Below are 57,671 nucleotides of genomic sequence, written 5' to 3' on the forward strand. Positions count from 1 at the left end.
AGGCGCGCGAACGTCGCCAGCTCGAAACGGATCTGCGGCTTGCCATCAATCGCAACGAGTTGCTGTTGAATTATCAGCCGGTGCTGTCAGTCGAATGCGGCCAGGTCGTGGGTTACGAGGCGCTGGTGCGCTGGCAGCACCCGACACGGGGCGTGGTGCCGCCGGATGTTTTTATTCCGATTGCCGAAGAGAGCGGTATCATCATCTCGCTCGGCGAATGGGTGCTGCGCGAGGCCTGCCGTCAGGCGGCCGGCTGGGCACCGCACCTGAAGATCGCGGTGAACGTTTCGCCATTGCAGTTTTCGCTGGCCAATCTCGGTCATGTCGTCTGCACCGTGCTGATGCAGACCGGACTTTCGCCCAACCGGCTGGAACTGGAAATCACCGAAGCCGCGCTTCTGAAGGACCGAAGGGCGACATTGATCATCCTCAACCAGTTGAAGGCGCTCGGCGTCGCCATCGTCATGGACGATTTCGGCACCGGTTATTCCTCGCTCAGCAACCTGCAGAGCTTCCCCTTCGACAAGATCAAGATCGACCGCAGCTTCATCGCCGCCATGAGCGACGATGACAATGCCCGCGCCATCGTGCGCGCGGTGATCGGCCTCGGCCGCAGCCTCGATCTGCCGGTGACGGCGGAGGGAATTGAAACGGATGCGCAATACCGCATGGTGGTCGACGAGGGCTGCGCGCAGGCGCAGGGTTATCTCTTCGGCAAACCGGATGTCGCGCCCGCTGAGGTCGTCAGCGCCACCACACGGAAGAAACATTCCGTTTGATAAGAGATGCGGCGGCACAATGGTGTCGTCGCCCTCCTTTCCCATCTCCGATGGAACGAGAGCCAAGGCAGATCGTTAGGTTAGCGTGTGGCGCGTCCATGCCGCTGTCAGCCCGACCGGGCGATATGCCTGCTGGGTCAGCGAATGCGCCACGGATGGACATCTATCTATGGGAGAGACCGCGATGACAGACCGCCTCGAGCCACAGGACCCGCGCAGCCAGTATCCGCGCCCGCCTTTTTCGACCCCAACCCAGGAAATGCCAGGTCTGGTGAAGAATATGACGCCTTTCCCGGACCATGGTGAAAAGACCTATCGCGGCACCGGCAAGCTAGGAGGGCGCAAGGCGTTGATAACCGGCGGCGATTCAGGCATTGGCCGTGCGGTCGCCATCGCTTTTGCAAGGGAAGGCGCGGATGTGGCGATCTCCTATCTTCCGGAAGAAGAATCCGACGCGGAGGAAGTCGTGGCACTCATTGAGGCGGAAGGCCGCGTGGCGGTCGCGCTGCCCGGCGATATTACCGACGAGGCCTGGTGCCGCGAACTGGTCGAGAAAGCGGCCGGTGATCTCGATGGGCTGGATATTCTGGTCATCAACGCGGCAAGGCAGCAATATCGCGACGATATAGAGGAACTGTCGACCGACGATTTCGACCGCACCATGAAGACCAATCTTTATGCCCTGCACTGGATTGCGCAGGCGGCGGTTCCTCACCTCAAGCCGGGGTCATCGGTAATTACCACGGCGTCGATACAGGCCTATGAGCCCTCCGCCATCCTGCTGGACTACGCCACCACCAAAGCCGGTATCGTCGCTTATACGAAAGCGCTTGCAAAGCAGCTTATCGAAAAGGGTGTGCGCGCCAATTCCGTCGCTCCCGGCCCGTTCTGGACGGTTCTTCAGCCGAGCGGCGGCCAGCCGGACGAGAAGGTGAAGAATTTCGGCAAGGACAGCGATTTCGGCCGCCCGGGACAGCCGGTGGAACTGGCGCCCGTCTATGTGCTGCTGGCATCGCAGGATGCGAGCTTCATCAATGGCGAGGTTTATGGCGTGACCGGCGGCAGGGGCATTGCCTGAGGCGATGTCCGCCAATGCCGGATGGGCCTTTGAGGATTTCGAGATGAAACGGCAGGCAGAACGTGCAGACAGAAGTTTGAAGAGCTTCGATGTTCGCGACCGGCTGATACTGGCGCTTTATGCGCAGTTGAAAGCGGAGCGTCAGACCCGTGAGGCCATGGAATGGGTTATCCGCAATGGCGGGCTGTCGCCGGAGGTGCTGGAAGCCATGGCGTCCGACCCGGTGCCGGTTCTGGCGGAGGGGGATGTGCCCGCTATCGAGCGCATTCTGGCCAAGGACCGACGCGGAGACATGTCCTCCCGCAGCGATGACGAGGGACGACGGACATGAACCGGAGAGCGAGCTGGAGAGGCCATCTGGCGTTTGCCGATTTCAACTGCGAAGTCGGCCTTTATTCCGCACTGACCTCGGCGGAGAAAATCTCCTTCAATATCGTCAACCGCAAGACCGGCCACCGCGTCGAGCGGCAATATGTCGACAGCGACACCGGCGAGGCGGTTCTTCGCGAAGATCAGGTCAAGGGATACGAACTCGACAATGGCGACCATATCGTCATCGAGGGAGACGAGATTGCGAAGCTGATGCCGGAAAGCGACAAGGTCATCCGCATCAGGCACTTCCTGCCCTGTGACGAGATCGACAAGCTTTATTTCGACAAGTCCTATTATCTCGCGCCGAGCGGGGAGGACGGCGAAGAGGCGCTGACGCTTCTTGCCAGGGCAATGGACGACGAGAATGTCGCAGCTCTCGGAGAAGCGGTGCTTTTCCGCCGCAACCGTGTCCTGCTGATCCGTCCGAGCGGTAAGGCTCTCGTCGCTACGACGCTGAATTTCAGCTACGAGGTCCGTTCGCAGACATCCGTCTTCAAGTCGATCCCCGATATCGAGTTCGATGAAGAAATGCTGGAGCTGGCCGGTCACATCATCGAAAAGCGTGCGGGCACATTTGACCCGGCAGACTATAGCGATCGGTATAATGATGCACTCGCAGAACTCGTGAAAGCCAAGATCGAAGGCCGGGAAATCGCCAAGCCGCCGCCGCGCAAGGAAGACAATATCATTGATCTCAAGGAGGCCCTGCGTCGCAGCGCCGGGGCCGAAGCGGGCAGCAGAAAAAGGGCGACGGCAGGGGGCCGGAAGGCCCCGCGGAAAGCGAGCTGATCCATGGGATTGCAGACCTATAACGCCAAGCGCAGTTTCGACAAGACGCCGGAGCCCAAAGGGACGACGGCCGAACAGCAGGGCTCCAGCTTCGTGATACAGAAACACGATGCCCGCCGTCTGCATTATGATTTTCGGCTGGAAATGGACGGTGTGCTGAAAAGCTGGGCGGTGACGCGCGGCCCGAGCCTCGATCCCGAGGACAAGCGCCTTGCCGTGCATGTCGAGGACCATCCGCTCAGCTATGGCGATTTCGAGGGCGTCATCCCGAAAGGACAATATGGCGGCGGCACCGTGATCGTCTGGGATCGCGGCACCTGGCAGCCGATCGGCGACGCCCGGAAAGGTTATCGCAAAGGCCATCTGGAATTCGAACTGGACGGCGAAAAGCTCAAAGGCCGATGGCATCTGGTACGCATGCACGGAAAGCCCGGAGAAAGCCGGGAGAACTGGCTGCTTATCAAGGGCGATGACGAGGAGGCGAGGCATAAGGGCGGCGCGGATATTCTCGAAGAACGGCCGGAATCCGTAAAGACCGGGCGCAGTGTCGCGGAAGTTGCAGCCAAACCGAAGGATACATGGAACTCCAAAACGGTATCGAAAAAGACCGTGGCTTCCGCCTCCGGCAGGAAACAGGCGCATGCGCTGCCTAAAGGCGCACGCAAACTGGCCATGCCATCTTTCGTGCCGCCGGCGCTCGCCACGCTCAAGCCGAAACCGCCCAACGGAGATCGCTGGCTGCATGAAATCAAATTCGACGGCTATCGTCTGCAGGCGCGCGTCGATCGGGGCAAGATTCAATTGCTGACCCGCAGCGGGCTGGACTGGACGGAGAAATTCGGCCGGGCCGTGACAGGAGCGCTCAGGGCGCTGCCGGTGGAAACGGTGTTAATCGATGGCGAAATCGTCGTCGAACGGGATAACGGCGCCTCCGATTTCTCCGCCTTGCAGCAGGATCTGAGCGACGGGCGCAGCGACCGCTTCGTATTCTATGCCTTCGACCTTCTTTACCTCGATGGCAGCGATCTGCGCGGTGCTGCATTGAGCGAGCGAAAGGCGTTGCTCGAAAAGCTGCTGCCGGCGGGTGACCCTCATCTCCGTTACAGCCAGCATTTCGAGGAAAGCGGCGCGCTTGTTCTGGACCATGCCTGTCGGCTCAGCCTCGAGGGTGTCATTTCCAAAGTCAGGAACAGCAAATATGTTTCGGGCCGCAAGGGCGAATGGGTAAAATCCAAATGCTCGATGCGACAGGAATTCGTCATCGGCGGTTATACCGTCTCCTCGACATCGGACCATGCCATCGGATCGCTGGCGCTTGGCGCTTATGAAAATGGCAAGCTGCGCCATGTCGGACGTGTCGGGACAGGTTATACGGGCGAAGTGGCGGAGATGCTGCTTGGCCGGCTGAAGCCGCTTGAGCGCAAAGAAAGCCCGTTCGGCGACAAACTTACCGCGCTTGCCCGCCGCGATCTTCACTTCGTCAAGCCGGAACTGGTGGCGGAAGTGGAGTTTCGTGCATGGTCTGGAGATGGCAATCTGCGTCACGCCTCCTTCCGGGGGTTGCGCGAAGACAAGCCCGCAGCAGAAATCGAACGCGAGGAGAAGGCCGTGTCCGATACCCAGGCGCCGCAATCGAAGATCAAGTTCACCCATCCGGACCGGCTTTATTGGCCGGGGGACGGCGTGACGAAGGAGGGGCTTGCCGATTATTATGCGCAGGTCTGGCGGCACATGGCGCCCTTTGTCGTTAACCGGCCGCTGGCATTGTTGCGCTGCCCGGAAGACATAGAGGGGCAGCGATTTTTTCAGAAACACGCCTGGCGCGGCATCAACAAGGCCGTCGAGCAAATCAAGGATCCCAAGGACAAGGGCGGAGAACCGCTGATCCGCATCACCGATTTCGATGGCTTGATGGCGCTCGTGCAATCCGCCGCGCTCGAAATCCACCCATGGGGCGCGACCACCGCCAATTGGGAAAAGCCGGACATGATCACCATGGATATCGACCCCGGCGAGGATGTGGCGTGGGAAGAGGTGATCGAAGCGGCGCTGGAGCTGAAGCGGCGTTTCGAAGAAGCCGGGCTTGCCGCTTTCGTCAAGACCTCCGGCGGCAAGGGCCTGCATGTTGTCGCACCCTTGAAGCCACAGGCGGGCTGGGCCCCGGTAAAAGCCTTCGCCAAGGCCATGGCGGCGGATATGTCGAAGGCCGAGCCGAAGAAATATCTCTCCGTCGCCACCAAGGCGAAACGGCAGGGCCGCATTTTCATCGACTATCTGCGCAATGGCAGGGGCAATACGGCGGTTGCTGCCTATTCGACACGTGCCCGGCCGGGAGCCGCCATTTCAGCACCGCTCGAATGGTCGGAACTCACCGCCAAGATCGGCCCGGCCCATTTCACCGTCAACAATATCGGCGCGCGTCTTTCCGCGCTGAAAAAAGACCCGTGGGATGGATTTTTTGCTGCTGCCGAGCCGCTTCCAAAAAAGGCCCGCTGAAGGCATCGAGCCTCAGCTTCTCTTTTCGGAAGCAAGGCTTTTCTTCAGGGCGTCCATGATGTTGATGACATTGCCCCCGGCGCGGGCCTTCGTGCCGGTTTTCTTTTTCGAGGAGGAGACCTCGTCGCCCTTGGTCTTCAGCAGGGACTTGATCTTCTTCTGAATGGGGTCCTGCACCAAAGCCGGTTTCCAACCCGTCACCTGTTTGCCGATGCGTTTTTCCATGGCGTCGAGCAATGGCCGGCCGATTTTCATCTTCGGCTCCAGCGCGTCGATGCTTTCGCGCACCTCTTCGCCATAATGCAGCGTCCACAGGATGATGCCTTTCCCCGACGGTTCGAGGAGCACAGCCCTTTCACGACGGTAGATCACCAGACGCGCGATGCCGAAAACATCGTTCACCTTCATGGCTTCGCGAATGACGCTGAAGGCTTCGGTGCCGATCTTGTCTTCCGGGCGCAGAAAATGCGGACGGTCGTACCAGATCCAGTCGATCGATCCTTTTGGCACGAAGGTCTTGATATCGATCGTGCGGGTGCTTTCCAGCGCTACCGCATCGATCTCGTCATCCTCCAGAATAATGTAATCGTCCTCGGCGCGGGGAAAACCTTTTACCTGGTTTTTGGCGGCGACCGGTCGGTGGGTGATGCTGTCGATATAACGGCTTTCGACGCGATTGCCGGTTTTGCGATTGAGGATGTGGAAGGTGTATTTGTTGCCTTCCGTCGTCGCGGGCGTCAGCGAGACGGAGGCCGTCACCAGCGACAGCTTGAGATAACCCTTCCAGAAAACCTGTCGTGCCATGTCCGCGATCCGCATTGGTCCCCCGGAACAACAGCCACGGGGTGGCTTTTGTTCCGGGAGGAGCGGCAAATCGGGGCAGGGATGGAGCGTCACCCGAACAGCGACGTCAGCCCGTAAACCGCGGCGGAGATCAGCGCAGCCGCCGGCATGGTCACGATCCAGGCGATGACGATGTTGCCGGCAAGGCCCCAGCGCACCGCCGAGACGCGGCGGGCAGCGCCGACGCCGACGATGGCGCCGGTGATCGTGTGGGTGGTCGAGACCGGAATGCCGAGCCATGTCGCACCGAACAGCGTCAACGCACCGCCGGTTTCGGCGCAGAAACCCTGCATCGGGTTCAGCCTGGTGATTTTCGATCCCATCGTATGGACGATGCGCCAGCCGCCGAACAGCGTGCCGAGCGCCATGGCCGACTGGCAGGAAATCACCACCCAGAAGGGCACGTAGAAGCTCTCGCCTAGATGTCCCTGGCTGAAGAGAAGCACGGCAATGATGCCCATGGTTTTCTGCGCATCGTTGCCGCCGTGTCCCAGCGAATAAAGCGAGGCGGAGATGAACTGCATCACTCGGAAGGTGCGGTCCACGGCAAAGGGCGTCTGCCGCACGAACAGCCAGGAGACGGTGAGCACCAGAAGCAGGGCGAGGAAGAAGCCGATGGCCGGCGACATGAAGATGGCGCCCACGGTTTTCAGCAGGCCCGACCAGACGATGGAATTGAAACCCACCTTCGCAAATCCCGCACCGACGAGCCCGCCGATCAACGCGTGCGACGAGCTGGAGGGAATGCCGAAAATCCAGGTGACGATGTTCCAGACGATGGCGCCGATCAGCGCCGCGAAGATCACCTGCGGCGATACGATGGCCGGATCGATGATGCCGGTGCCGAGCGTTTCGGCCACATGCAGGCCGAAGAACAGGAAGGCGATGAAGTTGAAGAAGGCCGCCCAGGCGACCGCATATTGCGGGCGCAGCACACGGGTGGAGACGATGGTGGCGATGGAATTGGCGGCATCGTGCAGACCATTCAGAAAATCGAAGAACAGCGCGATGGCGATAAGGCCGATTAGCAGCGGCAGGGCAAGTGCGACATCCATCAGACGTTCTCGATAACGATGCCGCTGATCTCGTTGGCCACATCCTCGAAGCGGTCGACGACCTTTTCGAGTTCGCCGTAGATCTCGCTGCCGATCATATAGGCCATGGCATTGCCGCTTGCGCCGTGGCGGCGGAAGAGGTCCTTGAGACCCAGATCGTGAAGTTCGTCGGAGCGGCCTTCAACGCGGGTCACCTCTTCGGAAATGGATGACAGGCGATGCGCATTCGTGCCGACCTTGTTGAGAAGCGGAATGGCTTCCGCGATGAGGCCGGCTGCGCGCACGATCTCATGCCCCATTTCCTTCATCAGCGGATCGAATTCCGTTTGCTCGAAAAGACGGATGGTCTTGACGGTCTTGTGCATCATGTCGATGGCGTCATCCATCGACTGGATGAGATCCTTGATGTCGCCGCGGTCGAAGGGGGTGATGAAGCTGCGCCTGACGGCGAGCAGCACCTCGCGGGTGATGTCGTCCGCCTGGTGTTCAAGGGCGACGATGAGGTCGCAGTTCTTCTCGACGTCGATGCCGCTCAAAAGTTGGTCAAGGGCCTCGGCCGCTTTGATGACGGTTTCGGAATGTTTGCTGAACATGTCGAAGAAACGGTCCTCGCGCGGCATCAGCTTGCGAAAAATACTCATCATGCGAATTGGCCCTCAATGGCGCTTTATTAGTTGTGGGGGGTGATTGTCATAAAACTGTCATAAATGCACGCGGGGCATTGATGCAACCCGGAAAATCAGCACTATCAACGGATATGAAACCCACCAAGAAAAGCCGGAAAACCCGCCCGGCTCGTGCACTGACGTTGCTCCAGCAGCTTGCTGCAGTTCCGGAAAAGCTCTTCACCGGCGCTTTCCGGCAGCAATATGCCGCGCTTTGCTTCCGTTATGCCGGCAATGGCGAGGATGTTGAAATCCTCCTCGTCACGTCTCGTACCAGCGGACGCTGGATCATTCCGCGCGGCTGGCCGATGAAACGCAAGAAGCCGCACGAGGCGGCGGCAATCGAGGCGTGGGAGGAGGCGGGCGTGCGGGGCCGGGTGAAAAAGAATGCGGTTGGCCGCTATACCTATCTCAAGATGCTCGACAATGGCGATGTCGTACCCTGCATGGTCGATGTATTCCAGATAGAGGTGACGGAGGCGGAAACCAGTTTCAAGGAACGCGGTGAACGCCTGCTGGAATGGGTGCGCCCGGATGAGGCGGCAAGGCGCGTTCGCGATATCGAACTGAAGTCGCTTCTTGTCGATTTTCGTCCGAAGGGCAAAAAGAAGCGTCAGGGCAGCGAGAGGCCCTGAATGCGAGGCCGACGGATGGACCTGGAGTATTTCCCGTAAACCCTTGCCACAGTACACGACAGAAAGGTAATCTGATACGGCAATCGCGGTGTTTGCGGTGACGCGCGATGTTTCCCACCTCCGTCATTCCGGCCTTGAGCCGGAATCCAGCCAGCCCAAGTCCTTGGGCTGAAGGGAGTTTCTCGCCGCGTAGACACGCGTCGGCTGGATTCCGGCTCAAGGCCGGAATGACGGAGGTGGGCGTGCAACGGCACAGGAAACCGTTGCGTCGTGTGCTGTGGAACCCTTCGTCACGGGAAATGCTCTAGGCCGAGGCCGCCGGTCGGTGCTGCATGGCCGTTTCCGCCGCCTCGTCCGGCGCTTTCGGCAACAGGCGGGCAAAACGCCTGACGATGCTGTCTATATAGGACAGGATGGTCGGCACCACGATCAGGGTCAGCAGCGTGGAACTGATGAGACCGCCAACCACCGCATGGGCCATCGGCGCACGCTGCGCGCCACCGCCGCCGACGGCCAGACCGAGCGGGATCATGCCGAAGATCATCGCAAGCGTCGTCATGATGATCGGGCGGAAGCGGATGACGCCAGCATTTTCCAGCGCCTCGTTCAGCGAAAGCCCACGCCGCCGCTCGCGATTGGCGAAATCGACCAGAAGGATGCCGTTCTTGGTCACGAGGCCCATAAGCATGATGAAGCCGATCAGCGAGAACATGTTGATCGTGCTGCCGGCCACCATCAGCCCGATGAGGACGCCGACAAGCGAAAGCGGCAGGGACGCCATGATGGCGAGCGGTTGCATGAAACTGCCGAATTGCGAGGCGAGCACGATGTAGATGAAGATGACGGCCATGGTAAGCGCCGTGGCCATGTGGCCGATGGTCTCCTGCATGGTTTCGGCGTCACCGCCGAAGCGGATGCGATAGCCGTTCGGCAGGTCAAGACCGGCGGTCAGGCCCTGCAACGTCTCCGTCACCTCGCCAAGCGTGCGGCCGGCGATATTGGCCGAAACCAGTATCTCGCGGCGATTGTCGATACGGCGGATTTCGGCGGGGGCCGGCATGACGCCGATATCGGCGACTTGGTCGAGACGCACCATCAGCGGCGCGCCGTTCGCGGCCGTGCGGCCGGTTGCGATCATCAATTCACCGAGACCTGCCGCGTCGGACCGCCGCTCGACGGGCAGGCGGATGACGATATCGTAGCTGTTGCCGTCCGCATCCGTCCATTTCGACACATCCTCGCCGCCGATGAGGGGGGAAAGCGCTGCGGCAAGATCGGAGCGGGCAATGCCGAGATCGCTCGCCGCCGCGGGCTTCAGACGGACCGAAAGAATGGAGGTCACATCTTTGGCGCTGGAGGTCACATCCACGAGGCCGGGGATTTTCTTCATGTCTTCGACCAGACCGGTGGCGATTTTTTCGAGGACCGCCCGATCGTCGCCGAGGATGCTGAGCTGCACCGGGCTTTCGCCGCCGCCAAGGCCATTCTGCAGGATCGTGACCTCTATGCCCGGTATGGCTGACAGGCGTTTGCGAACCGGTTCGGCAAGGGAGAGTGGAGTCCGGCTCTGCATGTCGAGCGGCACCAGCCCCACCATTATGGCGGCCCGATGCTTGCCGGCGGCGCCGCCGGTATTGACGGTGGAATAGAGCGTCTCGACTTCCGGAAATTCCTTCAGCGCCTTTTCGACCTGCCGCACCTTCGTTGTCGTATAGTCCAGCGAGGAGCCGACCGGCGCGGTAATATTGACCTGAAAGCGGCCCTCATCGGCATTCGGAACGAATTCCGTGCCGACCAGCGGCACCATGAACAGGCTGCCGATAAAGATGCCCGACGTGACTAGCAGGGTGACGAGCCGATGCCGCAGGGTCCAGCCGATGGCCCGGCGATATTGCCCGGCCATCCATTCGAAGCAGCGGTCGAAACGGGCGATCAGGCGGCCCACCGGCCCGCGCTTCGCATCGGGCCGGGCGTCCGGATCGTACCAGACGCTGGACAGCATCGGGTCGAGCGTGAAGGCGACTAAGAGCGAGATCAGGACGGCGGCGGAAACGGTGACGCCGAATTCGTAGAAAAACCGGCCGACAATGCCGTCCATGAAGGCGACCGGCAGGAAGACTGCCACGATTGTCGCCGTTGTTGCGATTACTGCAAGCCCGATTTCATTGGTGCCGTCGAGGGCCGCACGCAGATGCGATTTACCCATGTGAAGATGGCGGGTGATGTTCTCGCGCACCACGATGGCGTCATCCACCAGAATGCCGATGGAAAGCGTCAGCGCCAGCAGGCTGAGCGTATTGAGCGTGAAGCCGAGGAAATGGATCACCGCGAGCGTGCCGATGATTGCGATTGGCAACGTCAACCCGGTGATGACCGTGCTGCGCCAGGAGTTTAGAAACAGGAAGACGATGGCGACGGCGAGCGCCGCACCTTCGATCAGCGTCGTCTGTACCTGATTGACGGATTCGCGGATGGGTATCGACGCATCCGTGACGATGCGCAATTGCACGTTCTGCGAGGCAAGCTCGGCATTGAGCGCATCGAGGCGCTTCCTCACATCCGTCGCGACCTGAACCGTATTGGCGTCCTGAACCTTGACGATGTCGATCGCCAGTGCCGTCTGGCCATTATAGAGGGCGCGGTTTTCGGCATCGGCCGCTCCTTCGGAAAGCGTGGCGACATCGCGAAGCGCAATGGCCGCGCCGCCGCGCCTTGCCACGACCATATCCAGCAGCGCCTGCGGCTCCTCGATACGCCCCTGCACCTGGATCGTGCGTTCGGAGATGGGATCGACGACGCTTCCGGCCGGGCTGTTGCTGTTGCCGGTGCGCAGCGCATTCACCAACTCGTTGATGCCGATCCCGAGGGCGCGCATGCGCGTCTCGTTGATCGTTACATCGATCTGCCGTTTGCGGGCGCCGACCAGCGTTGCCTGGCCGACGCCGGCAACGGTCGTCAACTGCCGCACCACCTTCTGGTCGGCAAGGCTGGTGAGGGCGGGCACATCGAGCGATGCCGAACTGATCGCCACCGACAGAACCGGCTCGGCGGCGGGGTCGAACCTCGATATGACGGGCTTTTTGGCGTCTTCCGGAAAATTCGCCTCGATGGCGGCGATCTTGTCACGCACCTCCTGCGCGGCGGCTGAACTGCGCACCTCGAGCTTGAATTTCGCGACGACGACGGAGCGCCCCTCATAGGAGGTGGAGGTGACCTCATCGAGACCACCAATGGCGTTCAGCGCGTCCTCGACCGGGCGTGTCACCTCGGTTTCCACCGTCTCCGGTGTCGCGCCCGGATAAGAGGTGACGACCACCACCACGGGAACGTCGACATTGGGATATTGGTCCAGGCCAAGCCGTTGCAGGGAGAAAGCGCCCATGACCAGAAGCGCCACCATCATCATCGTGGCGAAAACGGGATGGGTAACGGATATGCGGGTCAAGAACATGTCAGCCTGCCTTGTCGACGGTGACGGCCATATCGGGCCGCAATTGCGGAAGCGGCGCGGTCAGGATGGTCTCGCCATCCTTCAGCCCGGCGGCAATCTCGATCAGGTTGCCGCCGTTCCAGCGCGCTCCCACCGTGACCGTCTGGCGACGAAGATGGCCGTCCTGCACCTTGAGCACATGGTAACCGGCCTCATCCTTGCGCAGCGCGATCGCGGGAACGACGAGCGCATCGTTTTTCTCGCGCAGCAGGATCGATCCGCTGGCGAACATTCCGCCCCACAGCCGGCCGTCACGATTGGCAAGCCGCAGATAGACCGCGACGAAGCGGGTGCCGTCTTCGGCAACCGGGCTGATGCGGTCGACCGTGGCTTTGACGATCTGGCCGCCAAGGCCGTCAATCTCCAGTTCCGCCGTCTGGCCGAGGGCGACGCGCGGAACATCGCGCGTCGCGACAAGAACCTTCGCCTCCAGCACGCTGGTATCGACCAGCGTGAGAAGCTCGCCATCCGCACCGACACGCGATCCCGCCTCGGCAAGCCGCCGGGTGACGGTGCCGCCGAAGGGCGCGCGGATTTCGGCATTGCGAAGGGCGAGGCGAGCAATATCCGCCTGCGCCGAAAGGCTCTGGAGCCTTGCCGTCTTCACCGCCACATCGCTTTTCGCCTTGTCGAGCTGTTCTGCCGAAGCGATGTTTTTCAGGGCAAGCTGTTCGGTTCTCGTCAGGGCCTGCATTGCCAGCATCAGCTCGGCCTCGGCCGCATCCCGGTCGCTCTGCCGCAGCAAAAGCGTCGATTGCAGCTCGTCGGTTTCGAAACGCACGAGCAGCTCGCCCGCCTGCACCGCGTCTCCGTCGCGGACATTCATCTCGACGATCTTGCCGGCTTCACGGGCGCGGATCACCACACGGGTGATGGGCTGAAGTTCGCCGCTGATGCCAAGCCGCTCCACCATCGGGCGCGTGCCGATCTTCGCCGTTTCAGTCGCCGTCAGTTCGAACGGAGTGCCTGCCGGGCTCATCGCGGCAGTCTCGACGAGCCCGTTCACGATGCCTTTGACACGCTCATTCGCATCGACACTGCCGCGCGCCGGATCGAGAGCGGTGACAACGAGAACGCAACCTGCAAGCGCGATCCCCGCCTTGATGGTTCTCTTCACCCACATGCTGAAATCCTTTCCATACCGGTACCGCCGCTCGGGCGGTCGCATTGCCTCTCTTGAGGCGTATGGCATCTGGATAGGCACCCATAATTGCAGCAGCATTACCCTTGCGAACGCAGCTGCTTAGACAGCAGGGTCTGATGTTCCATTGCCCTGTTTTTACGCCTTTTTCGGAGGGGAAACGGACATGCACGGGGTTGGAAATGCTCAGGTGTCTTCTTTGCCGCAATACTGCCGCAACCTTTCTGGCAGACAAGGGAATGCGAAGGGACGGTGACGCATGAGACTTCTGTTGATCGAAGACGAAAAGGCAATGGCGGATGCGCTGACGGCGACGCTCGGCAGGCAGGGCATCGTCATCGACCATACGATGTGGCTCGGCGATGCGATGGAGCTGACGCGCCAGCACGTCTATGACGCCATCCTGCTTGATCGCCGCCTGCCGGACGGGGAGGGACTTGCCTTCATTCCGCAGCTGCGCCATGCCGGCATTGACACGCCGATCATACTGTTGACGGCATTGAACGAACCGGAAGACCGCATAGCCGGACTGGATGGCGGCGCCGACGACTATCTCGGCAAGCCGTTTCTCGTCGGTGAGCTGCTGGCGCGGGTGCGTGCGGTTCTGAGACGGCCGGCAAACCTTGCGCCGGCCGAAATCACAGCCGGCCGCATCGTTATCGATCCGCTCCATCTCAGCGTCACGATCAATTCCGCTCCCTTCGATCTGCCAAGGCGCGAGCTTGCGATTCTCGTTGCGCTGGCGAAACGCAAGGGCAAATCCGTGCTGCGTTCCACGCTTGAGGCGGCCGTCTACAATTACGAGGAAGAGATCCAGTCCAATGCGCTCGACGCGCATATATCGCGGCTGCGAAAACGCCTGTTCGATGCCTCCGCAGGCGTTGGCGTCCATAATATTCGCGGCATCGGTTATCTGTTGAAGGAAGAGGCATGAAAGCGCAGGGCACCTCCAACTCGTCCTTGTGGTGGAAACTGAGCTGGCAGCTCAGCGTCGTCGTCTCCGCCATGATTGCCGTGGTCATCATCGGCCTCTGCTTTTACGGCATGACGATGCTTTCGCCCAATATTGCGCTCTGGGACGATCTGTCGGCAACACTCGATAAGTCGCTTTCGCTCGATCCACAAAAAGGATTGGTCGTTACCAATGGCCCGGCATTGCAGGCCCTGAAGGCGGAGAACTCAACGCTCTGGTTCGTGGCTTCCACGCTGGACGGGCGGGTGGCGAGCTATGGCGCCGTGCCTGCCGTTTATGAGGAATTGTCGCCGTATCTGCATTTGCTGACGGATGCCGATATTCGCGGCGGAAAGGGCGTCTCCGAGGTCGCCCTGGTTGAAAGCATGGAGACGAAGTGGGGTTCCGTAAGGGTAATGTTCGGCGGAACCACGCATATGAGGGGGCAGTTTTTGGCGCTCCTTGCCGGAACCTACAAGATTTACGTTCCCCTCCTGGCTGTCATCTTGCCCGCCGTGTTCTTCTCGGTTCCCCGCATCGTGCGCGAGGCGCTTGCCGGCCTTAATTCCGTCGTCAAAAAGGCTCCCGAGATCGATCCGCGCCGGCCGGGCTCGAAGCTTCCGGTCGAGGATGTGCCGCGGGAGGTGGTGCCCCTGATCCTTGCCTTCAACGGCATCCTCGAACGGCTTGAAGAGCAGTTTCGGGCGCGGCAGCGTTTTCTCATCGATGCGGCACATGAGCTGAGAACGCCGATTGCGATCATGCAGACCCGAATAGAGGGCCTGCCGGGGCCGCAGCAGCAACGCCTGATGGAGGATGTCGCGCGGCTTGGGGAAACCACGGAACAGCTTCTCGCCTTCGAAAGAAACGATCAGGTGAACGACCGGCGCGAAACGCTGGACCTCGTCGAGACGGCGCGCACTGTCGTTGCCGATCTCGCGCCGCTCGCGCTTGCGGCGGGGTACGATATCTCCTTCGAAACGCAGGTCGCGCGATATGAAATACTGGGCAACCCGTTCACGCTGCCGCGCGCCATCAGCAACATCGTGCGCAACGCCATCGACCATGGCGGGAACAGGGGGATGATCCACGTCTCGATTCTCGCCAGTGGCGAGATCGCGGTTTCCGATGAGGGACAGGGGATAGCCGAAGATCAGCGGGAGCGGATTTTCGAGCCCTTTTATCGCGTTACGCCGCGCAGTACCGGGGCAGGCCTTGGCCTCAGCCTCGTCAAGCAGATCGTCGCCAACCATAACGGGCGAATCTTTCTGGACAGCAGCGCCTTCGGGAGCACCTTCCGGTTGCGTTTCTGATCCTGCGTTGCGCGCGCTTTCAGGGGCGGGCAATTGTAATGTTGCCGCAATTTTCGCTGTCGTACCGTGTGGGGCACAGGATCAACCATGCCAACTGGAGTACGTGCAGTGAAACAACAGTGCAGTCTGTTTGCCAGGGCTTCCGGCGACAGGGCCTCCCGCGGTCGCGGCGTCGCCTTCGCCACCTTGCCCTTTGCCATCATCATGTCCGGCTGCACGTCCGTGCCGCTCAAGGAAGGCGGTACGCTGACCTCCTATGCGCAACTCAGCCCGGTCAAGGGCAAGTTCACCAAATCGCGCACCTTCGTGGACGCTAACGGACTGGCCGGGGTCAAGACCGTCGCCATCGTGCCGACCACCTTCTCCTTTGCGGCCTCTTCACGGGTCACATCGGAAAAGGACCGTGTCCTTGTTTCGAATGCGCTGGATCGTGCCATCTGCGTGGCGCTCAGCGATAAATACCGGATTGCCGCGCTGGGCCAGCCGGCGGACATGACGGTGCGCACGGTCATCACCGATCTGGTGCCGACCGACAAGACCATGGCCGGGGTATCGACAGCCGTGACGCTCGGCAGCGGCTTCGTCCTGCCGGTCAGCGTGCCGCGTCTTCCATTCGGGCTTGGCGGCCTCGCCGTCGAGGCGGAGGCGGTGGACAGCACCGGCGTCCAGCGCGCCGCAGCCGTCTGGTCCAAGGGCGCGAATTCCATCACGGGCAACGCCCGCGTCTCGGAAATCGGAGATGCCTACGAGCTTGCCGCCGATTTCTCCAATTACTTCTCGCGCATTCTGGTGACAGGCAAGGTTTCGGACGGGCTGAACCTCTCTATCCCCTCCGGCCATCGAATCCGGTCCGCCCTGGGTGGAAAACCGAAATATGTCGAATGCGATGCCTATGGCCGCTCGCGCGGCCTGCAGGGCATGGTGGCCGACAAGTTCGGTGCGCCACCCGAATGGACCGACAGATCCGCAAAGGCCGCGTCGCGATAGGGCAGCCGCTATCCTTGCAGATCGCGCGCGTTATGGCGCGCGCGACAGTCCGAGCCGAGGACCTATGCCGCATGACCGAGTTTCTGAAGGCCGCATTCGCGGACGATTTCGGCGATATGGCTGAACTGCGCCGAGAGCGGATTGCTCTTGCGCCACACGATGCCGATGGTGCGCGACGGGCGCGGTTCCGCCAGCCGGAACACCGAGACGGTGGATTGCCGTGTCTCCATATCGACGGCCATCTGCGGAATGAGCGTGACGCCGATGCCGGCGCCGACCATCTGCACGAGGGTGGAGAGCGAGGAGCCTTCCATCAGCACGCGGGGCGGTGCATTGGTCGTGCTGCAGAAGGAAAGCGCCTGGTTGCGGAAACAATGGCCTTCTTCCAGCAGCAGCAGGCGCATTTCGCCCAGCTTGTCGGCGCTCGGCACCGGCATGCCCGCATCCTCCATCGGCCGCACCAGAATGAATTCCTCCGAAAACAGCGGAACCTCTTCCAGCGCCGGCTCCGAGACGGGCAGGGCGACGATCGCCATGTCCAGCCGGGCTTCCAGAAGGTCCTCGATGAGTTTCTGCGTCACCGCCTCGCGTGGGCGGGCCTCCAGTCCGGGATAATGCCGCGTGAGTGTCTTGATAATCTGTGGTAAAAGATAGGGTGCGACGGTGGGAATGACGCCGATGCGAAGGCGGCCGCTGAGCGGCCCATGCCGCGCCCGCGCCAGATCCTGCAACTCATCCACCGAACGCAATATCGAGCGGGTGCGTTCGGCGAATTCCTCGCCAAGCGCGGTCAGCCGAATCTGGCGGCTGCTCCGTTCGACGAGTGGCGCGCCGATCAGTTCCTCCAGCTCCCGGATCTGCAGCGACAACGCCGGCTGGGAAATGGCGCATGCCTCCGCCGCCCGACCGAAATGGCCGATCTTGGCCAGAGCGTCGAAATAACGGAGATGTTTCATGGAGAGCGCAATCATAAGCTCAGCATATCGCAGCCTTTAGAATATACAATTGGAAATTATGGAACCCGGCTGTTAGTCATCTTCATGACAGAAAGAAGCTGTAGCTGTGAGAGGTTACCAGCGTCGCTGCAAGGTTTTCCCATGACCTGCCGCTGGCTCTGGCTCCCACGCTGCACATGTCGAATTGATTATTTCGTTTAATTGCTAAACCCATCGGAGGGCGAAATGGACGCAACTTCAAAACCGGCTGGCAAGTGTCCTGTCATGCATGGAGGCAACACGGCCTCGGGTAAATCGGTGACCGAATGGTGGCCGAACGCGCTGAACCTCGACATCCTGCATCAGCACGACACCAAGACCAATCCGCTCGGCACCTCCTTCAACTATCGCGAAGCCCTGAAGACGCTCGATGTCGAGGCGTTGAAGGCCGATCTGCGTGCGCTGATGACCGACAGCCAGGACTGGTGGCCGGCCGACTGGGGCAGCTATGTGGGCATGATGGCGCGCGTTACCTGGCATGCGGCGGGTTCTTACCGTGTGACTGACGGCCGCGGCGGCGCCAACACCGGCAACCAGCGTTTTGCGCCGCTCAATTCCTGGCCGGACAATGTCAACACCGACAAGGGCCGCCGCCTGCTGTGGCCGATCAAGAAGAAATACGGCAACAAGATTTCCTGGGCAGACCTTATCGCGCTCGCCGGCACCATCGCCTATGACGTCGCCGGTCTGAAGACCTTCGGCTTCGCTTTCGGCCGCGAAGATATCTGGGCTCCGGAAAAGGACACCTATTGGGGTGACGAAAAGGAATGGCTGGCGCCGAGCGACGGCCGTTACGGCGACGTGACCAAGCCCGCGACGCTGGAAAACCCGCTTGCCGCCGTGCAGATGGGCCTCATCTACGTCAACCCGGAAGGCGTCAACGGCAAGTCCGATCCGCTGGCGACGGCGGCGCAGATGCGCGAAACCTTTGCCCGCATGGGCATGGATGACGAGGAGACTGTGGCGCTGACCGCCGGCGGCCACACCATCGGCAAGTCGCATGGCAATGGCAGCGCCGCCAATCTCAGCCCCGATCCGGAAGCCGCAGGCCCGGAATATCAGGGTCTTGGCTGGATCAACACCAAAGGCCGCGGCATCGGTCGCGACACCGTGGTATCCGGCATCGAAGGCGCATGGACGAGCGAGCCGACCAAGTGGGACAACGGCTTCTTCAAAATGCTGTTCAAGCATGAGTGGACTTTGACCCACAGCCCCGCCGGTGCATCGCAATGGGCGCCGATCACCATCGCCGAGGAAGACAAGCCTGTCGACGTCGAGGATGCCTCGATCCGCACCATCCCGATGATGACCGATGCCGACATGGCCCTGAAGGTCGACCCGATCTACCGCGAGATTTCGCTGAAATTCAAGGACGATCAGGATCATTTCTCCGAGGTCTTCGCCCGTGCATGGTTCAAGTTGACGCACCGCGACATGGGTCCGAAGTCCCGTTACATCGGCCCGGACGTTCCGGCTGAAGACCTGATCTGGCAGGATCCCATCCCCGCAGGCTCCACCAGCTACGATGTCGCTGCCGTCAAGGCGAAGATCGCGGCTTCTGGCCTTTCCGTTGCCGATCTGGTCTCGACCGCCTGGGACAGCGCCCGCACCTTCCGCGGTTCGGACAAGCGCGGCGGCGCCAATGGCGCACGCATCCGCCTCGCACCGCAGAAGGACTGGGAAGGCAATGAGCCCGCCCGTCTTTCCCGCGTGCTCTCGGTTCTGGAACCGATTGCCCGTGAAACCGGCGCGAGCATCGCGGATGTGATCGTTCTGGCCGGCAATTACGGTGTGGAACAGGCGGCGAAAGCGGCCGGCTTCGACATTGCCGTGCCTTTCGCGGCAGGCCGTGGCGATGCTTCCGCCGAACAGACGGATGCCGACAGCTTTGCGCCGCTGGAACCGCTGGCGGATGGTTTCCGCAACTGGGTCAAGAAGGACTATGTCGTCAGCCCCGAAGAACTGCTGCTCGACCGCGCCCAGCTTCTCGGCCTGACCGCGCCGGAACTGACAGTGCTCATCGGCGGCCTGCGCGTCATCGGCGCCAATTACGCCGGTACGGCGCATGGCGTGTTTACCGACAAGCCCGGCGCGCTGACGACGGACTTCTTCACGACGCTGACGGACATGGCCTATTCCTGGGTTCCGACCGGCAACAATCTCTATGAGATTCGTGACCGCAAGACCGGGGCAGCCAAGTACACGGCGACCCGCGTGGACCTCGTCATCGGCTCGAACTCCATCCTGCGCGCCTATGCGGAAGTTTACGCGCAGGATGACAGCAGGGAGAAATTCGTGCGTGATTTCGTCGCCGCCTGGACGAAGGTGATGAACGCCGACCGTTTCGACCTTCTGTAAGCAAAGGCCGACTGTTTAATGATAATGCACCTCCCTGAGCGATCGGGGAGGTGTTTTTTCTATCTGTAGCTTGGCGAGGACGCATCGGCGACCGCTCGATCCGCGATGCTATCGCCGGTCAGAAGCCGCAACCGGTTTGCCCGATGAAGATTTTTCCGCCTTTGCCGAGGGAGCTTTGCCGCTCTTTTCGTTTTCATGCGCATCCGGCCCGGCCACGATAACGCCGCGGCCCTTCTCTTCGCGTTTCTTGTCCGCGAAGTTGCCCGGTTCCTTTTTGCTGTCCATTGATAATCTCCCGTGTTGCGTTGCTGTCAGGAGTTCAACGGGCGTTTCGCTCAGAGGTTCCAGAGCCGTCGCGTCAGCGAATGTTTCTCTTTATAACGATCTTTGCTATTAACATGAATTGATAAGTCATGTTATTGGGGCTGAGCGCGATGACTGGCGCGGTGCGCGCGTCTTTCCATACGCTCACCCCAGACCCGACAACCGGACGGTACCCGCATTGAGTTTCTGGCATTCCATGACCTGGCACACGGAAGGGATCAGCGTCACTGCGCCGGTGAAATGGCGCCAGTTCGACGGGCTGGTCAGTGCTTTCTGGGAAGCGGAAAGCCAGATGGGAGCCAAGGGTTATTATCTGGCCGCCGATCCGCGCATCATGATCTTTTTCAACGATGTCTCCTCGCGCATCAGCATGTCCAACCGCAATGGCGAATTTACCAACCATTCGCGGCCAATGACACGGGCGGTTTATGTGCCGGCCGGCGTACCGATGTGGACGAGCAGCAGCGCCACCCATCGGTTCTCGCATCTCAACCTGCATATTCACAAGGATCGCCTGTTGCGTTTCCTGTCGCCCTCGGTCGGCAGTTCTGCGGCGATGACGGCGCTGCGCCGTCCGGTCGAGATACAGGACATCGGCTCGGTGGAAACCCTTGCCGGCCTGCTTGTCGATGAGCTGGCTGAACCCTCGAAACATGCGGTCTATGCGGAAAGCCTCGTGGGCAGCATCGTTGCCGGCTTGCTGGATATTCCCGGCCCTTCGCCGGAGCAGGCCAATGGCAGGCTGACGCAGGCGCAGTTGAACAAGCTTCTTGCCCAGGTCGAAAAGCGCGGCGACGACCGCATGACGGTTGCCGAAATGGCCGATATTGTCGGGCTTTCGGAAAGCTGGTTCGCCACCGTATTTCGCCAGACCACCGGCAAGACGCCGCTGCAATGGCAATTGGAGCGGCGCATCAATGCCGCCCAGAAACTTCTGCTGGAAGGCGATCTGACGGTGGCCGATATCGCCGCCCAGCTCGGCTTTTCCGATCAGGCCCATCTGACCAAGGCTTTCCGCCAGTCCGTGGGCAACACACCAGCCGCCTGGCGACGGCTGCACCGGCTGCTTTGAGGCTGGGTGAGGTCGATGCGCAGTGTTTTGGTGAGGCCGCAAACCTCACCTTTCCTCATCATGGGGCTTGTCCCGAGGATCTGCGACCTTCAGACTTGATGAGGCGTGGTTAGATCCTCGGGACGAGCCCGAGGATGACGTGGTGCATTAGGGAAATTATTCAATATATTGAAAAATATTGCTAATATCGATTTTCACCATGTCTTTCGCAAAGTTACGGAAAACGCCCGGCCAGGATTGTAAAAGTCAGCGCCGAACCCGCCATAAGAGACGTGTTTTTCGTTAAAGATGTTGGAAACATTGACGTCCAGCGAGGCGGTTTCCTGAATCTTGTAGCTGAACGCCGCATCCACTGTCACGCTGCTTCCGGTTTCGACCTTGTTGGCATTGTCGAAATAATAAGCGCCCGTATAGCGACCGCCGAGACCGAAGGTCATGTCACCGAAATGGTCGTTGCCCGCAAGCGTGTAGTTGACCCACAGCGAGGCCTGATGCTCGGGCACGAATTGCGGCCGGTTGCCAACGTTACCGCCGGTGCCGTTTTCAGTGATTTCCGCGTCGAGATAGGAATAGGCGGCCGTCAGGCTGAGATTGTCGGTGACTTCCGCCTTGGCTTCGAGATCGAGACCGCGCACACGCACCTCGCCGATGGTCGTCGGCAGGCTGGTGATCGGGCTGGTGACGGTGATGTTGTTCTTCTTCAGATCGTAGATCGACGCGGTGAACAGGGCCGGGAAAGCGTCCGGACGATATTTCACGCCGAGTTCGATCTGTTCGCCGCGTTCGGGCTCTACCGTCAGACCAGATGCCGGCACCACCGACTCGGCGTAGCTGATATAGGGCGCGATTTCATTGGTGACCTTGTAGGACACGCCGATACGCTTGGTCAGTTCGCTGATGTCGCCGCTCGCCGTCGTGCCGTTCAGCCGGTTGGTCTGGTCGGTGTCGATCCAGTCGTTGCGCAGGCCGGCGCTGACGATCAGCCTGTCGAAGAAGGTCAGGTCCTGTTGCAGGTAGATCGCCCTAGTCTTCTGGTCGGTCAGCGAGTTGGAGAAGAGCGGCACCGTGGAGGGTGCGCCGGTATAGACCGGGTTCATCCAGTTGATGCTCGGCGCAGCGCCGAAGTAGTTTTTGCTGCCGGAGGTGTAGTCATTGTAGAAGACGCCGACGAGGCTGCGGCTTTCGACATTTTCAAACCGCGTATCGTATTGCAGGCGCGTGTCGACCAGGAAGTTTTCGGTCTCGGTGTCGTTGCCGAAATAGGACCGGTTGGCGATTGTCGAACCGTTGGTCGGCGTGGACGAGATGTAAGCATAACCGAAGTCCGTATTCGCCTTGCTGTAGCGGGCGTTGGAACTCAGCGTCAGGCCGGAGCCGAAATCGTGGTCGAACATCACGCTCAGCGAATTGCGGTTTGTGCCGCGATAATTGTAGTCCGGTTCGCCGAAGAAACGGCTCCGGTCGAAATGCGAGCCGACGGGATGGCCGCCGCCGCCCGGAACGCCATCCTTGTTGAGATGATCGTAAACTACGGTAAGGCTGGTGACGTCCGTGGGACGCCATGTCAGGCCGCCCATGAAGAATTTCTCGTCGTCGCGGGAATAGTCATATTCCGCATCGGCATTTCTGAGCTTGCCGGTCAGGCGATAGGACAGCGTGTCGTCGCTGGTGATGTTGTCCCCGAAATCGAAGCCGGTTTCGGCGCGGCCATAGGAGCCGCCGGTGACATAGGCTTCACCGAAACGGGTGCGTTTCGGCACCTTGGTGGAGTAATTCACCGAGCCGCCGGGATCTGAGACGCCAAAGGTGGTGGAATTGCCGCCCTTCAGCACTTCAACACGCTCATAGGCATAGGTTTCCTCGCGCAGCGCGCCGAAGGGACGGCCAAGCGTCAACCCGTCGCGATAGGTATAAGCGTCGAAACCGCGAATCTTGAAATAGTCGAACCGGTCGTCGGAGCCGTAAAAATCCGTGGTTACACCGGCGGTATATTGCAGCGCTTCTTCCACGCTCTGCACGCCGCGCTGCTGCATTTCCTTGGCGGTGATGACGGAGACCGAGGCCGGTGTGTCGAGAATATCGGTCGCCATCTTGCTGCCACTCGTCGTGCGGTTGGCGACGATGGACTTCTGGTCATTGTCACCGCTTTCGATGGTGATCCGTTCCAGAACCGTGCTGCTGTTCGTGTTGGCAGCCTCCTGCGCCGGCAAGGGGCCGGGCAGGGTGGCGACAAGCGCCGTGCAGGCAAGCAGCGCCGCATCCTGATAACGACGTCGCGCGGTTTTGCGGTGTCTGCCTTCGGTTTCGATATTCATTCGTATGTTCCAGAAGTTGATGCCCCGATCGCCGCTTCCACGGCCCACTCTCGAAGCGCCCAATAACTTGAGAAAGTTTGTCCGGTATTGTAACTTTTTGCGGTTTTGTACAAAACCCCGGAAATTTCACCGCTGTTGCGACGGCATTTCTTGCCTGGGCTTGACGGAGGCAATTGAAGCTGAGAGTTCAAGTCCACTTTTGAACTTTTGAGAGCTCGCCAATGCTTCGCCCGTTTCGCTGCGTCCTGCCGGTATTTGTGCTTTTCCTGTCGCTGATCGCGCCGAATATGGCCTCGGCGGAGGAGACGACCAGCTATCCCGTCGTCATCAAACATGCTTTCGGCACGACCACGATTGCGAAGAAACCGCAGCGGGTCGCGACTGTCGCTTGGGCCAACCATGAGGTGCCGCTGGCGCTCGGCATAGTGCCCGTCGGTTTTGCGGCGGCCAATTTCGGCGATGATGATGGCGACGGCCTGCTGCCATGGGTGGCGAAGCGGCTTACCGAACTCGAACCGGCAAAGCCTGTGCTGTTCGACGAGGGCGACGGCATCGATTTCGAGGCCGTGGCGGCGACGCAGCCGGATGTCATCCTTGCCGCCTATTCAGGCCTCAGCCAGTCCGACTACGATACGCTGAGCCAGATCGCCCCTGTTGTTGCCTATCCCGTTTCTCCCTGGGCGACGGACTGGCGCGAAATGATCCGGCTGAACAGCGCCGGCCTTGGCATGGTTGCGGAAGGTGAGGAGCTCATCAAACGCATCGAGGGTGAGATCGCGCAGGTCGTTGCCGGCCACCCGCAGTTGAAGGGCAAATCAGCCATGTTCGTCACCCATCTCGACGCCACCAATCTCAGCGTCGTCAATTTCTATACGGCCAATGACACCAGGGTGAAGTTCTTCACCGATCTTGGACTTGCCTCGCCGAAAAGCGTCGTGGAAGCCACGAAGCCGGGGCAATTCGCCGCCGGCGTGAGCGCTGAACGTGTGGATGCCTTCGACGATGTCGATATCGTCGTGACCTATGGCAGTGAGCCGCTGCTGAACGCCATGCGCGCCGATCCGCTTCTCGCCCGCATGCCGGCCGTTGCCAACAATGCCATCGTCATGCTGGGCCGCGACCCGCTCGGCACCGCCTCCAATCCCACGCCGCTGTCGATTTCGTGGGTGTTGAAGGACTATGCCGATCTTCTGGCAAAGGCTGCCGACAAATCCTCCGGGACATCGCAGTGACGATGTCTGGATCCGGCAAAGCGACGGCCGTGCTGCTCGCCGGACGCTCCAACCGCGTGCGAACGGCTTGGCTCGGCGCGGTGCTGGCGCTTCTCTCGCTGCTCTGTGCGCTGTCCGTCGCCATCGGCACGCGTGACGTCTCTTTTGCGGATATTGTTGGCGGGCTCAGCGGCCGCGTCGAGACGGTTGCCGAGGCGGCGGTTGCCGTGCGTTTGCCGCGCACGCTGCTTGCCCTGCTCTCCGGCGCCGCACTCGGGCTGGCCGGGGCCATCATGCAGGGTGTCACGCGCAATCCGCTTGCCGATCCCGGCATTCTCGGTGTGAACATGGGGGCGTCGCTCGCCGTCGTCATCGGCATCGTCTGGTTCGGCATCGCCTCGGCTCAGGCCTTCATCATGGTCGCAATTGCCGGGGCGGGGGTATCAGCGGTTTTCGTTTATGTTGTCGGCTCGCTCGGGCGAGGCGGGGCGACCCCGCTGAAACTCGCACTTGCGGGCGCCGCCACCTCCGTCGCCTTTTCCTCACTCGTCATCGCCGTCGTTCTGCCGCGCAGCGATATTGCCGGCGGCATCCGCTCCTGGCAGATCGGCGGCGTCGGCGGGGCGACTTTCGAGCGCATTGAGACCGTGCTGGCCTTTCTGGCCGCCGGCTTCATCATCAGCCTGCTTTCGGCGCGCAAGCTGAACTCTCTGGCGCTCGGAGATGAACTCGCCGCCGGGCTCGGCGAGAATGTTGCCGTGGCCAGAGCGGTGGCCTCCTTCGGCGCCATCCTGCTCTGCGGTGCAGCTACCGCCATTTGCGGTCCGATCGGTTTTGTCGGGCTGGTGGTGCCGCATCTCTGCCGTCTGCTCGTTGGCGTGGACAATCGCTGGCTGCTGCCGTTCTCGGCGCTTGGGGGGGCGTGCCTGCTGCTTGCCGCCGATATTGTCGGGCGCATCGTGGCGCGACCGTCGGAACTCGATGTCGGCATCGTCACCGCCCTTGTCGGTGCGCCTTTCTTCATCTGGATTGTCAGACGCCAGAGGGTGCGTGAATTGTGACCATATACGCTCCCGTCATCGAAAATCTCGTCTTCAATCGCCATGCCCGTCAGCGCCGGCGTCGCCTTGTCATCGCCGCCCTGTCGGCGCTTCTGATTGCCGCTTTCGCAACGACGCTGATGCTCGGGCAATCCTTCACGCCGCCCGGCGATGTCATTCGCGTTCTGCTGGGGCAGGACATTGCCGGGGTAACCTTCACCGTCGGGCAGTTGCGCCTGCCGCGCGCGCTGCTGTCGATTCTGGCAGGCTTGAGCTTCGGGCTTGGCGGCGTCGCCTTCCAGATCATGCTGCGCAACCCGCTCGCCAGCCCCGATATTATCGGCATCAGTTCCGGGGCGAGCGCGGCGGCCGTTTTTGCCATCGTCGTCCTGCAGATGAACGGGCCGCTGGTCTCGGTCTTCGCCGTCGCGGCCGGTCTTGGCGTCGCGCTCCTCGTCTATCTCCTGTCCTTCCGCAACGGCGTGGCCGGAACGCGGCTGATCCTTGTCGGCATCGGCGTATCAGCCATGCTGGAAAGCTTCATCGCCTATATCCTCTCCGTCGCGCCAGCATGGACGCTGCAGGAGGCGATGCGCTGGCTGACCGGCAGCGTCAACGGCGCGAAAATCGCGCAACTGCTGCCGCTCCTCCTCGCGCTCATCCTTTTCGGCGGCCTGCTCCTCAGCCGTGCGCGTGATCTGGAAGCGTTGAGACTGGGGGACGACGCTGCCGCAGCGCTTGGTGTGCGGGTGGGGCGAACCCGGATCATCGTCATCATCGCCGCCGTGGGCATGATCGCCTTTGCAACGGCGGTGTCGGGCCCCATCGCGTTTGTCGCATTCCTCTCCGGGCCGATTGCGGCGCGCATTGTCGGCAGCAACGGCTCGCTGCTCCTTCCTGCGGCGCTTGTTGGGGCGGCGCTGGTGCTGGTGGGCGATTATTGTGGCCAGTTCCTGTTGCCGGGCCGTTACCCGGTCGGCGTCGTTACCGGCGCGCTCGGTGCGCCCTATCTGATTTACCTTATCGTGCGGGTCAACCGCAGCGGAGGCTCGTTATGACCGGCCACTCCCTTTCCGTGAACGGCCTGTCGGCAGGCTACGGCGAAAACCTCATCATCGACGGGCTGGATCTTACCATTCCGCGCGGGAAGATCACCGTCATCGTCGGCGCCAATGCCTGCGGCAAATCCACCCTGCTGCGCAGCATGTCGCGGCTCATTGCGCCGCGCGCCGGTCAGGTTCTGCTCGATGGAAAATCGATCCATCGTCTTCCCTCACGCGACCTCGCACGGCGCATGGGCCTTTTGCCGCAATCGCCGATAGCGCCGGAGGGCATCGTGGTTGCCGATCTCGTCAGCCGTGGCCGGTACCCGCATCACGGCCTGTTCGCCCGCTGGTCGCGGCAGGACGACGAGGCCGTCGCCGCAGCCCTTGTCGCAACCGATACGGTGGAACTGGCCGAGCGGCCGGTGGACGAGCTTTCCGGCGGCCAGCGGCAACGCGTCTGGATCGCCATGGCGCTCGCCCAGCAGACAGACATATTGCTGCTGGATGAACCGACCACCTTCCTCGATATCAGCCACCAGGTCGAGGTGCTGGATCTTCTGACCGACCTCAACCACGCCCGCGAGACCACCATCGTCATGGTGCTGCACGACCTCAATCTCGCAGCCCGTTATGCCGATCATCTCGTCGCCATGAGGGACGGGAAGCTGCATGTCGTCGGCACGCCGGAGGACGTATTGACAGAGGAGAATGTCCGCCACGTCTTCGGCATCGAAAGCCGAGTCATCGAAGATCCGACCTCTGGCAAGCCGATGATGCTGCCGATCGGGCGGCACCGGACGGTGGCTGATGACGTCCGGCGCTGATCATGCCGCCTTGTGTTTGCTGGTCAGCTGAAAGCCCAGGGAGTTGAGGACGGCTATCGTTGTCTCTAACGTGGGATTCCCAGCCTCGCTGAGCGATTTGTAAAGATGCTCTCTGGCAAGTCCGGTTTCACGCGCCACCTGCGTCATACCCTTTGCGCGCGCGACAACACCAAGCGCATTTGCGATGTATGCCGCATCATTAGTTGCGAACGCATCCTCCAGAAACACCTCAATGGCTTCATCGCTCTTGAGGTGTTCGGCGGGATCAAAGTTCGTAAACTTCTCAATCATCGTCATCACTCCATTGCGCAGCAATCTGCTTGGCGGCTTTGATGTCCTTCTCCTGCGTACTCTTGTCCCCGCCACAGAGGAGAACGATAACGACATCGCCCGACCTGACGAAATAGATCCGATAGCCCGGTCCGTAATGGATGCGCAATTCGCTGACGCCCTCGCCAACGGGAGCGACATCGCCTGCGTTACCAAAGGACAGTCTATTCAGGCGGGACGTAATCAGAGCCTTGCCCCGCTCATCCTTATTGTAATTCAAACTGTAATTTATAAGTTACAAAATGTGAAGTTGAAATATTGAAACTGAAATCGGGCAAGTGAAGGATGCTGCCAGTCAGGCCGCACAAGAAGGCGGCCGGACTGTAATGATAGCAATAGGCGATGGACATTACATCCTTATGCCAAGACGTCACGGCCAGGCCGCATAAGATGGCGGCGGCACGTGCTGCATTCGCGTTGCCGTTCTCCTGAAACGGCCGGGAGACGTGCCCTCGTTGCGGGTGAAGAAGCGATTGAAATAGCCGGGGTCCTGAAATCCCAATCGGAATGCGATTTCAGCCACTTGCAGCGATGAGTTCAGAAGAAGGTCACGCGCTTCGGACAACAGTTCCCGATGAATATAGGCCTGCGGCGAAAGCCCCGTCGCCTTGCGCACCGCAAATCCCAGCCGTTCGCGGTTGACGCCGAGTTGCCTTGCATAATCTTCCACGCCCCATTGATCGCGTTTGTGCTGGCTGACCAGCAGCACAAAGCGCTCGGTGAGGCTGCCGGGCGTTGAGACGGCTGCGGCAATATCGGCTATGGCGTGCTGGCAGATGCGAATGAGGGTGACGGAGAGCAGGCTGGCGATGATCGTGTCCGAACCGGTTGTCGCGCGGACATTTTCGCGGGCGATGGTCTCGAGATAACCCGCAAGTTCCTGCCGGTCTTTCTCCGCCGGCGCCTGCGTCAGAACACGCTGCAATATATTGCGCACGGCGCTTGCGCTCGTGCCGGTGGGCATCGCATGGGCAAGCCCGATTTCGCTCGTCCTCAGCAGCGATCCACGGCTTCCGGCAGTCAGCCGCAGGCGGCCGGCGGGGCCGATGGGCAGCCAGACGAGCTCCGGTGCCACAACGGGCAGCGTCTTTTCACCTTGGAGAATTTCCGCTTCCCCGGCGGACAGGAGAAGCAGATGGGCGCTGTCCGATTCCAGCCGGAATTCGGAGATGCGCAGCGTCGAGGCGAGGGTGCGCGCCGTGATCTCCACGCGATGGCCGGCAATCTGGCGATGCAGCGGCATACGGCCTCCAAAAGTGCAATAATGCACTACACTAGTGCATTTTATATGCGGCTGTCATTGCTAAACTTTGGCCAGCGCAGGGGAAAGCCTTGAGGAGAACGGCAACCCCGATAAGGCGCTTTGGGAGGAACATCATGAATAGTCTGAAGCGCAGAACGCTGTTCTGCCTGCTCTCCGGTGCTGCCTTGTCGGCGGTATCTTTCGGTCACGCCATTGCGCAGGACCGTACCTCGGTGAAGATCGGTTATGCCGTTTCAAAAAGCGGCGCCAATGCCACGGGTGCTGGCATCACCACCATTCCGAACTACAAGTTATGGGTGAAGGAGGTCAACGATGCCGGTGGCCTCACCCTGCCGGATGGCAAGCGCCTGCCGGTGGAAGTGGTGGAATATGACGACCGCTCCTCGGCCGAGGATGCCGTGCGGTTCACCGAGCGTCTGGCCAGCCAGGACAAGGTCGATTTCATTCTGCCGCCCTGGGGCACGGGCTTCAATCTGGCTGTTGCGCCGCTTTACGACCGTTTCGGTTATCCACAACTGGCCGTGACCGGCGTTACCGACAAGGCGCCCGATTTCGCGGCGCGCTGGAAAAAGAGCTTCTGGATGCTGGGCGGTGGTCATGACTATGCGAATGCGCTCGCCGACGTTTTGAAAGCCGCACGCGAGGCCGGCCAGATCAACGAAAAGGTCGCGGTGATTTCCGTGGCTGACGGTTTTGGCATCGATCTCATCAAAGCCGCGCGGCCGGCGCTGAAGGAAGCTGGTTTTACGCTTGCCTATGACAAGACCTATCCGGTCGGCACTTCCGATTTCGCCGCACTGGTGAACGAGGCGGCGGCGAGCGGTGCGGACAGCTTCATCGCCTTTTCCTATCCGCCTGACAGTTTTGCGGTGACGAAACAGGCGCAGACGGCGAAGTTCAACCCGAAGGTCCTTTATGTCGGCGTCGGCGGTGCTTTCCCTATCTTCCCGAAGGTTTCCGATGGCAAGCAGGAAGGCGTGATCAGCATCGGCGGCGTCGATGGCAGCAGCGACAAGATCGAGGATTATTTCAAACGCCACGAAGCCCTCATCGGCACCAAGCCGGACAGCTGGGCAAGCGCCATCACCTATGCGAGCCTCGAAATGCTGGCCCAGTCCATCCAGCGCGTCGGCCTCGACAAGGCGGCCGTGGCAAATGAGCTTTCGACCGGAAGCTTCGAGACTGTGATCGGCCCGGTCAAGCTTGAAGACAACCAGCTTCGCCAGCTCTGGTGGGCCGGGCAATGGCAGGGTGACCGTTTCGTGGCGATTGCGCCCGCAGACCGCGCAGGCGCGGCCAAGCCGGTCATTCCGAAGCCGCAATGGTGAGCCTTTGCCGGCCGGGGCCGTGAACCCCGGCCGGAAGGCTTCGGCCATCTTCCTTACTGGAGATATTCCCTTGTTCTTATCCACCCTCATCTTCGGCTTGATGCTGGGAGGGACCTATGCGCTGATCGCGCTTGGACTTTCGCTGCAATATGGCATTGCCCGCATCATGAACCTTGCCTATGGCGAGGTGCTGATTGCGGCTGCCTTCATCACCTTCGTGCTGTTTTCCGGCTATGGCCTGTCGCCGCTCTGGTCGCTCTTCATCATCGTGCCGCTCGGTTACGCCCTGTCTTTCGTCATCTACCGGGTCATGATGCGGCCGCTGGTGCGCCGTTCGGGCGGCTCCGGCCGTCTGGAAGTCGATTCCATTCTGGCGACCTTCGGGCTGCTCTTCGTTATCCAGGGCATTATGCTCGTGGCGTTCGGCGGCAACTACCATTCCTATTCCTATCTATCCGATGGCGTCGACATCTTCGGCACGACGGTGGCGCTGAATCGGCTCCTGTCCTTCGGCCTGTCGGTCGCAATCGGCGGCGGGCTTTATCTGGCGCTCACCCACAGCCGCTGGGGCCTTAACCTGCGGGCGGTGGCGCTTGCGCCCAAATCTGCGCCGCTGGTCGGCATTGATGTGAACCGTGTGGCTTCGATCGGCTTTGCGCTTGGCGGCGCACTCGCCGTGGCTGGCGGAGTGATGATCTCGATGTACCAGACCTTTTCCGCCTCCTATGGCGTGGTTTTCACCATGAAGGCGCTTGTCGTCGTCATCATGGGCGGTGTCGGCAATCTGCTTGGCGCGCTGGTGGCCGGCCTGCTGCTCGGCCTCGTGGAAACTTTTGTGCTTGTTTATGTCGATCCCGGCCTCACGCTTGCCGCCACCTATCTGCTCTTTCTCGTGGTGCTGCTCTGGCGTCCGGAAGGCATCTTCGCAAGGAGGGGCAAATGATCCCGCTTCTCATCGGCCTTGCCGCAGCCGCGCTGCTGGCGCTTTCCCCTTTCTTCTTCGATGCCTATGGCATCGGCGTCATCATCGGCCTTCTCGGTTATGCGACGCTTGCCTCCGCCTGGGCGATGTTCTCCGGCCCGACGCGCTATATTTCGCTCGCCACCGTCGCCTTCTTCGGTGTCGGGGCCTATACGGTTGCGGTGCTGAGCGAGGTTTTGCCCTGGCCGCTGGTGCTTCTGTGCGCGGCCCTTGTCGGCGCGGCGCTGGCGCTTGTTGTCGGGCTTTCCACGCTGCGCGTCGCCGGCATTTATTTCGTGATCTTTTCCTTTGGCCTTGCCGAACTCATCCGCCAGCTCATCACCTGGTATGAGGTGAATGTGACCGGCACGCTCGGGCGTTACATCTTCCTGCCGCTGGAGCCGCAACACGTACTCTGGCAATTGCTGGCGCTGGCTGTCATCACCCTCCTGCTGGCAATCCTCATCGACCGCAGCAAGCTCGGACTGGCATTGAAGGCAATCGGTGACGACGAGGTCGTGGCCGCCCATGCGGGCATTAATCTCGCCCGCACCAAGCTGACGCTCTTCGTGCTGTCGGCCACGATCATCACGCTTGTCGGCGCCATTCAAGCCCCGCGCTGGGTCTATATCGAGCCGGCCATCGTCTTTAATCCGCAGGTATCGTTCCTCACCGTCATCATGGCGTTGCTTGGCGGAGCCACACGCCGCTGGGGACCCATTCTCGGTGCGGTGCCGCTGTTCCTGCTGTTCGAGTGGCTGGGCGCGAACTTCCCCAACCATTTTTCCATCATCCTCGGCGCTCTCTTCATCCTCATTGTCTTCGTGCTGCCGGATGGCGTGCTGGCGGCGCTGGAGAAATTGCGCAAAAAGGAGAAAGCCGCATGAGCGCCGTTCTCGAAATCACCGATATCCGCAAGACCTTCGGCGGGCTGAAGGCGGTGGATGGCCTTGGCCTCACCATCGAGGCCGGCGAGGTCGTCGGGCTGCTCGGCCCGAACGGTTCCGGCAAGACGACGCTGATGAACCTGATCTCCGGGGCGCTGAAGCCCACTGAAGGATCGATCCGGCTCAAAGGGCAGGAGATTGCGGGCAGGCGGCCGGATGTGATTGCGCGCGCCGGCGTGGCGCGCACCTTCCAGCTTGTGCGGCTTTTGCCTTCGCTTCCCCTGCTCGAAAACGTTGCCGTATCGGCCATGTTCGGCCCGCAGCGGCTTTCACGCCCCGAGGCGGAGAAGGTCGCGCGCGCCTGCCTCGAAAGAATAGGCCTTGCCGGGCGGGAAACCATGCCGGCCGGCGATCTAACCTATATCGACCAGAAACGCCTTGAACTGGCGCGTGCGCTGGCGGGCGAACCGAAGCTTCTGCTTCTCGATGAATGGCTTGCGGGTCTCAACCCCACGGAGCTGCAGGAAGGGATAGCGCTGATCCGGCGGCTGGCGTCCGAGGGAACGACGATCCTGCTGGTGGAACATATCATGGCTGCTGTGCGCGCACTCTGCCCGCGCTCCGTGGTCATGGCCGCCGGTCGCAAGATCGCTGACGGGCCGACGGCAGCGATGCTTGACGATCCGCAGGTCATTTCCGCCTATCTAGGAGCGCCACATGCTTGAAATAGATGCACTGACAATTCGCTATGGCAAACATCTCGCGGTTGACTGCATATCGCTCAATGTCGCCAAGGGCGAAACGGTGGTGTTGCTCGGCGCCAATGGTGCTGGCAAGTCGTCGCTGCTGAAAGCGGTCGGCGGCATGGTGGCGTCGGCCTCGGGCGACGTGCGCGTCAATGGCGCGTCTCTTGCCGCTGTCCCCGTGCATCAGATTGTGGAGCGGGGCGTGGCGCTGGTGCCGGAGGGACGCGGAATTTTCGCGGCGCTGACGGTGGAGGACAATCTCCGTCTCGGGGCCAACCCCCGCCATGCCCGCTCAGCGGAAAAGGCGACACGAGAGCACATTTTTTCGCTGTTTCCCCGCCTTGCCGAGCGTCGGCAGCAGCTGGCCGGCACCATGTCCGGCGGCGAACAGCAGATGGTCGCCATTGGGCGGGCGCTGATGTCGGCCCCGGATTATCTGTTGCTGGACGAGCCGAGCCTTGGCCTTGCGCCCATCGTCACGCAGGAGCTTTTTGCCGCTTTGGCGGAGATCAAGAAGAGCGGTCTTTCCATTCTGCTTGTGGAGCAGAATGTGCGCGAAAGCCTCGCACTTGCCGATCGCGGATATTTGCTGGAAGCAGGGCGGATTGTCGGGGCAGGCACGGCTGAGGCCCTGTCCGCCGATCCCGCCGTGCAACGGGCGTTTCTTGGCGGCACCACCGCCGCCATTGTCTGAATTCAGGAGGAAGACCATGCAGACAGTCAATCTTTTCATCGGCGGCGACCATTGCCCGGCCACAAGCGGCAAGCGTTTCGAACGCAGCAACCCCATCACCGGCGATGTGGCGACGAGTGCTGCGGCGGCAACGGTGGAGGACGCCACCCGGGCAGCCGATGCCGCGGCGGCCGCTTTCCCGGTCTGGTCGGCAACGCCGCCCGGTGAACGCCGCCGCCTGCTTCTGGCTGCCGCACAGGCGCTTCTCGCCGCCGGGCCTGACATTACCCAGGCGATGAAGGAAGAAATCGGCGCAACCGATGCCTGGGCCGGTTTCAACGTCAAACTGGCAAGCGACATGCTGGTAGAGGCGGCAAGCCTGACGACCCAGATCAAGGGAGAGGTCATCCCTTCCAACCGTCCCGGAACCATGGCGATGGCGCTGCGCCAGCCCGCCGGTGTCGTGCTGTCCATCGCGCCGTGGAACGCGCCGGTCATTCTCGGCGTGCGCTCCATCGCCACGCCGCTCGCCTGCGGCAATACGGTTGTCATGAAGACCTCGGAACTGTGCCCGCGCACCCATGCGCTGATCATTGAAGCCGTCGCTTCGGCGGGTCTGCCCAAGGGCGTGCTCAACGCCGTCTCCAATGCGCCCGAAGATGCGGCAAAGATCGTCGATACGCTTATCGCACACCCCGCCGTCAGACGCGTGAATTTCACCGGCTCGACCCGCGTTGGCCGGGTGATTGCCGAAACGGCCGGCCGTTATCTGAAACCCGCTTTGCTGGAGCTTGGCGGCAAGGCGCCGTTCATCGTGCTTGATGACGCCGATATCGATGCGGCTGTCGCGGCTGCCGCTTTCGGCGCTTATATGAACCAGGGCCAGATCTGCATGTCGACGGAGCGCATCATCGTGCTCGACAGCGTCGCCGATGCATTTGTGGAGGCCTTCGCCAAGAAAGCTTCGAGCCTTACTGCTGGCGATCCGCGTGAAGGCAAAACACCGCTCGGCTCGCTGGTCAGTGCGGAGGCGACATCCCGCATTCGGTCGTTGGTGGATGACGCTGTCTCCAAGGGCGCTCGGCAGGTTGCCGGTGGCGGCGGCAACGGCACGATGCTCGATGCGATTGCCGTCGATGGCGTCACTCCCGCCATGCGGCTCTATGCGGAGGAAAGTTTCGGTCCTGTCGTCTCCATCATCAGGGCCGGCAGCATCGATGAGGCGGTGAGCATCGCAAACGAAACCGAGTTCGGTCTTTCCGCCGCGATTTTCGGCAGGGATCAGGCACGGGCGCTTGCCATTGCCGCCCGCATCGAAAGCGGCATTTGCCACATCAACGGCCCCACCGTTCACGATGAGGCGCAGATGCCCTTCGGCGGGGTCAAGGCTTCCGGTTACGGCCGCTTCGGCGGTACGGCGGGCATTGCGGAATTCACCGAGCTACGCTGGGTCACGCTGCAGGACGGGCCGCTGCATTTTCCGATCTGAACAGGAAACGGTACAGGGTGGCGGGCGGCGTCATCGCCGCTCGTCGATCAGCCAGCCGGTGAGTTTCCTCACCGCGCTGTCGCTGCTTTTCGGCCGCATCAGCCAGTAGCCGCGTCCCGGTGCGTCAAGGCTTGGGCCTGCCGTCACCAGCACGCCGGCCTCAAGCAACGGATCGACCAGTCCCGCCCAGCCGAGCGCGAAACCCTGTTCGCCGATGGTTGCCTGCACCACCATGGTGTAATTGTTGAAGCTGATGTCGCCGCCATCATGCTCGGCCGTTCTCTGGACGCCAAAATGCTTGAAATAGGAAGGCCAGTCGAACCAGTGCGCCTGCGAGGTGTTTTCGAGGTGGATGAGTTTCCGCCGTGAAAAATCCGCAACGGTTGCGGGTGCCGGTGTCTCGGCCAGCAGGGCAGGCGAGCAGACCGGCGTGACCTTTTCCGAAAGCAGCAATACCGCCCCGTCGCCCGCCTCCTGCCGCGTGCCGAAAATAATCATCACGTCGCTATCGTGTTTGCCCTGGCCCAGCGGGTCCTGCGTTGCGACGATCTGGATATTGATGTCAGGATTGAGCGCGCGAAAACCATGCATGCGCGGGATGAGCCATAAGGAGGAGAAGGCATAGTCCGTGTGCAGGCGGATGGTCTGGCGCTCCTCCGTCCGGCGCAGCTGCTGCGCCAGAAGGTCGATGGCGTCGACATTGCGCGAGACAATCTCGAACAGCCGCTGGCCCTCCGTCGTCAGTTCGATACCGCGATGTTTACGGCGGATGAGGGTTACCCCCAGTTCCTCCTCCAGCCGGCGAATCTGATAACTGACGGCCGGCTGCGTCAGCCGCAGGGATGCAGCCGCCGCCGTCAGGCTGCCGCGGCGGGCAACCTCGGTGAAAATGCGCATCCATCCCAGATCGAGCGGCCTGTCTGACATTAAAATTCCTTATATCAACTATCGAAAAATACCCGCTTCACAGGCAAAAGCAACGTGGTGTTCAATAAACTGGATTGATAAAAGGGGAGCCGCAATGAAAACCGTTTCTCATCTGCATCGCATCGCCGCCGGTCTTTTTCTGTCCGTGGCGGCCTTCTCCACCCCGCTTCAGGCGGCCGATGACACGGCCTGCAAGACGATCCGTCTCAGCGATCCGGGCTGGACCGACATCACCGCCACCAATGGCGTTGCCTCCGTGCTGCTCGATGCCTTGGGTTATGAAGCCGACGTCAAGACGCTGTCGGTGCCGATCGGTTATCAGGCGATGAAGAATGGCGAAATCGACGTTTTCCTTGGCAACTGGATGCCGGCGCAGAAATCCTTCGTGGACGATCTGAACGCCGCCAAGGCGGCCGAGGTGATGACGAAGAACCTCGAAGGGGCTAAATTCACGCTGGCGGTCCCGGCCTATATGGCGGAAAAGGGCGTCAAGGATTTCGCCGATCTCGCCAAACATGCCGATGAATTCGAAAGCAAGATTTACGGCATCGAGCCCGGTGCACCGGCCAACCAGAATATCCAGAAGATCATCGACGCCAATGATTTCGGCCTGAAAGGCTGGCAGCTCGTCGAATCCGGCGAACAGGCCATGCTGGCGCAGGTGGAGCGGGCGGGCAGGGACAAGAGGGCCGTGGTCTTCCTCGCCTGGGCGCCGCATCCGATGAATGAGAAGATCGATATTGCCTATCTCTCCGGCGGTGACGCCTATTTCGGTCCGAATTTCGGCGGCGCGGAAGTCTATACCCTTGCCCGCACCGGCTGGCCGCAGCAATGCCCCAATGCGGCAACGCTGTTCAAGAACCTGAAATTCGATATCGGCATGGAAAACAGCCTTATGGGCTCCATTCTCGGTGGTGAGGATTCGAAGGCGGCGGCAGCTGCATGGCTGAAGGCCAATCCGAAAGCGCTGGACGGCTGGCTGCAGGGCGTTACCACGCTGGATGGCAAGCCGGGTGCGGACGCCGTCAAAGGCAAGCTTGGTCTCTAAGCCGGAAAGTGGAAATGCCGCGTCCCAATATCCTGATCCTGATGGCCGACCAGTTCAACGGGACGTTTTTTCCCGATGGTCCGGCCGATTTTCTGCACGCACCCCATCTGAAAGCCTTGGCGGAGCGGTCTGTCCGCTTCGCCAACACCTATACGGCAAGCCCGCTCTGCGCACCGGCCCGCGCCTCTTTCATGTCCGGGCAATTGCCGAGCCGCACGCGGGTTTACGATAATGCCGCCGAATTCGCTTCTGATATCCCGACCTATGCGCACCACCTGCGGGCGGCGGGTTATTACACCGGCCTTTCGGGAAAGATGCATTTCGTCGGCCCGGACCAGCTGCATGGCTTCGAGGAGCGCCTGACGACGGATATTTATCCCGCCGATTTCGGCTGGACACCCGACTATACCAGGCCGGGCGAGCGCATCGACTGGTGGTATCACAATCTCGGTTCGGTCACCGGCGCAGGCGTCGCCGAAATCACCAACCAGATGGAATATGACGACGAGGTGGCCTACCACGCCACCCGCAAGCTCTACGATCTGTCGCGTCGTTTAGACGACCGGCCGTGGTGCCTGACGGTCAGCTTCACCCACCCGCACGACCCCTATGTGGCGCGGCGCAAATTCTGGGACCTCTACGAAGACTGCCCCGAGCTTGATCCGCAGACATCGGCGATTGCCTTCGACGAGCAGGATCCGCATTCGAAACGGTTGCTGGAAGCCTGCGATCACGAAGCTTTCGATATTTCACCGGAGCAGATACGCCGGGCACGGCGCGGTTATTTTGCCAATATCTCCTATATTGACGAAAAGATCGGCGAAATTCTCGACGTGCTGAAGGCGACGCGGATGGAGGAGGACACGATCATCCTCTTCCTGTCCGACCATGGCGACATGCTGGGCGAGCGCGGGCTGTGGTTCAAGATGTGTTTCTTCGAAGGTTCCGCCCGCGTGCCCTTGATGGTGGCCGCGCCGGGCTGGCAGCCGGCCCTGATCGACACGCCGGTCTCAACGCTCGATGTGACGCCGACGCTCTGCGGTCTGGCGGGGCTCGATATCACCTCGCTCAAACGCTGGACGGATGGTGAAGATCTGGCGGCGCTGGCGGCGGGAACTGGCGAGCGCGGCCCGGTGCCGATGGAATATGCCGCCGAAGGCTCGATAGCACCGCTCGTCGCCCTTCGCGACGGCCGCTACAAGCTGTCGGTCTGCGAGGGCGATCCGCCGTTGCTCTATGATATCGAGGCGGACCCTGAGGAGCGGATGAACCTCGCCGGCGATCCTGCTTTCAGCGCCGTTCTTTCATCGCTTTCCGCTGAAATCGACCGGCGCTGGCAGCTCCCGGTTTTCGACGCGGCGGTGCGGGAAAGCCAGGCGCGGCGCTGGGTGGTCTACAAGGCGTTGCGCAACGGCGCTTATTACCCTTGGGACTACCAGCCTTTGCAGAAGGCCTCCGAGCGCTATATGCGCAACCACATGGACCTCAACGTGCTGGAGGAAAACCAGCGGTATCCGCGCGGGGAATGAAGCGGGCAGGGCGGATCGCGCCCCATTTTTAGGTTCGTCGCCAATGGAAGCGACCTGCTTTTCATCGCAGCGACGCGAGAAGCCGGAGCCTGACCCAGTTCAGTGCCGCAAGTTTGAAGCGATGGTAGAATGAACGCGCGAAACGCACATAGCGCATGATCCATGCGAGCCAGGGATAGGTGAGGAGCTTTTCCCGGCCGGCGTGATAAATGCGCTCGACGATCAGGAATGTCGCGAGATGGGCAAGGACCGTCAGAACCAGCCCCGCTTTGACGGCGCCATGGGCAATGAGGACGAGACCGATGATCTTCATGGGTTCGGCGATGGCGAAGGGCACCGCAAGGCAAAGGAGAATGGCAAGACGCGGCAATCGCGCGATCCGGCTTTCCAGTCGCTTGATGAATGTCAGCCCGGATATGGCCCTGATGACGGGCCGGTAGAGCGGGCGGAAAATGCCGTCGAGGATGAGGGCGAAAACGATGATCGCCCGAAGCGGAAAGACGAGGATCGTCCGGATTATGCTCTTCACCTCGGCGGGTCTCCAAAAAGGGCGTAACGCCCATCCTTAATCGCCTGAAACATGTCAAAACGAAGTCGTTTTGTCGTTCAGCTCTGCCGCACGCTCGCATACATGCCGGTGGTGCGAAATTCGCTCGGATTGGTGCCGTAGAGCCTGCGAAAGACCTTGGAGAAATAGTTCGGATCCTCGAAACCGCACAGCACCGACACCTCCTTGATGGGAAGGTTGGCCGCCGAGGTGAGAAGCTTCGCCGCCCGACGCAGGCGTCGCTGCAGCACGAATTCCGCTGGCGAAAGGCCTTCGCTTGCCGCGAAGATTCGGGAAAAATGCGCGCGGCTGAGGCCTGCCACCGCCGCAAGGTCGCTGACCGAAAGCCGTTCGCCGAGATGGCTGTCGATGTAGCTCAGCACCTGTTGCATGGTACGATATTCGCCGCCGAAAGAAGGATGAGAACCGAAGACATCGTCATAAAGCGTCATCGCCGCCTGATAAGCGACGGCGGAGGCGGCGCCTGGCGTTTCCGCGCCATTGACGAGGCGCGAGCAGCATTCGGCAAGATGATCCACGGTCTCGGGCTGGAGCTTGAGGATCGGGCCGGTGACGGAGAGGATATTGCGGTGAATGCGCAGAGCTTCCTCGCCATTCATGGAAATCCAGAAGAATTCCCACTCCTTGCCTTCTTCCAGCCAGTAGCGGTGATTGTGCGGTATGAGCAGCAGCAGGGTTTCGCCCGGCCTCACCACATAGTGGCGGTTCTCGTAACGCAGGTTGCCCTGTCCGGCGATGCAATATTGCAGCACGGTAAAAGGCGTCTGGCCGCGTTTGCGCCCGTCCCAGTCGTAATTGCCACTGCGGCGGATTTCATAACCGCTGCTGGTCGGCATGGTGTGCAGCGTCTGGCGGCCGCGCGGCAGCGAAACTGTTCGCATGCCGGGTCCCTGATCGATCAAATCCTGCAGCACAAAATTACCCATGAAAGCATAATCCTTCTCTGGTCCTCGCGGATATTATACGCATAATCCCGATCCGAGGAGACAGCCAGCGGGATATTGCTGCTGAAAAATTGGGAGTAAGGCCGGTTTTCCGGGATTCTTACGGGTATTTTTCTGCAACACCATTTTACGATCCTGCGGCCCGTTTCACCCGTTCGATTTGCAACAGAGGTGGCGTTATGAGTTTCAAAATCGCTATTATTGGCGCAGGCAGCGTCGGTTTCACGAAAAAGCTGTTCACCGATCTCCTGTGTGTGCCGGAGTTTCGCGATATCGAAGTCGCGCTGACGGATATCAGCCAGCACAATCTGGATATGATCAGGGCGATCCTTGAAAAGATCGTTGAGGCCAATGGTTTCCCCGTCAAGGTGACGGCCGATACCGACCGCAGGCGGGCGCTGGAGGGCGCCAAATATATCATCAGCTGCGTACGGGTCGGCGGGCTGGAAGCCTATGCGGACGATATCCGCATTCCGCTGAAATACGGCATCGACCAGTGCGTGGGCGATACGATCTGCGCCGGCGGCATTCTCTACGGTCAGCGCAACATTCCCGTCATTCTGGATTTCTGCAAGGATATCCGCGAGGTCGCCGCACCGGGTGCGAAATTCCTGAACTATGCCAACCCTATGGCGATGAACACCTGGGCGGCCATCGAATATGGCAAGGTGGATACGGTCGGTCTCTGCCACGGCGTTCAGCACGGCGCGGAACAGATTGCCGAAATTCTCGGGGCGAAAAGTGTGTCCGAGCTGGATTACATCTGCTCCGGTATCAACCACCAGACATGGTTCATCGATCTGAGGCTCAACGGTCGCAAGATTGGCAAGGACGAGCTGGTCGCCGCCTTCGAGGCGCATCCGGTCTTCTCGCAGCAGGAGAAGCTGCGCATCGACGTGCTGAAGCGGTTCGGTGTCTATTCGACCGAAAGCAACGGGCACCTCTCCGAATATCTGCCGTGGTATCGCAAGCGGCCGGAGGAAATCGCCCGCTGGATCGACATGTCCGACTGGATTCACGGCGAAACCGGCGGTTACCTGCGCCATTCCACCGAGACGCGCAACTGGTTCGAAACCGAGTTTCCGCAGTTCCTCGCCTCGGCCGCAAAGCCCATCGATCCGGCCAAGCGCTCCAATGAACATGCAAGCCATATTCTGGAGGCACTTGAGACGGGGCGTGTCTATCGCGGCCATTTCAACGTCAAGAACAATGGCGTCATCAGCAATCTGCCAGCAGATGCCATCATCGAATCCCCCGGTTTCGTCGACCGTTTCGGCATCAACATGGTCTCAGGCGTAACCCTGCCGGAAGCCTGTGCGGCCACCTGCATGGCCTCCATCAACGTGCAGCGCATGTCCGTGCATGCGGCGGTGAGAGGCGATATCGATCTTTTGAAGCTTGCCGTGCTGCACGATCCGCTGGTCGGCGCCGTCGCCACACCGGAGGAGGTCTGGCAGATGGTGGATGAGATGGTTGTCGCACAGGCGCGCTGGCTGCCGCAATATGCCCATGCCGTGCCGGCGGCGAAGGAGCGGCTTGCGAAATCCAGCGTCAAGACCCGCGACTGGGCCGGTGCCGCACGCCGCAATGTGCGTTCCATCGAAGAATTGCGGGCCGAAAAATCGGCGCTGAAAAAGGCTGTTTGAAGGAAAAGGCATGGGAACAGGCCGGGCGGCGGAAGGGAGTTCGCCGCCACGGCCAGAACGATCACAGAGGGTGGGCGGTCGCAGAGCTGCCATTTGGGAGGAATGACGATGTTACTTCAACGCAGGATCGGTATCATCTCGGCACTGGGTCTCGGTGTTTCGATGATCGCACTCAATGCGAATGCCTTCGAGACCATCACGCCGCCGGAGCCGCCACAATTTCCGGCCGAAGGCAAGATCAATTACGTGGCGCGCGACTCGATCCTCGAATTCAAGGCGCTGCCGAGCTACAGCGAGCCTGACTGGGTTAGCGAGAAATTCGAAAAGACCGGCAAGCTGCCGCCCTTGAAAGAGCGCCTGCCGGAAGAACCGCTGGTCTACAAGACCGGCAATATGCCCGACGGTATGGGCGTTTACGGCGATACGATGCGCCATGTGGTCGGCGGCAGGCCCGAGGGCTGGAACTATATTGCCGGCCAGAGCCAGGGCTGGGGCGGCATCGATATCGCCCTTTCCGAATGCCTGACGCGCACCGCACCGCTCTTCCAGGTGGATGCCAAGGACACCGAACCGCTGCCCAATCTGGCCAAAAGCTGGGAATGGTCCGAGGATGGCCACAAGCTGACCATGCATCTCGTCAAGGGCGCCAAGTGGTCGGACGGCGAGCCCTTCAACGCCGATGACGTGATGTTCTACTGGGAAGACGCGGTCGTCGATCCCAATGTTTCACCGCTTGGCGGCGGCGCATCGCCCGAGGCTTTCGGTGAGGGAACGACCCTTAAAAAGATCGATGATTACACCGTCGAATGGACCTTCAAGGCAGCTTTTCCCAAGCAATATCTCTATACCATGGCCTATCCGAGCTTCTGCCCCGGGCCGTCGCATATCCTGAAACCGCAGCATCCGAAATATTCCAAGAATACCTATAACCAGTTCAAGAACGCGTTTCCGCCGGAATATATGAACATGCCGGTCATGGGGGCATGGGTGCCGGTCGCTTATCGGCCTGATGACATCATCGTGCTGCGACGCAATCCCTATTACTGGAAGGTGGATGAGAAGGGCCAGCAGCTGCCTTATCTCAACGAGGTCCATTACAAGCTTTCCACCTGGGCCGACCGTGATGTGCAGGCCGTGGCGGGATCGGGCGATTTCTCCAACCTCGAACAGCCGGAGAATTTCGTCGCCTCGCTGAAACGCGCCGCCGACCCCAATGCGCCGGCCCGTCTTGCCTTTGGGCCGCGGCTTATCGGCTATAATCTGCAGATGAATTTTTCCGCCAATGGCTGGGGCAATCCGGATGAGCGTGGGCAGGCCATTCGTGAACTGAACCGCAACGAGGTGTTCCGTCAGGCCGTCACATCCGCCATCGACCGCAAGGCAGTCGGCGACTCGCTGGTGAAGGGGCCGTTCACGGCGATCTATCCGGGCGGCATTTCATCGGGCACCAGCTTCTATGATCGCGCCTCCACGGTCTATTACCCCTTCAACCTCGAGGCCGCCAAGGCCGCACTCGCCTCGATAGGCCTGAAGGACACGGATGGCGATGGTTTCCTGAATTTCCCGAAGGAAACGCTGGGTGGCCGTAATGTCGAGATTACCCTTCTCGTCAATAACGGTTACGCGACGGACAAGAGCCTTGCGGAAGGTCTTGTTGGCCAGATGGCGAAACTCGGCCTTCGCGTCGTCATCAACAGCCTCGATTCCAACCAGCGCGATGCGGCCCATTATGGCGGGCAGTTCGACTGGCTGGTGCGCCGCAACTCCACCGAGCTTTCATCCGTGGTGCAGAATACCGAGCAGCTTGCCCCTGTCGGCCCGCGCACCAGCTGGAACCATCGCTCGCCTGAAGGCAAGGAACTCGATCTGATGCCGTTCGAGAAGGAGATGGCCGATCTCGTGCGCAAGTTCATCTCCTCGCAGGACAATGCAGAGCGGGCCGAACTGATGAAGCAGTATCAGAAGGTCTATACGCAGAACCTCTATACGATCGGCCTCACCGAATATCCCGGCGCGCTGATCGTCAACAAGCGGTTCTCGAATGTGCCGCAGGGCACGCCGATCTTCATGTTCAACTGGGCTGAAGACTCCATCATCCGCGAACGCCTTTGGGTCGCGGCCGACAAGCAGGGCAAATACGAACTCTTCCCGCAGCAGCTTCCCGGCAAGCCGGGCGAGGGCGGGCCGATTAACTAGAACTCCTCCCGGAGAAAACCCGGTACCGGTCGCGCGTGAAGCGCGGCCGGAGACACACGGCCCATCCAAACCGAGGAAGACCGTTCGATGCTGAGATTTCTGACGATACGCGTTGCATCCGCCATTCCGGTATTGTTGATCCTGAGCGTGGTAACCTTCGCCATCATTCAGGCACCGCCCGGCGATTATGCCGACTACATCCGCTCGCAGCTGATGAACCAGGGCGGCGCGTCCTTCGAACAGGCGGAAGCGCAGGCTCAGGCTTATCGCATCGAGCACGGGCTCGATAAGCCGCTCGTCATTCAATATTTCAACTGGATCGGCGGCATCGTCACCCGCGGCGATTTCGGCTATAGCTTCTATTACAACAAGCCGGTCGCCGATGTGGTTGGCGAACGCCTGCCGCGCACCATTGCGCTGGCGCTGGTCTGCCACATCCTCGCGTCCGTTCTCGGCATCGCCTTCGGCATCTGGGCGGCTACACGGCAATATTCCTGGGTCGACAACCTGCTCTCCACCATCGCCTTCCTCGGCATGACGATCCCGCGTTTCCTGATGGCGCTGATCCTCGTCTACCTTATGGTGTTTCATTTCGACGTGTCGGAGATCGGCAGCTTCTTTTCGCCGCAATATGGCGGTGCGCCGTGGTCATGGGGCAAATTCGTCGATCTCGTCAGCCATGTCTGGCCGGTGGTCGCCATCGCCGTCTTCGGTGGGCTCGCCTATAATATGCGGGTGATGCGCGGCAATCTGCTCGATACGCTGAATGCACAATATGTCGAGACGGCGCGCGCCAAGGGGCTTTCGGAGGGTGCGGTCATCATGCGCCATGCGGTTCCGAACGCCGTGCATCCGCTCGTCATGTATCAGGGCGTGGTGTTGCCCTACATGCTGAGCGGCGAGATCGAAACCGCGATCATCTTCGCGTTGCCGACTGTCGGTCCCGCCATCGTCGGCTCCATGGCGGTGGGCGATGTCTATGTCACCGCAACCTTCATGATGGTGCTGGCCGCCACGCTGATCGTCGGCAACATCATCGCCGATATGCTGCTCGCCATGCTCGACCCGCGCGTTCGCGAATTCGGGAGGGCCTGAGATGATGGCGTTTGACGAGATGAAAACCGAAACCGCCACCCCCGCAAAACCCGACCGTTCCGCCCATGGTAACGAGACCTATCTCGCACTGGTCTGGCGGCGTCTCAGACGCTCCTTCACAGGCATGGTCGGGCTGGTGCTGGTGGCGCTGTTGATCCTGATCGCCATCTTTGCAGATTTCTTCGCGCCGATGAACCCGCTCGAAACCCATGGCAGCTTCTCGCCGCCACAGGTGGTTCGTTTCACCGACAAGGACGGCAATTTCAGCCTTGCACCGCGCGTCTATGCCATCGCTGAAACGGAAGAGCTTGATCCTGTCACCTTCCAACCCATCGTCGGGCCGGATTACGACAATCCCGTCCATCTCGGCTTCTTCGTCAAAGGTGCGGAATACAGACTGCTGGGCCTTATCCCTACGAGCCGTCACTTCTTCGGTTCGACCGACGGCCAGCCGGTGCATTTTCTCGGCACCGACAAGTTTGGACGCGACGTGCTGTCGCGCGCCATTTATGGCTCGCGCATCTCGCTTGCCATCGCCTTGAGCGTCGTCGCCATCGTCACCGTCATCGGCACCAGTGTCGGTCTGATATCAGGCTATTTCGGCGGGCCGCTGGATGCCTGGGTGCAGCGCTTTGTCGAAGTGGTGCTCGCTTTCCCGCAATTGCCGCTTTACCTTGCGCTGACCTCACTCATCCCGGTAACCGCACCCACTACCGTTTTCCTTGTCTTCGTGGTCGGTGTCATGTCGGCGCTTGGCTGGGCGCAGATGTCGCGCGAAGTGCGCGGCAAGACGCTGGCGCTGGCGCGCATCGATTATGTGCGGGCGGCGATTGCCGTCGGGGCCACGGACCGGCGCATCATTTTCCAGCACATCCTGCCGAATGTGATGAGCCATGTGATCGTCGCCGTGACGCTGCATATTCCAAGCGTCGTGCTGCTCGAATCCTTCCTCGGTTTCCTCGGCTTTGCGGTGAAGCCGCCGCTCATCTCCTGGGGGCTGATGCTGCAGGATACGGCGACCTATTCCGTCATCGGTTCCTATCCCTGGATTCTCGCGCCGGTCGGTTTCGTGCTGGTCACAGTCTTCGCCTTCAACGCGCTCGGCGATGGCCTGCGCGACGCCGTCGATCCCTATTGAGAGGAGCGTAATATGGTTGCTACTGCACAGAACAACACTTACGCGCCCGCCATCCGCTTCGATGCCGATGACCGAAACGACGCCGCCATCATCGATGCCCGCAACATTGCCGTGACCTTCAAAGTGGAGCACGGCACGGTGGAGGCGGTGAAGGACATTTCCTTCCAGCTTTATCGCGGCGAGACGATTGCCATCGTCGGCGAATCCGGTTCGGGAAAATCCGTCACGGCCCGCACCATCATGGGGCTTTTGACGAAGCGGGCGTCCGTTTCGAAATCCGCGACCGTGCGTTTCAACGGCGACGACATTCTGAAGTTTTCTAGCCGTCAGCGGCGGGCGCTGCGCGGCAACCGAATCTCGATGATCTTTCAGGAGCCGATGAGTTCGCTGAACCCGATCTATACGATCGGCAGCCAGATCGTCGAGGCGATCCGCGTTCATTCGAAACTCAGCCGGAAAGAGGCCGAGGCGAGGGCGCTCGATCTTCTGCGGCAGGTGCAGATACCGGAGCCGGAAGCGCGGCTGAAGCAATATCCGCACCAGCTGTCCGGCGGCCAGCGGCAGCGTGTGATGATTGCCATGGCGCTTTCCAACGATCCGGATGTTCTGATTGCCGATGAGCCTACCACCGCGCTTGATGTGACGGTGCAGGCGCAAATCCTCAACCTCATCCGCGACCTGCAAAAGAAGCGCGGCATGGCCGTGGTTCTCATCACCCATGACCTGACGATCGTGAAGCAGTTTTCCGACTACGTCTATGTCATGCAGCATGGCGAGATGCGCGAGCATAACACCACGGAAAAGCTCTTCGAAGCGCCGCAGCACCCCTATACGAAAAAGCTGCTTGCCTCCGAACCGCATGGCACGGCAAAGCCGCTGCCGGAAAATTCCGGCGTGCTGCTGACGGCGAATGGCGTACGGGTCTCTTTCATGATGCGTTACGGCGGCCTGTTCAAACCGGAGCTGAAGGAGCTGATCGCCGTCGATAGCCTGGGGCTTACCCTCAATCGGCACGAGACGCTGGGGCTCGTCGGTGAATCCGGTTCCGGCAAGACGACCTTCGGCCAATCCCTGCTGCGGCTGAACGAACCGGTGGCCGGGGAGGTGGTCTTTGACGGGGAGAGGGTCGATGGCCGCTCCCGCGCTGAAATGCGGCCTTTGCGTTCGCGTATGCAGATCGTCTTTCAGGACCCTTTCGCCTCGCTCAATCCGCGCATGACCATCGGCCAGATCATCGAGGAAGGCCTCATCATCAATGGCCTTGGGAAAACCAAGGCCGAAAGGCTGGACCGGGTGCGCGACGCGCTCGAGGCGGCGGGCATGCCCGGCAATATCCTCTCACGTTTCCCGCATGAATTCTCCGGCGGTCAGCGCCAGCGCATCGCCATTGCCCGTGCCGTGGCGCTGGAGCCGGAGTTCATTCTGCTCGATGAGCCGACCTCGGCGCTCGATCTTTCCGTGCAGGCGCAGATCATCGATCTCCTGCGCAAGCTGCAGGATGAGCGGGGCCTGAGCTACCTGTTCATCTCGCACGACCTGAAAGTTGTCCGCGCGCTCTGCCACCGCGTCATCGTCATGCAGCGCGGGCAGATCGTCGAGCAAGGGCCTGTCGAGGATGTGCTGACCAATCCGAAAACCGAATATACTCAGCGGCTTGTACGGGCCGCCTTCGAAATCGCTTGAATTCCCAATGCTGGAGGTAGACATGGCAAGAGATCCCAAGATCACATTCATCGGCGCAGGCTCCACGGTGTTCATGAAGAACATCATTGGCGACGTGCTGCAGCGTCCGGCCCTTTCGGGCGCCACCATCGCACTGATGGATATCAACCGCGAGAGGCTGGAAGAAAGCGCCATCGTCGTCAACAAGCTGATTTCGACGCTTGGCGCAAAGGCGAAGGCCGAGACCTACACGGACCAGAAAAAGGCGCTTGCCGGTGCGGATTTCGTTGTCGTAGCCTTCCAGATCGGCGGTTATGAGCCCTGCACGGTCACCGATTTCGAGGTGCCGCGCAAATACGGTCTGCGCCAGACCATCGCCGATACGCTCGGCGTCGGCGGCATCATGCGCGGCCTTCGCACTGTGCCGCACCTCTGGAAGATTTGCGAGGACATGCTGGCCGTCTGCCCCAACGCCATCATGCTGCAATATGTGAACCCCATGGCGATCAACACCTGGGCGATTGCGGAGAAATATCCGACGATCCGGCAGGTCGGCCTTTGCCATTCCGTGCAGGGTACAGCCATGGAACTCGCCCACGATCTCGATATTCCTTACGAGGAAATTCGTTACCGTTCGGCCGGCATCAACCACATGGCGTTCTTCCTGGAGTTCGAACACCGCCAGCCGGATGGCAGCTACAAGAACCTTTATCCCGACCTCGTGCGCGGCTACCGCGAAGGCCGTGCGCCAAAGCCTGGCTGGAACCCGCGTTGCCCCAACAAGGTGCGTTACGAGATGCTGACGCGGCTTGGTTATTTCGTCACCGAAAGTTCCGAGCATTTCGCCGAATATACGCCCTATTTCATCAAGGGAGGGCGCGAGGATTTGATCGAGAAATTCGGCATCCCGCTTGATGAATATCCGAAGCGCTGCATCGAGCAGATCGAACGCTGGAAGGGGCAGGCGGCGGCCTATCGCTCAGCCGAGAAGATCGAGGTCAAGCAGTCAAAGGAATATGCCTCTTCGATCATCAACTCGGTCTGGACCGGCGAACCTTCGGTTATTTACGGCAACCAGCGCAACAATGGCTGCATCACTTCGCTGCCATCGGATTGCGCGGCGGAAGTGCCGTGCCTTGTCGATCATAACGGCGTGCAGCCCACCTATATCGGCGACTTGCCGCCGCAGCTCACCGCGCTGATGCGCACCAACATCAATGTGCAGGAACTGACGGTGCGGGCGCTGATGAGCGAAAACCGCGAGCACATCTTCCATGCGGCGATGATGGACCCGCACACGGCGGCGGAACTGGATCTCGACCAGATATGGTCGCTGGTGGACGATCTGCTGCTGGCCCATCGCGACTGGTTGCCGGAATGGACGCAGGTGGAGGTGAAGCGGGCGCGGGCGGTGTAAGGCGCGGCTGCTGCGACAAAATACTAAGGTGCAGGCCCTCTCCTCCGTCATGCCGGACTAGATCCGGCATCCAGCCACCGCGCGACTGCGTCGTGAGAAGACTCTTCCGCGATCAAGCACTTGATCGCGCTGGACCCCGGATCAAGTTCGGGGTGACGGGGTGCGGATGATGCGGCTTTGCCAAACGAGGCCGTTTCCATAGGGCTTTGCAACCCCTGAGGCCTGCCATCATCCGCCGGTTTAGGCGTCTGTCCGAAACCCTCAAAGCATTTGACTTGTGTCAAGGCTACAAAACACCTTGACGTCTAGACATCACCTGAACCCGATCTATCCCCTCTTAAATAGGAGAAATGTCGGGTGCGAATACTAAACGCAATGGTGGCTGGCTTCTTCGGTTTCATCGTATTAGGGTTGAAATTCGAAGGGTTCATGGGGAAAACGGATGTCTAAAAAAGGCTTGCTCGTTGGTCTGGTGATTCTGGTTATTGCCGGTGTCGCCTATTTCTCCTGGTCAAAGCTGAAGGGTGAGGGCCTTCCCGCCGGATTTGTGGCCAGCAACGGCCGGATCGAGGCCGTCGAGATCGACATTTCCACCAAGACCGCCGGTCGCCTTCAGGACATCATGGTGCGTGAAGGCGATTTCGTGAAGGCCGGGCAGGTGCTTGCCCAGATGGATACGGCGCAACTGGAGGCGAGGAAGCGTCAGGCGGAAGCACAGTTTCGCCGCGCGAAAATAGCAATCGATACGGCCCACAGCCTTGTCGCCCAGCGGGAAGCCGAAAAGACCTCGGCGCTGGCGGTGGTGGAACAGCGCAAGGCCCAGCTCGATTCCGCCTCCAAGACCTATGCACGCTCGAAACAGCTGCTGACCGGCAACGCCGTCTCGCAGCAGATCGTCGATGACAGTGAAGCCGCCGAACAGTCCGCCCGCGCCACGCTCGCTTCCGCTGAGGCCTCGCTTGCCGCCTCAGATGCCGCAATCAACGCCGCCAAGGCGCAGATCGTCGATGCCGAGGCGGCGGTGGATGCCGCGCAGGCCGATATTGAAAGCATCGAGACTGATATCGCCGATGCGACGCTGAAATCGCCCCGCGACGGCCGCGTGCAATATCGGATCGCCCAGCCCGGAGAGGTGCTGTCCGCCGGCGGACGGGTTCTGAACCTGGTCGATCTCGGCGATGTCTATATGACGTTCTTCCTGCCGACGGCCGAGGCCGGTCGCACGTCCATGGGCTCGGACGTTCGCCTGATACTGGACGCGGCGCCGCAATATACCATCCCTGCCAAGGTTTCCTTCGTCGCCGATGTCGCGCAGTTCACGCCGAAAACGGTCGAGACCGAAGAGGAACGCCAGAAGCTGACATTCCGGGTGAGGGCGCAAATCCCGCAGGAGCTGCTGCAGAAATATATCCAATATGTCAAAACCGGGCTGCCCGGCATGGCCTATGTCCGGTTTGATCCGCAGGTCGCCTGGCCGGAAAACCTCGAACGCAATCTCGTCAAGTGACGGTGGCCACCATGGTCGCGTCTCCCGCAACGAATGACAGGCATGCACCGGTCGCGCGATTGGCCGATGTGCGGTTGACCTTCGGAAGCACCATTGCGCTGGCCGACATTTCGGTCGAGATCCCCGCCGGGCGGATGATCGGGCTTATCGGGCCGGACGGTGTGGGCAAATCGAGCCTGTTGTCGCTCGTCTCCGGCGCGCGCGCCATACAGAAGGGCAGGGTGGAGGTTCTGGGCGGCGACATGTCCGATCCCCGCCACCGCGAGGATACCTGCCCGCGTATCGCCTATATGCCGCAGGGTCTTGGCAAGAACCTCTATCCCACCCTGTCCGTCTTCGAGAATATCGATTTTTTCGGGCGGCTGTTCGGGCAGGGCGGCAGGGAGCGGCAGACGCGCATTGCCGAGCTGCTGAAAAGTACCGGCCTCGAGCCCTTCGCCGACCGCCCCGCGATGAAACTTTCCGGCGGCATGAAGCAGAAGCTGGGGCTCTGCTGCGCGCTGATCCACGATCCCGACCTGCTCATTCTTGATGAGCCGACCACGGGCGTCGATCCGCTGTCGCGGCGGCAATTCTGGGAACTGATCGATTCCATCCGGGCCGGGCGTCCGGGCATGAGCGTTATCGTCGCCACGGCCTATATGGAAGAGGCCGCCGGTTTCGACTGGCTGGTCGCGATGGATGGCGGCGAAATACTCGCCACCGGCTCGCCTGCCGAACTTCTCGAGCGCACCTCCGCACCCAATCTCGACGCCGCCTTTATCGCGCTCCTGCCCGAAGAAAAGCGCGAAGGCTACCACGAAGTCCATATCGCGCCGCGCAAGGTGGCGGGTGAGGGTGATTATGCCATCGAGGCGTCGCATCTCAGTATGCGTTTCGGCGATTTCACCGCCGTCGACAATGTCAGCTTCAAGATCCCGCGTGGCGAGATTTTCGGCTTTCTCGGCTCGAACGGTTGCGGAAAATCCACCACCATGAAAATGCTGACGGGGCTTCTGGCCGCCAGCGAAGGCGAGGCGAAGCTTTTCGGGCACAGGGTGGATGCCAGCGACATGGCGATCCGTCACCGCGTCGGCTACATGAGCCAGGCATTCTCGCTCTATTCCGAACTGACGGTGCGGCAGAACCTCGATCTTCACGCCCGCCTGTTCAAGCTGCCGGAAGAAACCATTCAGCCGCGTATCGCCGAAATGGCCGAGCGTTTCGATCTCGGTGCGGTCATGGACACACTGCCGGACGACCTGCCGCTCGGCATCCGGCAGAGGCTGTCGCTGGCGGTGGCGATGATCCATTCGCCTGATATTCTCATCCTCGATGAACCGACCTCAGGTGTCGATCCGGTGGCGCGGGACGGGTTCTGGCAAATCCTTGCCGATCTCTCCCGCAACGACGATGTCACCATCTTCATCTCCACCCATTTCATGAACGAGGCGGAGCGCTGCGACCGGATTTCGCTGATGCATGCCGGCAAGGTGCTGATCAGCGATACACCTGACGCGATTACCAAAAGCCGCAATGCGGCAACGCTCGAAGAGGCTTTTGTTGCCTATCTCGAGGATGCTTCAGGCGTCAAAAAGGTGGCACCTGCCGCCGCTCCTGTCGCGGCAGCGCAGGTGCCGGCGACGCAACATGCTGCACCCAATCGTAAGAGGTTTTTCGATTTCAGGCGCATGTTCAGCTATACCCGCCGCGAGGCGCTGGAACTGCAGCGGGATCCCATTCGCGGCACGCTGGCGGTACTCGGCAGCGTCATCCTGATGTTCGTCATCGGATACGGTATCAATCTCGATGTCGAGGACCTGACCTTCGCGGTGCTGGACCGTGACGATTCCACCATCAGCCGCGATTATGTGCTCGACATTGCCGGCTCGCGTTATTTCATCGAGAAGGAACCGATCCGCGATTATGCCGATATGGACCGGCGGATGCGTGACGGGGAACTGAGCCTTGCCATTGAAATTCCCCCTGGTTTCGGCCGCGATGTCTTGCGCGGCAAGACGGTGGAGGTTGGCGCCTGGATCGACGGCGCGATGCCGCAGCGGGCGGAGACCGTTCGCGGATACGTGCAGGGCATGCACCAGACATGGCTGGCGCGCAAGGCGGCCGAGATTTACGGCAGCGCGGCGACGCAAAGCACTTTCAGCATCGAAACGCGCTATCGATACAATCCGGACGTCAAAAGCCTCGTCGCCATGGTGCCGGCGGTCATTCCGCTGCTGCTCATGCTCATTCCCGCCATGCTGGCGGGGCTCAGCGTCGTCAGGGAAAAGGAACTCGGCTCCATCGTCAATCTTTACGTGACGCCGACCACCCGGCTGGAATTCCTGATCGGCAAGCAGCTTCCTTATGTCGCCCTCGGCATGCTCAATTTCCTGCTTCTGACGGCCTTCGCCATCTTCATCTTCCAGGTGCCCTTCACCGGAAGTTATCTCGCCTATGCGACGGGAGCGCTGCTCTATGTCGTCATCGCCACCTCCATCGGCCTTCTCATGTCGTCCTTCATGAAGAGCCAGATCGCGGCGATCTTCGGCACGGCCCTGCTGACGCTCATTCCGGCAACGCAATATTCGGGAATGATCGATCCCGTTTCGTCGCTACATGGGGCGGGCGCCTTTATCGGCAATATCTATCCCGCCACCTATTTCATGACCATTTCGCGCGGCACCTTCTCCAAGGGGCTGGATTTCGCCGGGCTTTCCGGCTCGTTCCTGCCGCTTCTCATTGCCATTCCGCTGCTTCTCATTGCCGGCGCCGCACTTTTGAGGAAACAGGCGTCATGAGGCTGTTTTCGTCCAACATCTTCCAGCTCGGCATCAAGGAACTGCGCGGCCTTGCGCGTGACGGCATGTTGCTGCTGCTCATCGTCTACGCCTTCACGCTGCAGATCTACACCGGCTCCAGCGCGCTGCCGGAGACGCTGAACAATGCCGCCATCGCCATCGTCGACGAGGATCAGTCACCGCTTTCAGGGCGCATCAGCACGGCTTTTTATCCGCCCTATTTCTCCCCGCCGAAGCAGATTTCCATTGCGGAAATGGACAAGCGCATGGATGCGGGCCTCGATACCTTCGCGCTCAACATCCCGCCGGATTTCCAGCGCCGGGTGATGGCCGGGCAACAGCCGGCCATCCAGCTCAATATCGACGCAACCCGCATGAGCCAGGCTTTCAGCGGCGGCGGTTATGTGCAGAGCATCGTAACGAGCGAAGTTCAGGAATATATCAACCGTTATCGCGGTGCGACGTCGGTGCCGGTGGACCTGACGCTACGCTCCCGTTTCAACCCGGAGCTGGACAAGTCGTGGTTCGGGTCGATCAACAACATCATCACCGCCATCACCATGCTGTCGATCGTGCTGACGGGGGCCGCGCTCATTCGCGAGCGCGAGCATGGCACGGTCGAGCATCTGCTGGTCATGCCGGTCACGCCGCTGGAAATCATGCTCAGCAAGGTCTGGTCCATGGGCCTTGTCGTGCTGGTGGCCTCCGCATTTTCCCTGTTCGTAGTCGTCAGGGGCCTGCTCGCCACTCCAATCGAAGGCTCGCTCTTGCTCTTCCTGCTCGGAACGGCGTTGCAGCTCTTCGCCATGACGTCGATGGGCATCTTCCTTGCGACCGTTGCAGGCTCCATGCCGCAATTCGGCATGCTGCTGATCCTGTTCCTGCTGCCGTTGCAGGTGCTCTCCGGCGCCATGACGCCGCGTGAAAGCATGCCTGATATCATCCAGTACATCATGCTTCTCGCACCCAACACCCATTTCGTCATACTGGCGCAATCGGTGCTTTTCAGGGGGGCGGGGCTGGATGTGGTCTGGCCGCAATTGCTGGCGCTGCTGGCCATCGGCTCCGCGCTTTTCGTTTTCGCGCTTCGCCGTTTCAGGCGTTTCCTGCGCTGATTCCGCCTATTTCCGCGCAAGTTGAATTAATTGTGTTCGGTAACGGTATGTTCGCCTTCCGTGAATATGCCTATGAGGACGGCTGGGTAAGCGGGCTTTGTTCAGGAGTAGCAAAATGAATATTGCAGCACGTCTGTCACTGGCAGCCATGATCGCACTGGCGGCAACGCCATCTCTTGCGTCAGAAGATATGACGTCGGAGACGAGCGAAGCGATATTCGGTTTCGGCGGCGTCCTGACGAAAGAGGACATGCTGAAAAGTGCAGCCCTCATTCCGGTGGAATATGAGCGCAATGCCATTCTGGGCGGCGGCTATCAGTTCTACCCCTACCACATCGGTAACGTGAAACTCGGCGGCGAAATCGGCGTCGCCGCCAGATTTGGCAAGGGCTTTACCGGTGAAGTCTGGGCGGGTCCGGTTGCACGTTACGAGCAGATCAGGCTCGGAGAGCGGCTGTTCATCACGCCGAGCTTTACCGCCGGCCTCAGCCTCGTCACGGATGCGCAGCGTGGCCGCGAGCGGGAACAGGAAATCAAGGACAACGGCAACGCGAATGTCCTGTTTTATCTGGGACCGGAAATCAACGTGTCCTTCAGCGAGGATTCTTCGACGGAATTCTTCTGGCGTCTTCACCACCGTTCCGGCGGTGGCAAAACACTGGGCAATATGAAAGGCGCCACAAACGCCAACGTATTCGGCGTCCGCTACAAGTTCTGAGCGGCGGGGACGGTTCCAAGCTCGGCGAACCGTCTGAATTTTAGTCAGGTTTCTTTTTCGTCGCAAACCGTCATGGGGAACCCTTGCGTCTGGCGCATGGGTGGATTGCCTTATTCTGCCTGTTAATTCGTCATCGAAAAGCGCATATAGGGGGCATCAAAGGACGCCGGAACGAAAACGTTACTGACGTCACCTAAACCTCAGAAAGGGTAATGTCATGAACGTAGCACGCAGCTTCAATAACTGGCGCAAATATCGTCAGACCATCAACGAACTCGGCCGTATGAGCACCCGTGAACTGCACGATCTCGGTATCGATCGTAGCCAGATCACCAGCGTCGCCCGCGCCGCCGTTGGCAGGTAATCAAGGCGATATCGCCTCTTTTGAATGCCCAAACGCCCGCTCAGCGGGCGTTTTTGTTTTGGGGAATGGATGCGTCTACCGCGAATATCCGCCAGATAATCCGGCGATGTCGAAGTGCGAGCCGAAGGGTGGGGTTTTCTCGACGTCAGGCGATGAATATCGCCATGCAATGAATGCATATCTGTACTGCAAGCTTATGCCTGTCAAATACGCAGAAAAATGCTATCTTCCAATCATCGAAAGGGATGTACCTCCTCCCACATCCTTTTGGTAAAGCGGGTGATCCTACTCCTCCTCCCAAAGGATTGCCCCGGGGACAGCGGTTTTCCTCCTCCCATATCGCTGTTCATCTTTTCAAAAAGCCTGCCGCACCTCCTCCCGCGGCAGGCTTTTTTGTTTTCAGAAACTTGCCTTTGTCTTCAGGAAATATCTCAGTCGAAAGCCATCATGCCGATGGGCGTCACGGCGTGGGCGCCTGCACGTTTGGCAAGGGCATAGGCGAGGCACTGCTCCACGGCATCCTGCGGCACGGGTTTGGCGATTACGCCGGCGCCGATGCCGAGATTGACGACGACTTCGGGGTTTGCCGTCATGAAGATCACCACCACGCCATGATCTTGGGAAAGCCGCCGTCCGATCTCCGGGCCGGTCTGTCCGTCGGCAAGGTTGACGTCGACGAAGGCGATATCGGCGCGGCTGCCAAGCGCCACGGCGTCTTCCAGCCGGTTGGCGATACCGATGACATCTGCCTCTTCTTCCGCCTGCAAAATGGAATCCTCTATATCCATGGCGATGAGGAATTCGTCTTCCACGATCAGCACACGCGGCTGTTCCGTGCGGAAACCCGGTTCGTTTTGCAAGACGTCTGCCAACATATGCCTGCCTCCATTCTGTGTTTCAGAGCAACGGATTGAAAACTGAATCGCGGTTGCGGATCATCCGAGGCTTCAACTAAACCCGGAGCGGCGGGACCGGCTCCGTTTTATTTCCCGCCGCTCCAGCGCGGTCGGCATGCAAACACTTCTCGGCGCAACTCGTTCCAAAGTGAGATAAACATAGTGAATGGAGTGTAAACGGTGTGCCTTTTCGGCTATCACCTTACAAGAGCGAAGCAGTTGATTCGGTTCGGTTTTCATCCGGGGAAGGGGTCGGAGAACGTCGCCGTGGAGCATCTTTCGCCCCCTGGAACACCGTTCTTTCGCCATTATGGGGTGAAAGGCCGGCATGAAAATTCAAAGCGTTACAGCCTCTTTTCCCCATCGGGGAGGAAGCGCTGGAACCTTGCCGATCATTCGCGTGCCGCAGTCAAAGAACGGCGCGGGACCCTATGAGTTTAGAAAGAGAATAAGACGATGACCCAGTCTCCGCGCGCCACCATTGCCCGCAACACGCCCAATATCGCCGTCGTCGGCGTCGGTGGCGGTGGCGGCAACGCGATCAACAACATGATTGCCGAGGGCATCGGTGGCGTCGATTTCATCGCCGCCAATACGGATGCGCAGGCGCTGAAGAAGACCAACGCGCCGCGGCTCGTGCAGCTCAGCTCCGAACTGACCGGC

Annotated in this window: 50 protein-coding genes (2 of these 50 cut by a window edge); 35 read left to right on the plus strand and 15 right to left on the minus strand. The window is 60.6% G+C overall.

Going from position 1 to position 57,671, the window contains the following annotated elements; translation table 11 throughout:
- The 5 genes from ACQZ40_RS07975 to ligD form a co-directional block, all read left to right on the plus strand.
- A protein-coding gene (locus ACQZ40_RS07975; RefSeq protein WP_338808851.1) for a bifunctional diguanylate cyclase/phosphodiesterase crosses the window boundary here: on the plus strand, positions 1-779 show its final stretch. Its footprint begins 1,561 nt before the window's first position; only the last 779 of its 2,340 coding nucleotides appear in the window; the start codon falls outside the window, past its left edge; the stop codon is at positions 777-779.
- Between the two features lie 184 nt (positions 780-963).
- Positions 964-1,857: an SDR family oxidoreductase gene (locus ACQZ40_RS07980; RefSeq protein ID WP_448747723.1), complete on the plus strand. Its 894-nt coding sequence runs from the start codon at positions 964-966 to the stop codon at positions 1,855-1,857.
- A gap of 43 nt (positions 1,858-1,900) precedes the next feature.
- A complete protein-coding gene (locus ACQZ40_RS07985) occupies positions 1,901-2,188 on the plus strand; it encodes a hypothetical protein (RefSeq protein ID WP_220317839.1) in 288 nt (95 codons plus the stop codon).
- The gene (gene ku / locus ACQZ40_RS07990; protein WP_448747724.1) at positions 2,185-3,018 is read left to right on the plus strand and encodes a non-homologous end joining protein Ku; all 834 of its coding nucleotides are present in this window, start codon (positions 2,185-2,187) and stop codon (positions 3,016-3,018) included. Before ACQZ40_RS07985 ends, ku (ACQZ40_RS07990) begins: the two co-directional genes overlap by 4 nt.
- Positions 3,019-3,021: 3 nt before the next feature.
- A complete protein-coding gene (gene ligD / locus ACQZ40_RS07995; RefSeq protein ID WP_448747725.1) occupies positions 3,022-5,514 on the plus strand; it encodes a DNA ligase D in 2,493 nt (830 codons plus the stop codon).
- Positions 5,515-5,526: 12 nt separating this feature from the next.
- On the opposite strand, the gene ku (ACQZ40_RS08000) is transcribed toward ligD, so the two are convergent.
- The 3 genes from ku (ACQZ40_RS08000) to ACQZ40_RS08010 form a co-directional block, all read right to left on the minus strand.
- Positions 5,527-6,318, minus strand: a complete 792-nt coding sequence (gene ku / locus ACQZ40_RS08000) for a non-homologous end joining protein Ku (protein WP_448747726.1) — start codon at positions 6,316-6,318, stop codon at positions 5,527-5,529.
- A gap of 89 nt (positions 6,319-6,407) precedes the next feature.
- A complete protein-coding gene (locus ACQZ40_RS08005; RefSeq protein WP_003521775.1) occupies positions 6,408-7,412 on the minus strand; it encodes an inorganic phosphate transporter in 1,005 nt (334 codons plus the stop codon).
- Complete coding sequence (locus ACQZ40_RS08010; protein ID WP_080858014.1) at positions 7,412-8,056, minus strand: DUF47 domain-containing protein; 645 nt, start codon at positions 8,054-8,056, stop codon at positions 7,412-7,414. Before ACQZ40_RS08010 ends, ACQZ40_RS08005 begins: the two co-directional genes overlap by 1 nt.
- Before the next feature lie 113 nt (positions 8,057-8,169).
- Between ACQZ40_RS08010 and ACQZ40_RS08015 the strand changes: the two genes are divergently transcribed.
- Positions 8,170-8,712 carry an NUDIX hydrolase gene (locus tag ACQZ40_RS08015; protein ID WP_059758602.1) on the plus strand — a complete coding sequence of 181 codons (543 nt, stop codon included), beginning with the start codon at positions 8,170-8,172 and terminating at the stop codon, positions 8,710-8,712.
- Positions 8,713-9,016: 304 nt separating this feature from the next.
- Here the strand turns inward: ACQZ40_RS08015 and ACQZ40_RS08020 are convergent, their stop codons facing one another.
- Complete coding sequence (locus tag ACQZ40_RS08020; RefSeq protein ID WP_448747727.1) at positions 9,017-12,163, minus strand: efflux RND transporter permease subunit; 3,147 nt, start codon at positions 12,161-12,163, stop codon at positions 9,017-9,019.
- 1 nt (position 12,164) lies between these two features.
- The gene (locus tag ACQZ40_RS08025; protein WP_448747728.1) at positions 12,165-13,325 is read right to left on the minus strand and encodes an efflux RND transporter periplasmic adaptor subunit; all 1,161 of its coding nucleotides are present in this window, start codon (positions 13,323-13,325) and stop codon (positions 12,165-12,167) included.
- 277 nt (positions 13,326-13,602) lie between these two features.
- Here ACQZ40_RS08025 and ACQZ40_RS08030 point away from each other — a divergent pair, with 277 nt between their 5' ends.
- From ACQZ40_RS08030 to ACQZ40_RS08040, 3 genes are all read left to right on the plus strand, one after another.
- Complete coding sequence (locus ACQZ40_RS08030) at positions 13,603-14,277, plus strand: response regulator transcription factor (RefSeq protein WP_125146890.1); 675 nt, start codon at positions 13,603-13,605, stop codon at positions 14,275-14,277.
- Complete coding sequence (locus tag ACQZ40_RS08035; RefSeq protein WP_448747729.1) at positions 14,274-15,608, plus strand: sensor histidine kinase; 1,335 nt, start codon at positions 14,274-14,276, stop codon at positions 15,606-15,608. The genes ACQZ40_RS08030 and ACQZ40_RS08035 overlap by 4 nt, the downstream gene beginning before the upstream one ends.
- 108 nt (positions 15,609-15,716) lie before the next feature.
- Positions 15,717-16,595, plus strand: a complete 879-nt coding sequence (locus ACQZ40_RS08040; RefSeq protein WP_020809308.1) for a DUF3313 domain-containing protein — start codon at positions 15,717-15,719, stop codon at positions 16,593-16,595.
- 62 nt (positions 16,596-16,657) lie between these two features.
- Here the strand turns inward: ACQZ40_RS08040 and ACQZ40_RS08045 are convergent, their stop codons facing one another.
- Entirely contained in the window at positions 16,658-17,566 is a 909-nt protein-coding gene (locus ACQZ40_RS08045) for a hydrogen peroxide-inducible genes activator (RefSeq protein ID WP_142781440.1), read from the minus strand.
- 210 nt (positions 17,567-17,776) lie between these two features.
- On the opposite strand from ACQZ40_RS08045, the gene katG reads away from it, so the two are divergent.
- Positions 17,777-19,948: a catalase/peroxidase HPI gene (gene katG, locus ACQZ40_RS08050; protein ID WP_448747730.1), complete on the plus strand. Its 2,172-nt coding sequence runs from the start codon at positions 17,777-17,779 to the stop codon at positions 19,946-19,948.
- Positions 19,949-20,056: 108 nt separating this feature from the next.
- Here katG and ACQZ40_RS08055 read toward each other — a convergent pair whose 3' ends face one another.
- Entirely contained in the window at positions 20,057-20,233 is a 177-nt protein-coding gene (locus ACQZ40_RS08055) for a hypothetical protein (RefSeq protein WP_003521762.1), read from the minus strand.
- Between the two features lie 217 nt (positions 20,234-20,450).
- Here ACQZ40_RS08055 and ACQZ40_RS08060 point away from each other — a divergent pair, with 217 nt between their 5' ends.
- The gene (locus tag ACQZ40_RS08060) at positions 20,451-21,344 is read left to right on the plus strand and encodes a helix-turn-helix domain-containing protein (RefSeq protein WP_003521761.1); all 894 of its coding nucleotides are present in this window, start codon (positions 20,451-20,453) and stop codon (positions 21,342-21,344) included.
- Positions 21,345-21,538: 194 nt separating this feature from the next.
- Here ACQZ40_RS08060 and ACQZ40_RS08065 read toward each other — a convergent pair whose 3' ends face one another.
- Positions 21,539-23,659, minus strand: coding sequence for a TonB-dependent siderophore receptor (locus ACQZ40_RS08065; RefSeq protein WP_448747731.1), 2,121 nt, complete (start codon positions 23,657-23,659; stop codon positions 21,539-21,541).
- 221 nt (positions 23,660-23,880) lie between these two features.
- Here ACQZ40_RS08065 and ACQZ40_RS08070 point away from each other — a divergent pair, with 221 nt between their 5' ends.
- From ACQZ40_RS08070 to ACQZ40_RS08085, 4 genes are read left to right on the plus strand one after another with little or no spacing between them, the layout of a single operon-like run.
- Positions 23,881-24,891 carry an iron-siderophore ABC transporter substrate-binding protein gene (locus ACQZ40_RS08070; protein ID WP_020809318.1) on the plus strand — a complete coding sequence of 337 codons (1,011 nt, stop codon included), beginning with the start codon at positions 23,881-23,883 and terminating at the stop codon, positions 24,889-24,891.
- Positions 24,892-24,893: 2 nt separating this feature from the next.
- Complete coding sequence (locus ACQZ40_RS08075; protein WP_448747752.1) at positions 24,894-25,931, plus strand: FecCD family ABC transporter permease; 1,038 nt, start codon at positions 24,894-24,896, stop codon at positions 25,929-25,931.
- A complete protein-coding gene (locus ACQZ40_RS08080; RefSeq protein ID WP_220317848.1) occupies positions 25,928-26,968 on the plus strand; it encodes a FecCD family ABC transporter permease in 1,041 nt (346 codons plus the stop codon). The genes ACQZ40_RS08075 and ACQZ40_RS08080 overlap by 4 nt, the downstream gene beginning before the upstream one ends.
- Complete coding sequence (locus tag ACQZ40_RS08085; RefSeq protein WP_220317849.1) at positions 26,965-27,780, plus strand: ABC transporter ATP-binding protein; 816 nt, start codon at positions 26,965-26,967, stop codon at positions 27,778-27,780. Before ACQZ40_RS08080 ends, ACQZ40_RS08085 begins: the two co-directional genes overlap by 4 nt.
- On the opposite strand, the gene ACQZ40_RS08090 is transcribed toward ACQZ40_RS08085, so the two are convergent.
- The 3 genes from ACQZ40_RS08090 to ACQZ40_RS08100 form a co-directional block, all read right to left on the minus strand.
- A complete protein-coding gene (locus ACQZ40_RS08090; RefSeq protein ID WP_174037857.1) occupies positions 27,781-28,071 on the minus strand; it encodes an addiction module antidote protein in 291 nt (96 codons plus the stop codon). It lies immediately after the preceding gene.
- Positions 28,064-28,330 carry a type II toxin-antitoxin system RelE/ParE family toxin gene (locus ACQZ40_RS08095; RefSeq protein WP_222857744.1) on the minus strand — a complete coding sequence of 89 codons (267 nt, stop codon included), beginning with the start codon at positions 28,328-28,330 and terminating at the stop codon, positions 28,064-28,066. The genes ACQZ40_RS08090 and ACQZ40_RS08095 overlap by 8 nt, the downstream gene beginning before the upstream one ends.
- A gap of 150 nt (positions 28,331-28,480) precedes the next feature.
- On the minus strand, positions 28,481-29,353 hold the full coding sequence (locus ACQZ40_RS08100) for a helix-turn-helix transcriptional regulator (RefSeq protein WP_220317850.1): 873 nt from the start codon (positions 29,351-29,353) through the stop codon (positions 28,481-28,483).
- 134 nt (positions 29,354-29,487) lie between these two features.
- On the opposite strand from ACQZ40_RS08100, the gene ACQZ40_RS08105 reads away from it, so the two are divergent.
- The 6 genes from ACQZ40_RS08105 (at position 29,488) to ACQZ40_RS08130 (ending at position 35,458) form a co-directional block, all read left to right on the plus strand.
- A complete protein-coding gene (locus tag ACQZ40_RS08105; protein WP_448747732.1) occupies positions 29,488-30,702 on the plus strand; it encodes an amino acid ABC transporter substrate-binding protein in 1,215 nt (404 codons plus the stop codon).
- Between the two features lie 70 nt (positions 30,703-30,772).
- The gene (locus ACQZ40_RS08110) at positions 30,773-31,645 is read left to right on the plus strand and encodes a branched-chain amino acid ABC transporter permease (protein WP_220317852.1); all 873 of its coding nucleotides are present in this window, start codon (positions 30,773-30,775) and stop codon (positions 31,643-31,645) included.
- The gene (locus tag ACQZ40_RS08115) at positions 31,642-32,550 is read left to right on the plus strand and encodes a branched-chain amino acid ABC transporter permease (protein WP_174037863.1); all 909 of its coding nucleotides are present in this window, start codon (positions 31,642-31,644) and stop codon (positions 32,548-32,550) included. The genes ACQZ40_RS08110 and ACQZ40_RS08115 overlap by 4 nt, the downstream gene beginning before the upstream one ends.
- Positions 32,547-33,275 carry an ABC transporter ATP-binding protein gene (locus ACQZ40_RS08120; RefSeq protein WP_448747733.1) on the plus strand — a complete coding sequence of 243 codons (729 nt, stop codon included), beginning with the start codon at positions 32,547-32,549 and terminating at the stop codon, positions 33,273-33,275. Before ACQZ40_RS08115 ends, ACQZ40_RS08120 begins: the two co-directional genes overlap by 4 nt.
- On the plus strand, positions 33,268-33,990 hold the full coding sequence (locus ACQZ40_RS08125; RefSeq protein ID WP_448747734.1) for an ABC transporter ATP-binding protein: 723 nt from the start codon (positions 33,268-33,270) through the stop codon (positions 33,988-33,990). The genes ACQZ40_RS08120 and ACQZ40_RS08125 overlap by 8 nt, the downstream gene beginning before the upstream one ends.
- Before the next feature lie 16 nt (positions 33,991-34,006).
- The gene (locus tag ACQZ40_RS08130; RefSeq protein ID WP_125146199.1) at positions 34,007-35,458 is read left to right on the plus strand and encodes an aldehyde dehydrogenase; all 1,452 of its coding nucleotides are present in this window, start codon (positions 34,007-34,009) and stop codon (positions 35,456-35,458) included.
- A gap of 30 nt (positions 35,459-35,488) precedes the next feature.
- On the opposite strand, the gene ACQZ40_RS08135 is transcribed toward ACQZ40_RS08130, so the two are convergent.
- Positions 35,489-36,385: a choline sulfate utilization transcriptional regulator gene (locus tag ACQZ40_RS08135; RefSeq protein ID WP_448747735.1), complete on the minus strand. Its 897-nt coding sequence runs from the start codon at positions 36,383-36,385 to the stop codon at positions 35,489-35,491.
- 94 nt (positions 36,386-36,479) lie between these two features.
- Between ACQZ40_RS08135 and choX the strand changes: the two genes are divergently transcribed.
- Positions 36,480-37,433: a choline ABC transporter substrate-binding protein gene (choX, locus tag ACQZ40_RS08140; protein WP_448747736.1), complete on the plus strand. Its 954-nt coding sequence runs from the start codon at positions 36,480-36,482 to the stop codon at positions 37,431-37,433.
- A gap of 14 nt (positions 37,434-37,447) precedes the next feature.
- On the plus strand, positions 37,448-38,962 hold the full coding sequence (gene betC, locus ACQZ40_RS08145; protein ID WP_448747737.1) for a choline-sulfatase: 1,515 nt from the start codon (positions 37,448-37,450) through the stop codon (positions 38,960-38,962).
- Between the two features lie 61 nt (positions 38,963-39,023).
- Here the strand turns inward: betC and ACQZ40_RS08150 are convergent, their stop codons facing one another.
- Together ACQZ40_RS08150 and ACQZ40_RS08155 are read right to left on the minus strand one after the other, a co-directional pair.
- Positions 39,024-39,491, minus strand: coding sequence for a hypothetical protein (locus ACQZ40_RS08150; protein WP_448747738.1), 468 nt, complete (start codon positions 39,489-39,491; stop codon positions 39,024-39,026).
- 77 nt (positions 39,492-39,568) lie between these two features.
- Positions 39,569-40,456: an AraC family ligand binding domain-containing protein gene (locus tag ACQZ40_RS08155; RefSeq protein ID WP_448747739.1), complete on the minus strand. Its 888-nt coding sequence runs from the start codon at positions 40,454-40,456 to the stop codon at positions 39,569-39,571.
- A gap of 197 nt (positions 40,457-40,653) precedes the next feature.
- Here ACQZ40_RS08155 and melA (ACQZ40_RS08160) point away from each other — a divergent pair, with 197 nt between their 5' ends.
- The 11 genes from melA (ACQZ40_RS08160) (at position 40,654) to ACQZ40_RS08210 (ending at position 56,112) form a co-directional block, all read left to right on the plus strand.
- Positions 40,654-42,120, plus strand: coding sequence for an alpha-glucosidase/alpha-galactosidase (melA, locus tag ACQZ40_RS08160; protein WP_374997515.1), 1,467 nt, complete (start codon positions 40,654-40,656; stop codon positions 42,118-42,120).
- A gap of 108 nt (positions 42,121-42,228) precedes the next feature.
- Positions 42,229-44,316: an ABC transporter substrate-binding protein gene (locus ACQZ40_RS08165; protein WP_448747740.1), complete on the plus strand. Its 2,088-nt coding sequence runs from the start codon at positions 42,229-42,231 to the stop codon at positions 44,314-44,316.
- Positions 44,317-44,403: 87 nt separating this feature from the next.
- Positions 44,404-45,411 (plus strand): ABC transporter permease, encoded by a 1,008-nt coding sequence (locus ACQZ40_RS08170; protein WP_078053910.1) that lies wholly within the window; start codon positions 44,404-44,406, stop codon positions 45,409-45,411.
- Position 45,412: 1 nt separating this feature from the next.
- Positions 45,413-46,549 carry an ABC transporter permease gene (locus ACQZ40_RS08175; protein WP_174000715.1) on the plus strand — a complete coding sequence of 379 codons (1,137 nt, stop codon included), beginning with the start codon at positions 45,413-45,415 and terminating at the stop codon, positions 46,547-46,549.
- A gap of 12 nt (positions 46,550-46,561) precedes the next feature.
- Positions 46,562-48,232: an ABC transporter ATP-binding protein gene (locus ACQZ40_RS08180; protein WP_448747741.1), complete on the plus strand. Its 1,671-nt coding sequence runs from the start codon at positions 46,562-46,564 to the stop codon at positions 48,230-48,232.
- A gap of 22 nt (positions 48,233-48,254) precedes the next feature.
- Positions 48,255-49,628 carry an alpha-galactosidase gene (melA, locus tag ACQZ40_RS08185; RefSeq protein ID WP_448747742.1) on the plus strand — a complete coding sequence of 458 codons (1,374 nt, stop codon included), beginning with the start codon at positions 48,255-48,257 and terminating at the stop codon, positions 49,626-49,628.
- 442 nt (positions 49,629-50,070) lie between these two features.
- Positions 50,071-51,135 (plus strand): HlyD family secretion protein, encoded by a 1,065-nt coding sequence (locus tag ACQZ40_RS08190; RefSeq protein WP_448747743.1) that lies wholly within the window; start codon positions 50,071-50,073, stop codon positions 51,133-51,135.
- A gap of 11 nt (positions 51,136-51,146) precedes the next feature.
- Positions 51,147-53,915 (plus strand): ribosome-associated ATPase/putative transporter RbbA, encoded by a 2,769-nt coding sequence (gene rbbA, locus ACQZ40_RS08195; RefSeq protein ID WP_448747744.1) that lies wholly within the window; start codon positions 51,147-51,149, stop codon positions 53,913-53,915.
- Entirely contained in the window at positions 53,912-55,030 is a 1,119-nt protein-coding gene (locus ACQZ40_RS08200; protein WP_448747745.1) for an ABC transporter permease, read from the plus strand. The genes rbbA and ACQZ40_RS08200 overlap by 4 nt, the downstream gene beginning before the upstream one ends.
- Before the next feature lie 115 nt (positions 55,031-55,145).
- Positions 55,146-55,748, plus strand: a complete 603-nt coding sequence (locus ACQZ40_RS08205) for a hypothetical protein (RefSeq protein WP_020811652.1) — start codon at positions 55,146-55,148, stop codon at positions 55,746-55,748.
- A gap of 217 nt (positions 55,749-55,965) precedes the next feature.
- Complete coding sequence (locus tag ACQZ40_RS08210) at positions 55,966-56,112, plus strand: DUF1127 domain-containing protein (protein WP_003521716.1); 147 nt, start codon at positions 55,966-55,968, stop codon at positions 56,110-56,112.
- Between the two features lie 431 nt (positions 56,113-56,543).
- Here the strand turns inward: ACQZ40_RS08210 and ACQZ40_RS08215 are convergent, their stop codons facing one another.
- Complete coding sequence (locus ACQZ40_RS08215) at positions 56,544-56,987, minus strand: response regulator (RefSeq protein WP_065657684.1); 444 nt, start codon at positions 56,985-56,987, stop codon at positions 56,544-56,546.
- A gap of 477 nt (positions 56,988-57,464) precedes the next feature.
- Between ACQZ40_RS08215 and ftsZ the strand changes: the two genes are divergently transcribed.
- On the plus strand, positions 57,465-57,671 hold the 5' portion of the coding sequence (gene ftsZ, locus ACQZ40_RS08220; protein ID WP_003521714.1) for a cell division protein FtsZ. 756 nt of this gene lie beyond the right edge of the window; 207 of the gene's 963 nt are visible here — the first part of the coding sequence; its start codon is at positions 57,465-57,467; its stop codon lies off the right edge, out of view.

The organism is Agrobacterium sp. 16-172Ci (assembly GCF_053522725.1).

Coding starts and splice junctions, on each gene's coding strand:
- ACQZ40_RS07980 (WP_448747723.1), top strand. CDS start 964: ATGACAGACCGCCTCGAGCCACAGGACCCGCGCAGCCAGTATCCGCGC.
- ACQZ40_RS07985 (WP_220317839.1), top strand. CDS start 1,901: ATGAAACGGCAGGCAGAACGTGCAGACAGAAGTTTGAAGAGCTTCGAT.
- ku (WP_448747724.1), top strand. CDS start 2,185: ATGAACCGGAGAGCGAGCTGGAGAGGCCATCTGGCGTTTGCCGATTTC.
- ligD (WP_448747725.1), top strand. CDS start 3,022: ATGGGATTGCAGACCTATAACGCCAAGCGCAGTTTCGACAAGACGCCG.
- ku (WP_448747726.1), bottom strand. CDS start 6,318: ATGGCACGACAGGTTTTCTGGAAGGGTTATCTCAAGCTGTCGCTGGTG.
- ACQZ40_RS08005 (WP_003521775.1), bottom strand. CDS start 7,412: ATGGATGTCGCACTTGCCCTGCCGCTGCTAATCGGCCTTATCGCCATC.
- ACQZ40_RS08010 (WP_080858014.1), bottom strand. CDS start 8,056: ATGATGAGTATTTTTCGCAAGCTGATGCCGCGCGAGGACCGTTTCTTC.
- ACQZ40_RS08015 (WP_059758602.1), top strand. CDS start 8,170: ATGAAACCCACCAAGAAAAGCCGGAAAACCCGCCCGGCTCGTGCACTG.
- ACQZ40_RS08020 (WP_448747727.1), bottom strand. CDS start 12,163: ATGTTCTTGACCCGCATATCCGTTACCCATCCCGTTTTCGCCACGATG.
- ACQZ40_RS08025 (WP_448747728.1), bottom strand. CDS start 13,325: ATGTGGGTGAAGAGAACCATCAAGGCGGGGATCGCGCTTGCAGGTTGC.
- ACQZ40_RS08030 (WP_125146890.1), top strand. CDS start 13,603: ATGAGACTTCTGTTGATCGAAGACGAAAAGGCAATGGCGGATGCGCTG.
- ACQZ40_RS08035 (WP_448747729.1), top strand. CDS start 14,274: ATGAAAGCGCAGGGCACCTCCAACTCGTCCTTGTGGTGGAAACTGAGC.
- ACQZ40_RS08045 (WP_142781440.1), bottom strand. CDS start 17,566: ATGATTGCGCTCTCCATGAAACATCTCCGTTATTTCGACGCTCTGGCC.
- katG (WP_448747730.1), top strand. CDS start 17,777: ATGGACGCAACTTCAAAACCGGCTGGCAAGTGTCCTGTCATGCATGGA.
- ACQZ40_RS08055 (WP_003521762.1), bottom strand. CDS start 20,233: ATGGACAGCAAAAAGGAACCGGGCAACTTCGCGGACAAGAAACGCGAA.
- ACQZ40_RS08065 (WP_448747731.1), bottom strand. CDS start 23,659: ATGAATATCGAAACCGAAGGCAGACACCGCAAAACCGCGCGACGTCGT.
- ACQZ40_RS08070 (WP_020809318.1), top strand. CDS start 23,881: ATGCTTCGCCCGTTTCGCTGCGTCCTGCCGGTATTTGTGCTTTTCCTG.
- ACQZ40_RS08075 (WP_448747752.1), top strand. CDS start 24,894: ATGTCTGGATCCGGCAAAGCGACGGCCGTGCTGCTCGCCGGACGCTCC.
- ACQZ40_RS08085 (WP_220317849.1), top strand. CDS start 26,965: ATGACCGGCCACTCCCTTTCCGTGAACGGCCTGTCGGCAGGCTACGGC.
- ACQZ40_RS08090 (WP_174037857.1), bottom strand. CDS start 28,071: ATGATTGAGAAGTTTACGAACTTTGATCCCGCCGAACACCTCAAGAGC.
- ACQZ40_RS08100 (WP_220317850.1), bottom strand. CDS start 29,353: ATGCCGCTGCATCGCCAGATTGCCGGCCATCGCGTGGAGATCACGGCG.
- ACQZ40_RS08105 (WP_448747732.1), top strand. CDS start 29,488: ATGAATAGTCTGAAGCGCAGAACGCTGTTCTGCCTGCTCTCCGGTGCT.
- ACQZ40_RS08115 (WP_174037863.1), top strand. CDS start 31,642: ATGATCCCGCTTCTCATCGGCCTTGCCGCAGCCGCGCTGCTGGCGCTT.
- ACQZ40_RS08120 (WP_448747733.1), top strand. CDS start 32,547: ATGAGCGCCGTTCTCGAAATCACCGATATCCGCAAGACCTTCGGCGGG.
- ACQZ40_RS08125 (WP_448747734.1), top strand. CDS start 33,268: ATGCTTGAAATAGATGCACTGACAATTCGCTATGGCAAACATCTCGCG.
- ACQZ40_RS08130 (WP_125146199.1), top strand. CDS start 34,007: ATGCAGACAGTCAATCTTTTCATCGGCGGCGACCATTGCCCGGCCACA.
- ACQZ40_RS08135 (WP_448747735.1), bottom strand. CDS start 36,385: ATGTCAGACAGGCCGCTCGATCTGGGATGGATGCGCATTTTCACCGAG.
- choX (WP_448747736.1), top strand. CDS start 36,480: ATGAAAACCGTTTCTCATCTGCATCGCATCGCCGCCGGTCTTTTTCTG.
- betC (WP_448747737.1), top strand. CDS start 37,448: ATGCCGCGTCCCAATATCCTGATCCTGATGGCCGACCAGTTCAACGGG.
- ACQZ40_RS08155 (WP_448747739.1), bottom strand. CDS start 40,456: ATGGGTAATTTTGTGCTGCAGGATTTGATCGATCAGGGACCCGGCATG.
- melA (WP_374997515.1), top strand. CDS start 40,654: ATGAGTTTCAAAATCGCTATTATTGGCGCAGGCAGCGTCGGTTTCACG.
- ACQZ40_RS08165 (WP_448747740.1), top strand. CDS start 42,229: ATGTTACTTCAACGCAGGATCGGTATCATCTCGGCACTGGGTCTCGGT.
- ACQZ40_RS08170 (WP_078053910.1), top strand. CDS start 44,404: ATGCTGAGATTTCTGACGATACGCGTTGCATCCGCCATTCCGGTATTG.
- ACQZ40_RS08175 (WP_174000715.1), top strand. CDS start 45,413: ATGATGGCGTTTGACGAGATGAAAACCGAAACCGCCACCCCCGCAAAA.
- ACQZ40_RS08180 (WP_448747741.1), top strand. CDS start 46,562: ATGGTTGCTACTGCACAGAACAACACTTACGCGCCCGCCATCCGCTTC.
- melA (WP_448747742.1), top strand. CDS start 48,255: ATGGCAAGAGATCCCAAGATCACATTCATCGGCGCAGGCTCCACGGTG.
- ACQZ40_RS08190 (WP_448747743.1), top strand. CDS start 50,071: ATGTCTAAAAAAGGCTTGCTCGTTGGTCTGGTGATTCTGGTTATTGCC.
- rbbA (WP_448747744.1), top strand. CDS start 51,147: ATGGTCGCGTCTCCCGCAACGAATGACAGGCATGCACCGGTCGCGCGA.
- ACQZ40_RS08200 (WP_448747745.1), top strand. CDS start 53,912: ATGAGGCTGTTTTCGTCCAACATCTTCCAGCTCGGCATCAAGGAACTG.
- ACQZ40_RS08205 (WP_020811652.1), top strand. CDS start 55,146: ATGAATATTGCAGCACGTCTGTCACTGGCAGCCATGATCGCACTGGCG.
- ACQZ40_RS08210 (WP_003521716.1), top strand. CDS start 55,966: ATGAACGTAGCACGCAGCTTCAATAACTGGCGCAAATATCGTCAGACC.
- ACQZ40_RS08215 (WP_065657684.1), bottom strand. CDS start 56,987: ATGTTGGCAGACGTCTTGCAAAACGAACCGGGTTTCCGCACGGAACAG.